Below are 57,671 nucleotides of genomic sequence, written 5' to 3'. Positions count from 1 at the left end.
AATTTTTGGAAAATTTTAAAATTTTTGAAAATAATTAAAATGGGTAAAAAATATTTAAGAATAAAAAATGGAGGAAGTATGAAAAAAATATTAATTTTAACCTTAAGTCTATCTATGATTTTTTCAGGATGTGCAAAAGCTAAAAAAAATATCCAAGAAAACTCTTCAAGTAATGAAAAAATTACAGAAAACTCAAACCAAGAAAATAATCTTACAGTAGGAGAAGAAAAAAATTCAGAAAATACTTCAAATTCATCAAATGAAAAAGGAAAAAAGTCTAAAAATTTATCAAATGATGAAATAAAAAAAGCCATGATTGATATTGGTGGATTTAACAAAAAATTTGTGGACAATTTTAAAGAAGAAGATATAAAAAAATACGAGAAAAAAGCTGAAGAATTGAGAGAAAAAACAGGATTTTGGAATAAATTAACCCTATTTTTTAACCAAGTGGCAAAAGATAATGAAAATTCATCAAAAATTTACCCAGATATTTCAGTAGATGAAGTCGAAACTTGGGTTTACAGTGGAGATGAAAATACAGATAATTACAAAAATGCAAGAAAATATCTAAAACAAAGAGGATTCGATGCATCAAAAGTTCCAAATGGAATTTTAAGAGAAGTATTTTTCAAAGTTTACGATGAAAATAAGCTTGCAAGCTATGAAAAACAAATTGACAAGGCCTATGAAAAATTAAAAGAAAAATATCCAAATGGCTACGTTGAAAATTCTTCAAAAAAAGAAACAAACAACAATAAAAATTCACAAAATAATAATCAAAGTAAAGAAAGTGGAAATATGAAAAAATTTGCAGAAAAAAATGAAGACTACGATGAGTTTAGAAAAGAATTAGTAGACCATTATGGATTTTCTAAAGAATCTGTAGAAAAAATAAGTAATGAAGATATAGACCTTGCAAATTATAGGGCAAAACAAAAATTAGAAGAAACAGGCTATGGCGATATAGGATTAGTCATAAATGAAATAGGAAAAATGTATCCAGGCGCATCTACAATGTATCCAGGTGATGAAAAATAGGAAAAATAAATAAATATAACCCATTTTGAAAATAGAGAAATCTCATGAATTTATTTAATTAAAAGCAAAAATAATCAAGGAGATCTCTCGACATAGCTCGAGATGGGTTATTTTTGGCTTTTTTATTGGTTAAAGATTTATTTTTTAAATCTTTTAATTTATTTTTACTCTTAAATTTGAAAATATTTCATTATTATAAATTTTATAAAATTTAAATTCTTTTATTTCCAATAAAAAACTAGCAGGAAAACCTGCTAGTTTTTATTGCATTTTTTGCATTTCTATTGTGAATTTTTGTAGAATTTTTTTCTCTATTCTTGATACTGTCATTTGGGAGATGGATAGTTTATTTGCTATATCTACTTGGGTTCTTCCCTCGTAGTATCTTAGTTCTAGAATTTGTTTTTCTAGATCGTTTAGCCTTTCGGTTGACTTATCTATCAAATCTTTTAATTCTACTGAATCAAAATTTTTGTCGTCTTCTCCTATCATGTCGGATAAATCTACGGAATTTTCTCCTTTTTGGACTTGGTATTTCATATCTAAGCTTTGAGGTGTATAGACCTTGCTTGCTTCTATTGTTTCAAGAATTGTTTCTTCATCTTCTCCAAGATAGGCTGCAATGTCCTTTATAGTTGGGGTTCTTTGAAGTTCTTGGGGAAGAATTTTTTTGGCTACATTTATTTTTTTGTAGAGATTTTGAATTCTTCTTGGAACTCTTATTACCCAACCCTTGTCCCTGAAATATCTTTTTAGCTCGCCCATTATTGTTGGGGTTGCAAAGGATGAAAATTCGTATCCTTTTGATGGATCATACCTATCAATGGCATAAATTAGACCAAGAGATGCCACTTGATAAAGGTCATCTTTTTCGATTCCCTTTCCTACGTATTTATTGGAAAGTATATCGACTATATACATATGATCTTCTATTAGTTCATTTCTTAGGTCCTTGTCCCTTGTTTTATAAAATTGTTCAAATTTTTCTTTGATCTCTTTTTTTCTTTCAAGAGAAGCTTTTGTGTCTGCCATAATTATTTCTCTTTTGTTAGTATAATCTTATCTTCAACAACTTCTACCTTGTCTGCTAATTGTTCAAGGATGATTTGTTTGATTTTTAGATTTTCCTCTTCAATTTCCCTATCTTTTCCTATTACTTCTACTTTCATTAAATTTTCTTTTATATAGAAATTTATTTTTATATTCCTATCGCTCATTTTATAATTTATTGCTTCTGATACAACAACTCTTATATCTTCGACCTGTTCAATATCAAAGCCCATATCGCTTGCAAGACTTGCTGCCAAAAGTCTCATTGATTTTAGATAGATAGTTTTTGGTGGAATTGTTAAACTTATGGTATCCATTATCCCTCCATCTCAAATAAATCACTTATATCGGTAATTTTAAATAATTTTTTGATATTTTCTTTTGGATTAATTATTTTTACACTCTTATCTTTTTCTTTTTGGTCCTTGTAAATATTTATAAACATACCAAGGCCTGTTGAATCTATATAATCTAATTTTTCAAGATCAATTATAAAATCTGTATTAGTATTTTTTAAAGATTCTTCACAAAATTTAGAAAAATCTTCTTTTGAATAAACATCCAAATCTCCAACAAGCCCTACCAATAAGTGATCTTTTTTTTCTTCAATATTTGCCTTAAACATTTTAGTCCTCGCTGTTTTCTTCATAATACTTGGTTACAGAAACAATAAAGTCTTCAGTATTTTCTAAATTCTTTAATTTTACACCAAGGGTATTTCTTCCTGTGGTTGAAATATCTCTTGCTGATATTCTAATCATATCACCTTTTAAGGAAACCATCATTATGTCATCATCCAAATTAGCAGGAAGGGTTGCTACCAAATCTCCAGTTTTTTCTGTGATTTTGTGGCATCTTACTCCCTTTCCTCCCCTATTTTGGTTGTTAAAATTATTGAAGGATGTTTTTTTACCAAAACCATTTGCAGTTACAACTACCAAATATACTTCATCCTCAACTATATTCATTGACACAACCTTGTCATCATCTCCAAGTCTAATTGCCCTTACTCCTTGAGCATTTCTTCCCATAGACCTAATATCTGATGAGGCAAATTTTATTGCCATTCCCTTTTTGGTTGTAACAATTATATCACATGGATGATCTATTTGCCTAATTGAAACAAGCATGTCTCCATCTTCAAGTGAAATAGCTATAATTCCATTTCTTTGGATATTTGTAAATAATTCTGCATCAGTTTTTTTGATTTTTCCTTTTTCTGTTTGGAAAACTAGTTGGCTATTTTCATTTAGTTCTGACAATTCCATAATATCAGTAATTTTCTCATCGCTTGCAAGAGAAATTAAATTTATTATAGCTTGTCCTCTTGATTGCCTGCTTGCTTCTGGAATTTCGTAGCATTTTAAGGAGTAAACTCTTCCAAGGTTAGTAAAGCAAAGAAGGGATTCGTGGGTGTTGGTTGTAAGAATTTTTTGGATAAAGTCATTTTCTTTTGTATTTCCAGCAGAAATCCCCTTTCCTCCCCTGTTTTGAACCTTGTAGGTATTTATAGGAAGTCTTTTTATATAACCATCATGGGTTAAAGAAATTAATACGTCTTCTTTTTCAATTAATTCCTCAATATCAAATTCTCCCTCATCTGGAACAATTTTTGTTCTCCTATCATCGGCAAATTTTTCTTTTATTTCTAAAATTTCTTCTTCGATTACGTCAATCAATTTTTCTTCATCATTTAAAATTGATGTGAAATATTCGATTTTTTCAGCCAATTCCCTATCTTCAGCTTGTAATTTTTCAATTTCAAGACCTGATAGTCTTTTTAATTGCATATCAAGGATAGCTTGAGATTGGGGATCTGTTAAGCCAAATCTTTCATTAAATATTTTTTTAATTTGGTCATTATCATAGGATGATCTTATTATTTTTATAATTTCATCGATATTATCAATGGCAATAATCAAACCTTCAACTATGTGTTTTCTCTTTTGAGCCTTGTCAAGATCGAATATTGTCCTTCTTCTTACTACATCTTTTTGGTGTTTTACATAATATTTAATAAGTTCTTTTAGATCAAGAATTTTTGGAACCCCGTCAACAAGGGCAAGATTTATTATTCCGAAAGTTGTTTCAAGTTGGGTTTGTTTGTAGAGATTATTTAGGACTATATTTGCATTTGCATCCCTTTTTACCTCAATTACAATTCTCATTCCTTTTCTGTCGGATTCATCCCTAATATCTGAAATTCCTTCAAGTTTTTTATCTTTAACATATTCTGCAATTTTTTTAATTAAATTTGCCTTGTTTACTTGGTAGGGAATTTCTGTAACAATTATTCTTTCCCTATTTTTTTTGAAAGGTTCAATTCTTGCAACTGCACGAAGTTTTAATTTTCCACGTCCAGTTTTGTAGGCTTTTTTGATTCCAGCTTTTCCTAAAATTTGTGCTCCTGTAGGAAAATCCGGTCCCTTTATAATATCTGCCAATTCTTTTACAGTAATTTCTGGATTATTCATGTAAGCAATACAAGCGTCAATTGAATCTCCCAAATTATGGGGAGCCATATTTGTTGCCATTCCTACTGCTATACCATTTGATCCGTTTACCAAAAGATTTGGAAATCTTGATGGAAGAACTGTTGGTTCTTTTTCTTCTTCATCAAAGTTTGGCATGAAATCAACTGTATCTTTGTTGATATCTCTGAGCATTTCCTTGGCAATCTTACTCATTTTAACTTCTGTATAACGCATAGCAGCTGCGTCATCTCCATCAACAGAACCAAAGTTTCCTTGGCCGTTTGCCAAAGGATATCTAGTTGAAAAATCTTGGGCAAGTCTTACAAGGGCATCGTAGATTGCAGAGTCTCCATGAGGGTGGAATTTACCCATAACCTCACCTACAACTCTGGCTGATTTTCTGGTAGGTTTATTTGGATCAAGTCCAAGCCCTTCCATTCCGTATAAAATTCTTCTATGAACTGGTTTTAATCCATCACGTACATCAGGTAGGGCTCTTGAAACAATTACAGACATGGAATATTCCAAGTAAGCACTTTTCATTTGATTTTCAAGATCTACCTCTATGATGTTTTTATAGTTTTCTTCTGTCATTTATCCTCCTAGACATCTAAGTTTTCAACATATTGGGCGTTTTCTTCGATAAATTCTCTTCTAGGTTCTACCTTCTCACCCATTAGCATTGAAAATGTTGCGTCTGTTGACATTTGTGAATCTTCTTTTTCATATACTTGAAGTAAGACCCTATTTTCTGGATCCATGGTTGTCTCCCACAATTGCTCTGCGTTCATCTCACCAAGACCCTTATATCTAGAAATTTTGTAATTGTCAGTTTCCCACGCTTTTATAATTTCATCTAATTCTTTTTCTGTATAGCAATATCTTTCTTTTTTGCCGCTTGATAATTTATAAAGTGGTGGTTGGGCTATATAAATATGACCTCCATCTACAAGTGGTTTCATGTACCTATAGAAAAATGTTAAAAGCAAGGTTCTAATATGAGCTCCGTCGACATCGGCATCGGTCATGATTATTATTTTTCCATAACGAAGTTTACTTATATCAAATTCCGATCCAATTCCTGTCCCAAAAGCTGTAATCATTGATTTTATTTCTTCATAATTTAAAATCCTATCAAGATTTGCCTTTTCTACATTCATTATTTTTCCTCTTAAAGGAAGAATTGCTTGGATCCTATTATCACGTCCACCTTTTGCAGATCCACCAGCTGAATTACCCTCGACTATAAAAATTTCATTTTCTCCTATATCTTGGGATTGGCAATCGGCAAGTTTTCCTGGAAGAGTTGTTGAATCAAGAATTGATCTTTTTCTTGTTAAATCTCTAGCCTTTCTTGCAGCCTCTCTTGCCCTTCTTGATGCTAGGGCTTTTTGGATTATAGTCTTTGCAATTTTTGGATTTTCCTCCAAGAAATTTCCCATATGTTCTGAGAAAAATGCATCTACTGCTCCTCTTACCTCACTATTCCCAAGTTTTCCCTTGGTTTGTCCTTCAAATTGAGGATTTGAAATTTTAACTGAAATAATTGCAGTAATTCCCTCTCTGGCATCATCACCTTGGAGGTTATCTTCATTTTCTTTTAATAAATTATATTTTCTAGCATAATCATTTACACTTCTGGTTAAGGCTGACCTAAATCCTGAAAGGTGGGTTCCACCTTCTACTGTGTAAATATTATTTGCAAATGTTAGGATATTTTCGCTATAAGAATCTGTGTATTGGAAAGAAACTTCAACTTCTGTAGATTCTTGACGACCTTCAAAATATGGGATCTCTTTAAATAGTGGACTTTTGTTTCTGTTTAAGTACTCAACAAATTCTTTAATTCCACCATCATATTTGAATTCAACTTCTGATCCATCTCTTTTATCTTCAAAAATAAGTCTTACGCCCTTGTTTAAAAAGGCCATTTCTCTAAACCTATTTTCTAAAGTGTGTTTGTCATACACTGTTACATCAAAAATCTCTGGATCTGCCTTGAAGGTTATTTTTGTTCCAGTTTCTTTTGTATCTCCAATAATTTCAAGATCTGTTGTAGGTTTTCCTCTTTCAAAAACCATCCTATGAATATGACCTTCTCTTTTTACTTCTGCAATCAAATATTCACTAAGGGCATTTACAACTGAAACTCCAACTCCGTGAAGACCTCCTGAAACCTTGTAAGCCTTATCGTCAAATTTTCCTCCAGCGTGTAAAACTGTAAGAACTGTTTCTAGAGTTGATTTTCCAGTTTGAGGATGTTTTTCAATAGGAATTCCTGACCCATCATCTTCTACTGTTACTATATTATTTTCATCTATACTTATTTTTATGTAGTCACAACGACCTGCAAGAGCCTCATCTACTGAGTTGTCTACAACTTCGTAAACTAGGTGGTGAAGTCCCCTTTCACTTGTTGATCCTATATACATACCAGGTCTAAGTCTTACTGGTTCAAGCCCTTTTAGGACCCTAATGTTCGATGCATTATATTGTGTATTTGCCATAAGCTTCCTTTCTATTATTTAATGTGACCATCTTTTATTTTTCTAATTTTACTCCTATCAACCCCATCCAAACTTTTGGTGTTGGTTGCAGTTATAATTGTTTGAAATTCTCCTAAATTTTCCAACAAAAAATTAGATCTTTTTTCATCAAGTTCTGAAAAAACATCGTCAAATAAGATTATGGCCTTATCTTGGCTGGTATTTTCTATTAAATTTACATTGGCAAGCTTGATATTTAAAATAGCAGATCTTTGTTGACCTTGAGATCCAAATTTTTTTGTATCCTTGCCATTTATTATTATATCAATTTCATCTCTTTGGCTGCCTGATGTAGTCCTAAAATATTTTAAATCATCTAAAATATTTTTCGAAAATTTTTCCCCATATTCTTCCATTGAATTTGCTTTGATATTTGGTTTATAGATTATAGTTAAATTTTCCTTATTTTCTGTAAGATTTAAATGATTTTTATTTGCATAGGTATTTATTAGGGAAATATATTTTTCCCTAAACCTATAAATTTTGTAATTTAGCCTAATTATTTGCTGGTCAAAGGCCATTAGTTCAGTTTTAAAATATTTTGACCTTTGATTTTTCAATAATTTGTTTCTTTGGCTAAGAATTTTTTCAAAATCTTTTTTCAAAGACTTGTAGCTAAAATTAACACTAATTATTATATCATCAATTAAGTCTCTTCTAAAATTTGGCCCATCTTTTATTATATTTAAATCTTCCGGTGTAAACAAAACCAACTTAAAAAGTGATTTTAAGTCCTTATTTTTGTCGTATTTTATTTCATTTACAAAAATATCTTTTTTATTTTCCTTTACACTTATTTGGACATTTTTGAAAGATTCTCCCTTTCTAATAGTACCTTCAAGGGCAATTTCTTTTTCATTAAACATGATAAGGTCCTTGTCCCTAAAAGATTTAAAACTTTTTGCATTTGCCAAATAATATATGCTTTCAAGTAAATTTGTCTTTCCTTGGGCATTATCTCCCAAAAATATATTTATATTTTCATTAAATTCTATATTTTGAAAAAGATAATTCCTAAACTTATTAAGTTTTAAATTTTGAATCCACATTATACAAGACTAATTAAAATTTGATGGTCAAATTCTACCTTATCGCCCTTGTAAAGTTTTTTTCCTGCTTGGAAAAATTCTTCTCCATTTACCAAAATTCCATATTCTTTTATAAGATGTTTGGCTTCTCCTCCACTTTGGGCTATGTCCGTTGCCTTTAGTAGGTCTTTGGCTAAAATCATTTCACATTCAAATTCTATTTTTTCCATAAAAACTCCTATTCTGCAAGTCTAACTGGGAGGGCAAGGTAAGTAAATTCCTCATCTTCATATTTAGACTCATTTGGATAAATTAGGCATGGATTTAGGGAAGATTTTAAATTCATCCTTATAGTTTGTGTATCACAAGCCTTAACCCCTTCAATTAAATATCTTGCATTAAAGGCAATTTTTACATCATAGCCTTCTTTTTGAATTTGTAAAACTTCTTTCAAATCACCAATTTCAGAATTTGATTCGATTATACACTTATCATCTTCTATATTTATTTTTATAAGATTTGCCCTTTGGGTGTTATTTAATAATTGGGCCCTTTCCAAAGAATTTATAAGCTCTTGCCTATCAACAAAAAGACTTGTTGTAGAAATATCTGAAATTATATTTGTATAATCTATATAATTTTTATCAATTACCTTGCAATACATGGTAGTATCTCCGGATTCAAAAATTATATCCTTGTCGTCCTTATAAATTTTTGTAATTTTTTCATCATCAATTATTCTTGTCCATTCAGAAATAGATTTTCTAGGAATAATAAGTCTAGCCTTATCCATTGATGTTGGATAGGATAATTTTAATTTTTTAAGGGCAACCCTATAACCATCAAGGGCTACAAAATTTAAATATCCATCCTTTAATTCAAACAAAATTCCTGTAAGGGCAAGTTTTGTTTCATCCAAACTTGTTGCAAATTCTGTTTGAGAAATTGATCTTTTTAATTTATCATTTTGAATTTCCAAATAATCAACACTTGGTATTTTCAAATTTTTCTTTTCATAATAATCAAAAGCTAGGATATTAAAGTTTGATCCATTACATTTTATTTTTATTTTTGAATCAGAAAGCTCAATTTTTATCATCTCATCTGGAAGTTTTCTTACAATATTTGAAATTATATTTGCATTTATTGCCATTTCACCTTCTTCTATAACCTTACAAGATGATTTTGTAAGAATAGATATTTCTCCATCAGATGATGTAAGAGTTAGGGTGTCATTTTTTGCTTCAAAGTATATTAATTCATGAATTTGTATATTGGTTTTTCTCGAAACAGCTTTCATAGCTATGGAAATTTTATTTGATAAATCTCTTTGTTGAATTTCTATTTTCATGTTTGCTCCTAAAATATTATATAAACTTAGTAGTATTAGTATTAGGTAGTGTATATATGTGGATAAGTCTTATAAAACTGTATTTATAAAGAAAAAAACTAGATAATAAGTTTTGGATAAGTTTTTATAAGTAATCCACTTTTCCACACAATCCACAAGCCAAAATTTTATTTTTTAAAAGTTAAGCTTATAAACAAGCTTATCCTCAAACTTATACACAATTTGTGGATAACTAAGATTTTATTTCTTTAATTATATCTTCAATTTCTTGTCTAAAATCTTGGTCTTCTTCCATCATATCTTTTATTTTATCATGACCGTGCATAATTGTTGTATGGTCTCTGTTAAATTCATTGGCAAGGCTTACCAAAGAAATTGATAAGAGATCTCTACAAAGATACATGGCAATTTGTCTTGGCATTACAATTTCTTTTTTTCTAGATTTTCCTCTAAGATCAGACAATTTTACATGGTATCTTTCAGCAACCTTCTTTTGTATATCTTCTGCATCTATTTTTTTGCTGTCTTTGTGAACTCTAGAACTTACTCCAAGTCTTGCATCATCAAGGCTTACAAAAGATCTATTATTTGATTTTGCACAGGCAATTGAAGTTGCCAAGGCTCCCTCAAGATCTCTAATATTTGTTTCTATATTTTCTGCTATATATTCCAAAATTTTATAATCTACAACAGCACCAAGCTCATCTTGTTTTTTTTGTAAAATTGCAACCCTAGTTTCAAAATCAGGCTTTGAAATATCAACTATAATTCCCCAACCAAATCTTGAAACAAGCCTATCTTCTAGGTGCTTAATTTCTTTTGGAGGCCTATCTGAAGAAATTACAATTTGTTTTCCTTGATTATAAAGGTCCTCGAAAGTGTGGAAAAATTCCTCTTGAGTTCCGGTTTTATTGGCAATAAATTGAATATCATCAATCAAAAGCATATCAACCGAACGGTATTTTTTTCTAAATTCCTCATTTGTATTATTTCTAACAGCAGAAATCATTTCATTAGTAAATTTCTCGCTAGAAAGATACATCACATAGCAATCGTCTCTTTTTTCGAGAATTTCATGGGCTATAGCCTGCATAAGGTGGGTTTTTCCAAGTCCACTTGCTCCATATATAAAAAGAGGATTATAAACTCTTGAAACCTTATAATTAGCCAAATTTTCTGCAACAGATTGGCTTGCTGCAAGTGCTAGTTGGTTTGATTTTCCTTGAACAAAATTTTCAAAAACATTATTTTTTTCAAGAAGTGGTTTAGGATATTTGTTTACATTATTAAGCCTAAGCTGGCCATTTTCATCAACATTTTTGCCAAGAGTTAAAATTTCATCATAATTTGGTCCATCTTTTGCAACAATTTCAAGCTTATAAGCCTTGTTTTCTCTTTTATTAATATCATTTAATATTGCCTGGAGTTGAGGAACCCAAATTTGGTCAAAAATAAACTTAGTATCATTTTTAGGAATTTCCAAATAAATAGTATCTTCATACTTATTTAAGGGTTTTAAAATTCCAATCCAAGTTTCATATTGTTGAAGATCTGGAACATTCATTTTCATTTTTTCTTTTAATTCATTAGTTATGTATTCTAGATTCATCTTACAAGCTCTCTTTCATAAAATTTTATCCACACAAAACAAAGTCTTAAATTTTAACAAGTTAAGTATATTTTTTGACTTATCCCCAAATTTTGGATAAGTTGTGGATAAGTTTGATGTGGATAAGATAAATCTTTATTTTTACAAATAATAATAGAGTAAAAATTTTTAAATAATAGACTTATAGAAATTTATCCACAAAAAATATCCATAAATCAATAAAAAATTGACTTATCATCATCTTTTACACAAGAGATTATACACTAATATAGCCATTTTGTAAAGTTATCCACAAATTGTTGATAAGTTTGGGATAAGATAAAAAAATTTAAATTTAGGAATATTAAAAGTATGTGGATATTGTGGATATCTTGATAAATTATGTAAATTTGTAAATATTTTTGTGCACAAATCATTATTTTAATCGATTTGTAAAAAAAACTTTTCAAAAAAGTAAAAATTTATACATATAAAAACTTATACAAAGCTCTTGTGGATAAAATATAATTAAAATTACTTATCCACAAGAAAATAAAAATTTAAATTTGCTGGATATTTGTATAAGTTTATTTTTTATTTTGAATTTTATTTTTATAATTAATCAATTGATGGTTTTAGAAATTTTTTAAAAAACCTACTTATATATTTTTTAAAATTTTCCTTATTTTTGATAGTAAAATCATATTTAAAATTTTTTGTATTTTTTTCTTTAAAACCTTGACTTTATACCGTTATTTAAATATAATAAAAGACAGCGTAAAATAATAGGAGGTGATAATATGAAGAGAACTTATCAACCAAATAGAAGAAAAAGAAAAAAAGACCATGGCTTTAGAAAAAGAATGTCAACTCCCGCTGGAAGAAGAGTTTTAAAATCCAGAAGACAAAAGGGAAGAAAGAAATTATCTGCATAATAAAAAAGCTGCGGCTTTTTTATATTGTAGGTAGATAAAAGTTAGGTTTTATTCTAATGGAAAAACAATATAGTTTAAGAAAGAATGTAGACTTTGAAAGAGTTTATAAAAAATCTAAGCACTACTACAATAGAGATTTTACCGTTTTTATTAAAAATAACGGTGTAAATAGGCCAAGGTTTGGCTTTTCTATTTCTAAAAAAATAGGTAAGGCCAACCAAAGAAACAAACTTAAAAGAAGACTTAGGTCAATAGTTTATGAAAATTATAAAAATATTAATAATGTTGATATAATTATAGTTCCAAAAAAACACACTACAGATTTTACTTATCAAAAACTTAAATCTTCTTTGGGACACGTACTTAATAAAGCCTTTAAGGATAAGAAAATTAGATATGTTAAATAAACTTTTTCTAATATTAATTAGATTTTATCAATTGTTTATTTCTCCACTATTAGGCTCTGGAAAATGTAAATATTATCCTACTTGTAGCCAATATGCCATTGACTGTTTTAAAAAGTATAATTTTTTAAAAGCCTTTTTTAAGGCTTGTTGGAGAATTCTAAGGTGCAATCCTTTTTCTAAAGGAGGATATGATCCGGCCTAGCAATTGATTTTTTATATTTACACTAGAGATTAGGAGAGATAATGTTAAGTTTTATAGCACAAATTTTGGGTAGCCTAATGAAACTTATTTATGATTCTTTGGTAAACAATTTTACTGAACCATCTAATATGAGTTTTTATGCTATCTCAATTATTTTAATGACAGTTTTGGTATCATTAATCACAATACCAATGACTATGAACCAACAAAAACAAGCGGCAAAAAGTGGAGAAATTCAACCAAAAGTTGAAGAAATAAAGAAAAAATATGCCTATGATCCTCAAATAATGCAACAAAAAATGCAACAATTATATAAGGAAGAAGGAGTAGGACCTGGACTTTCTTCTTGCTTGGTAATGATTTTCCAACTTTTAATACTTTTATCTTTATATAGGGTAATTCAAAATCCGGATAAATTTGTTTTTGCTGGTAAAATGCATGCAATTAGAGATGATTTTTTGTGGGTACCAACCCTTTCTAAGGCAGATCCTTTATTTTATGGTTTGCCACTTTTAACAAGTATAAGCCAATTAGGTGTTCAAATATTTACAATGAAAACTTCACCTCAAGGTCAAGTTCAAAATACTCCAGGTATGGGTTCTATGAATAATATGCTCTTGGCTATGCCAGTTGTTTATTATTTTGTTTTTAGAAATCTTCCTGCAGGTTTGCCATTATATTGGACAACAAGTTCACTTGCAAGACTTATAATTCTTGGAGGACAATATTTGATTGGCCTAAGAAAAAGAGATAAAGAGGAAGAAGATGAAAAGATCAATAGTAAAAACAGCCAAAACTAAAGATGAAGCTATTAATTTAGCTTTAAAAGAAATTAATAAAAATATTGATGAAGTTGATGTTGAAGTAATAGAAGAAGAATCAAGTGGGTTTTTAGGCTTAATTGGTCAAAAAAATGCAGTTGTAAGAATTTCTTATGAAGAAGATATAAAAGAAGGCATTGATTCTTTGATGAAAGAAATTGAAGAAGACAGCAAAAAAGAGCTTGAAGAAGAATTTGATCTTGAAGAATTATCAGAAAAAATTGAAGAAGAAAATTCTTTTGAAACTAACGATCAAGAATATAAAAATTCAACAGAAGATTTAGATATAGAAGAAATAAATGAATCTTTTGACCAAAATATTAATGAAGAAGTATTAGATGAAACAGAAGATGATGGTCAAAAAGAAGATGAAGTTAGCCTATACTATAAGGCCAAAGATTTGTTGGAAGAAATTCTAAACGAAATGCACTTTGAAGATATAAAAGTTATTGGAAATCTTGAAGATAATATTATTAAGCTTGATGCAAAAATCGATCCAAAAGATACCGGTATTGTTATAGGTAAAAATGGTAGGACTCTTGATGCGATTGAAACCGTAATAAGAAAAATTATCAAAGCTAGATCTAATAAGGTTAAGCTTAATATTGACATAAATAACTACAAAAAAAGACGCGATGAAAAAATCATAATGCTAGCTGATAAGGCTTGTAAAAAAGTTTTAAAAACTAGAAAAAGTTGGAATTTAAAATATATGAATTCATATGAAAGAAGACTTGCTCACGAGCAAATTTCAAAATATGATAAGCTTGATTCTCACTCAGAAGGAGTTGAGCCAAAAAGATTCGTTGTAGTTGATTATAAATTAGATTAATCGAAAGGATGTTTCACGTGAAACATCTTTTTTTATTGGTAAAATTAATGTATAATATGGAAAGAATGTTTATGTCAAAGGTAAGCAGTCATTTTAGAAAGGATGAATTATGAGTGAATCTACAATAGCAGCAATTTCTACACCACAAGGAAGCGGTGGTATATCTATAGTTCGTATGAGTGGCGATAAATCTTTTGACATTATTAAAAAGATTTTTAAGCCAATAAATAACAGGCCTTTAGATAAAGAAAAAGACAATAGAATGATGAGATACGGCCATATAGAAAAAGATGGGCGTATTTTTGATGAGGTTATGGTTAATTTTATGAAAGGACCAAATACCTATACTAGAGAAGATATTTGTGAGATAAATTGCCACGGATCTATGATTTCAGTAAGGGATATTTTAAATTTGCTTTTGGATTTAGGATGCGAGCTTGCAGATAGGGGAGAATTTACCAAAAGAGCTTTTCTTAATGGAAGAATAGACTTATCCCAAGCTGAGGCAGTTCTTGATATTATTAATTCAACAAATGAGCTTTCTCAAGAACAAGGATTAAAACAATTATCAGGATTATTGAGAGAAAAAATTGAAGAAATAAGAAAAATTGAGCTTGAAGCCCTATCAAGAATAGAATATTCTATAAATTTCACAGAAGATGGTGAAGACTTGCCTTTAGATGATATTGTTGAATATATGGATAGGGCCTATGATGAAATTAAAAAACTCTTATCAACAGCAAACAAGGGAAAACTTGTAAAAGATGGGATTGAAACAACAATAATAGGAAAGCCAAATGTTGGAAAATCTTCTCTGTTAAATGTTTTATTAAATGAAAATAGGGCAATTGTTACAGATATTCCTGGAACAACTAGAGATTCTATAACTGAATATATAAATCTTGGAAATTTAACCTTAAAAATTAATGATACGGCAGGAATTAGGGAAACTCACGATGAGGTTGAAAAAATTGGAGTTCAAAGGTCAAAAGACTTGGCAAAAGATTCTGATCTTATAATTGCAATTTTTGACAAATCAAGAAAGCTTGACGATGAAGATAAGATAATCTTGGATTTATTAAAGGGGAAAAATGCCATAATAATTTTAAATAAGACAGATTTAGATGGAAAAATTTCAAAAGATGATTTTGATAAGTCTTTCAAAATTATAGAAACATCAATGATTTCAAGAGATGGAATCGACAAATTGGAAGGGGCAATTTTTGAAATTTTTGATTCAAAAGAATTAAACAAGGAATCTTTGATGATTACAAATCTTAGGCATGAAAGATTATTAAACTCTTCAATGAAAAATTTGAAATCATCATTAGATGATATAAAAGCATATGTTCCAATTGATTGTGTAGAAGTTGACTTGAGATTTTCCTATGATGATTTGGGATTAATAATAGGAGAAACTGTTTCTGATGAGATAATGGATAAAGTATTTAGGGAGTTTTGTGTTGGAAAATAATAAGTTAGAAAATAAGAAATATATTGATGAATCCTACGATGTAGTTGTTGTCGGTGCAGGTCATGCAGGTTGTGAAGCAGGACTTGCAACAGCTAGGCTTGGTTTTAAAACTTTAGTTCTTACAACAAGTATGGAATCAGTGGCAGATATGCCATGTAATCCAAATATTGGAGGAACTGGAAAGGGCCATATAGTAAGAGAAATTGACGCTTTGGGTGGAGAAATGGCAATAAATATTGACAAAACCTTTATCCAATCAAGAATGTTAAATACTTCAAAGGGGCCTGCAGTTCATTCACTTAGGGTCCAAGCTGATAAGATAAAATATCACCAAGAGATGAAAAAAACTCTTGAAAACCAAGAAAATCTTGATTTGTTTGAACAAGAAGTAGATAAAATTAATATTGAAGATGGAAAAATAAAAAGTGTCGAAACAATTCAAGGGGCAATTTTTCCAACAAAAGCTTGTATAATTTGTACAGGAACCTATTTAAATGGAAAAATTTTGATGGGAGATTTTCAAAAAACTTCAGGTCCTCATGGACTTTCAGCAGCAACCCATCTTTCAGATAGCCTAGAGGAATTAGGTTTTTCCTTAAGACGTTTTAAAACTGGAACTCCAGCAAGAGTTGACAAGAAAAGCCTAGATTTATCAAAAACTGAAATCCAAAAAGGTGATGACAATATAGTAGCTTTTTCATTTTTAAATGAAGAAAAAGATTTTTCAGATAAAAAACAAGAAGCTTGCTACTTAACATATACAACAGAAAAAACTAAAGAAATAATCATGGAAAATTTGGAAAGATCTCCTATGTATGGTGGACTCGTAAAAGGAATTGGACCAAGATATTGCCCATCAATAGAAGATAAAATGGTAAGATTTCCAGATAGGGACATCCACCAAGTTTTTATAGAACCAGAAAGCTTGTCAACAGATGAGATGTATGTTCAAGGAGTTTCATCAACCCTGCCACAAGAAGTTCAAAAAGAATTTTATAAAACCATAGAAGGTTTAGAAAATTGTAAAATCATTAGACCTGCATATGGAATTGAATATGATTGTTTGGATTCTACAAATTTAAAAAGAAGCTTAGAGTCAAAAGAAATTGAAAATCTATTTTTTGCAGGTCAAATAAATGGATCAAGTGGCTATGAAGAGGCAGCAGGACAAGGACTTATTGCAGGAATTAATGCAGCTTTGAAGTTAAGAGGAGAAAAACCTCTTATCTTAGATAGGTCAGATGCATACATTGGAGTTTTGATTGATGATTTGGTTACCAAGGGAACAAATGAACCTTACAGAATGATGACTTCAAGATGTGAATATAGACTTACCATGAGACAAGATAATGCTGATTTTAGACTAACTGAAAAGGGTCATGAAATTGGTCTTGTAACAGATGAACGTTATGAAAAAATGCTAAGAAAAAGAGAAAATATTGACAAAGAGATAGATAGGCTAAAAAATATAATGATTAGTCCAAACAAGGAAAACAATGAAATTTTGGAAAAAATTGGATCTAGTCCACTAAAAACTGGATACACCTTATTTGATTTAATAAAAAGACCAGAACTTACTTATAAAAAACTTGAAATTTTGGATCCAGATAGGCCATCTCTTCCAAAATTCCAACAAATTCAAGTCCAAACTGAAATAAAATACCAAGGCTATATTAAAAAACAAATGGCAGATATAGGAAAATTCAAAAAACTTGAAAATAAAAAATTAGACCATGATTTAGATTACAGCAAAATAAAGGGACTTAAAAAAGAATCAGCAGAAAAATTAAACAAAATAAAACCAGATTCAATAGGTCAAGCCTCAAGAATTTCTGGTGTATCTCCTGCTGATATAAATGTTTTGCTAATTAGGCTAAAAGCAGGTGAATTGAATGGATAAATTTATCAAATATCAAGAAATGTTGATTGAAACAAACAAAAAATTTAATCTAACAAGCATTGATGATCCAGATCAAATAAAAATAAAACATTTCGAGGATTCTCTTACCATAAAAAATTATATTAATAAGGGAATGAAAGTTTTAGATATTGGCTCCGGTGCTGGTTTTCCTGGAATTCCTTTAAGAATAGAAAAAGAATTTGACTTAACTTTGATTGATTCAGTAAATAAAAAAGTAAACTTTATGAATGAAGTTATAGAAGAGCTGGGTCTAGATAATACAAGGGCAATTCACGTAAGAGCAGAAGATTATGCAAAAGAACACAGGGAAGAATTCGATTTAGTAATTTCAAGAGCTGTTGCCAATCTATCAACACTATTGGAGTACTCCCTACCATTTTTAAAAGTTGGTGGGATTTTTATAGCTATGAAGGGTCCAAAAGCAGAAGAAGAATATAAAGATGCTCAAAACGCTTTAAAAATTTTGGGTGGAGAGCTTATTAATATAGATACCATCGACTTACATGGAAATACTAGAAAAAATATTTTGATAAAAAAGGTAAGGTCAACAAAAAAGAAATATCCTAGAGGAAAAAATCAAGCGAAAAAAAATCCATTATAATAAAAAGAAAAAATGTTTCACGTGAAACATTTTTTTATTGATTTATGTTATACTATTATAAGAAAAGAGGTTTTATGAAAGCACAAATTTTTTCAGTTGGTACGGAAATATTATTAGGGAATATTACCGACACCAATTCGCAATTTATAGCAAGAAAACTTACAGAATTTGGTATAGACGTATATAAAATGGCAACTGTTGGAGATAATTTCGAAAGACTATATAAGGCTTTGAAAGATGCTTTGGGAAAAGTTGATTATATTTTTGTAACAGGAGGTCTTGGACCTACTGAAGATGATATTAGCAAGGAAGTTGCTATAAAAGTATTAGGAAAAGAAAAACAAGTAGTAGTTGATGAAAGATCTAAAAAAAGGCTTGAAGATTATTTTTATAAAAAGAAAAAAGCCATGAATGTAAATTTAAAGCAAGCAAAATTTCCAAAAGATGCAATAATTTTAGATAATGATCGAGGTACTGCTCCAGGATGTATAATGGGAGAGGAAACAAAAATCATTTTACTTCCAGGTCCTCCAAGAGAAATGGAATATATGTTTGTAAATAAGCTTGAAGGTCATTTGAAAAAAGATGCTATTATAAAATCTAAAAATTTAAGGATTGGACTTTTGGGTGAGTGGGATATGGCAAATAGGATTGATTTGTCATCGGCTAATCCAACTATTTCTCCTTATTTTGATAATGAAGGTGGATTTTTAAGAATTACTGCCAAGGCCAAAAGCGATAAAGAAGCTCAAAAACTATTAGATGAAAAAGAAGAAGAAGTCAAAAAAGTCTTTAAAAATCTCTTGATATCTGATGATGGACTTAAAAAAGAAGAAACTTTGATAAATTTACTTAGAAAAAGAGACGAAAAAGTTTCAACAACAGAATCTGTTACGGGAGGGCTAATTGCTTCATCAATAATTGATATTAACGGAGCAAGTGATGTAATAGAAGAATCCTATATAACTTATTCCGATAGGATTAAGGAGAAAATTTTAAATGTTTCACGTGAAACACTTAACAAATATAGTGCTGTTAGTTTTGAGTGTGCAGATGAGATGGTTGAAGGCTTGTATGAAAAAACAAATTCAGATTTATGCATAGCTACAACAGGATATGCACATAAGGGACTTGTTTTTTTGGCTATAAAATATAAAGATCAAAAAATAATTAAGAAATTCCATTTTGCAAAAGACAGAAATAAGGCAAGGCTATTTACAAAAAACAGGGCCTTGGACCTTGCTATTTTAATGATGAGAGGTGACTATGAAGACAATATCGATTTTTAATCAAAAAGGTGGAGTGGGAAAGACTACAAGTGTTGTAAATCTTTCTGTAGCCCTAGAAAAATTAGGAAAAAAAGTTTTGGTTATAGATTTTGATCCTCAAGCAAACACAACTACTGGTCTTGGTTTTGATAAAAGTAATCAAGAAAAATCAGTATATAAGATGTTTTATGATGAGGATGGTAATTATAAGGATTACATAGTAAAAAGTGAAGATGGACCATATTTAATTCCTAGTGAAAATTCCCTATCAGGACTTGAAGTTGAACTTGTTAGCCTTGATCAAGAAGAAAGACTTAAAATGCTTGATCAAATTATTAAAGAAATAAAAGAAGATTTCGATTTAATTTTAATTGATTGCCCACCATCATTGGGTCTTTTATCATTAAATGCCCTTGTAGCGAGCGATTCTATAATAATTCCTATTCAAACTGAATACTATGCCCTCGAAGGGGTAAGTGAATTGTTAAAAACCTACGATACTATCAAAAATTCTATAAAAGAAGATTTGGAAATTGAAGGAGTTTTGCTTTGTATGTTTGATAAAAATACAAATCTATCATACGAAGTTGTGGAAGAAGTTAAAAGATTTTTCAAAGAAAAAGTCTTTAGGACTATGATTCCAAGAAATATAAAACTTGCTGAAGCTCCTTCATTTGGAAAATCTGTAATCCTTTATGATGAAAAATCAAAAGGAGCAAGGGCTTATATGGCTTTGGCTAAAGAAATTATAGAAAATATTTTTGGGAAAAATAATTTAGAAAAAGACTCAAATGATTGTAAAACAGAAGATAAAAAAGAGCATAAAAAAGCAATTAAAAATTTAGATAAAAATAAAGAAAATAACAAAGAAAATTCTGACCAATCTAATGATGAAAATTTAAGTGATGAGAATAAATTAGATGAAGGTAAAGAGATAATTGATAAAAAAAATGAAAATTTTGAAGATGGGATAGTAAAGAAAAATAAATTTTCTTTTGACCAAAATAAGCTGATAAACAATGAAAAGAGGGATTAACTATGACAAACAAATCTTTGGGCAGGGGACTTGGATCTCTTATTCCAGAAAATAATAAAAAAAATAAGGCCATAGTTAGAATTCCTATGGAAAAAATTTATCCTAGAGATGACCAACCAAGAAAGAAATTTGATGACAAATCCCTTGAGGGTTTAAGCCAATCTATTGAAAAATATGGTTTGTTAAATCCTATAGTTCTTAGAAAAAATGGAATAAGATATGAAATAATTGCTGGTGAACGTAGGTTTAGGGCAAGCAAATTATTGGGACTTAAAGAAATTGAAGCTATAATAAAAAATGTTGATAATAAGGATATTGATATTTTATCGATAGTAGAAAATGTTCAAAGAGAAGATTTATCAGGTCTTGAAGAAGCTAATGCCTACAATGAACTTTCAAAAAATTATGGAATGACTCAAGATGAGATAGCAAAAACTGTAGGAAAGTCTAGGTCTTATATAGGAAATACTCTAAGGCTTTTAAAACTTGATGAAAATTCAAAAAAAGAACTTGAAGAAGGGAATATCTCACCTTCCCAAGCAAGAACTCTTCTTTCTATAAAAGATGAAGATGAAAGAAAAAAAAGTCTTAATGATTTCAAAAATAGGAAAACCAACATAAGAAAAGTTGAAAAAATTTCTAAAAATAAAAAAACAAAAACTGACAATGAAGATAAGTTAGATAGGATTTTATTTGAAGATTTTGAGGAAAAATTTATTGAACTTTTAAATTCAAAAGTTGAAATCAAAAAGAATAAGGGTAATTATAAGGTTACTATAGATTGCGTTTCTATTGATGATATAGAAAATTTGTATTGGAGAATAAAAAATGGAAAAGAATAAAATGGTAGATTTTTCTGTAGATGAGCTTATTGATAACACCAGAAAAAAAACAGCAAATCCTGGAGGAGGAGCGGTAACAAGTCTTGTAGGAAATCTAGGTTTAAATTTGATTTTAATGATGGCAAAAAAAGATTATGGTGATGAAAGATTAAATAAAAAATCACAAAAACTTGAGAAAAAATTTAAAAAATATGCTGAAGAATTAAAAGATTTGATGCAAGAAGATATTGATAAGGTAAATGTTTTGATTAAGGCCTATAAAGATAATCAGATTAATGATTATGACAAGTATATAGTTGATGCCAATAAGGCTCCAAAAAGAACGATTGAGCTTATGATTATTGTTTTGCAAGATTGTGATTTTATTTTAAAACATGGTAATATTGCTGCAATCAGCGATGGAGAAATAGGTCTTAGGCTTGTAAAAGAAGCTATCCATTCTTCCTTTATTAATCTTATTATGAATGAAGAAAATATTAGTGATCCAAATCATAAAAAAACAAATTACAAATCTATTATAAATTTCTGTGATAAATTGTATAAGGATAATATGAAAATCATCAAGGAGAGGGAAAAGAAATGGGACAAATAATAGCTATAGTAGTCTTGTTTATTTTGGTTATATTAGAATATTCTATGATTAAGGCCAATAATAACAAATTAAAAAGACAAAAAAGAAGATATGACCACCTACTTAGGGGTAAAGATCCCGATATAAATCTAGAAGAATTAATTTTACAATTAAATGATCAAATTGAACAATCAAACAGAGAAATTAAATCTCTTGACCAAAGGTCTTCCGATACAAAAAACTCTACAATGGGAGCTGTTAGCAAGATGGCAGTTGTTCATTATGATGCCTTTGACAGCCAAAGAGGAAGGAATTCATTTTCTCTTACTCTTTTAGATTCTTACCATAATGGAATAATTTTGACAAATCTTTATTCTCAAGATGGTTCAAACACTTACCTTAAAGAAATAACAAATGGTGAAAGTGAAATTGAACTTTCTGATAGAGAAAAAGAATGTTTAAAAAAAGCAAAATTATAGAAGATAAATTAATTAATTAGGGTATAATATATATGCTAATATCGATTTATGATTAGGAGGTAATTATGGCACACGATGGAGTTATGGAGCTTGCTACTGAAAATATTAGGGGTAAAAACCGCAGAATAGTATTTCCAGAAGGCAATGACTCAAGAGTCCTAAGAGCAGCTATTAGACATCAAAATGATGGACTTATAGTTCCAATACTTTTGGGAGATAGGGAAGAAATTCAAAAAGTAGCAGACGATGAAGGGGTTAAATTAGGTGATATTGAAATCATAAACCCAAGAGAAAGTGAATTACTTGATGAATTAGTTGATAAATACGTTGAAATCAGGAAAGGTAAAAACACCAGAGAAGATGGTGAATATATACTAAAGAAAGACAATAACTACTTTGGTACAATGTTAGTTCAAACTGGCAAAGCAGACGGAATGGTTTCAGGAGCATCAAATCCTACTGGAGATACAGTAAGACCAGCCCTACAACTTATTAAAACAAGAAAAGGTGTAAATAGGGTTTCTGGAGTTATGATTATGCTAGGACCTAACGGAGAAAAATTATTATTTGCAGATACAGCAATAAATATTACTCTTCAATCAAATGAACTTGCAGAAGTGGCAGTAGAAGCAGCAAAAACAGCTGAAGAATTTGGAATTGATCCAATAGTTGCTATGCTATCATTCTCAACAAAAGGATCAGCAAAACATGAACTTGCAAGAAAAGTAGAAGAAGCTACAAAGCTTGCAAAAGAAATGGATCCAGATCTTAAAGTTGACGGAGAAATGCAATTTGATGCAGCAATTTCACCACAAGTTGCAAGAAAGAAAATTCCTAATTCAGATGTAGCAGGAAGAGCAAAAGTATTTATATTCCCAGACCTACAAGCTGCAAATATCGGATATAAAATTGGACAAAGACTTGGAAACTATGAAGCTTTAGGTCCAATACTTCAAGGATTAAACAAACCAGTTAATGACCTATCAAGAGGATGTAACGAAGAAGACGTATATAAACTTACAATTTTAACTGCTAACCAAGTTAGAGATTAATAAAAAATAAGCAAAAGAGACAGTCATAAGATTGGCTCTTTTGTTATACCAAAAATTTAGTTATCAAATATACAAATATTAAAAAACAAGAAAAGAGGTGGTAAATATATTTAAAGAAGAAATAAAGCAAAATTCAAAGGCAGTTCTACCTATAGCTGTTTTGGTTTTAATTTTAAATTTATTTAGACCAGTTGACAATAAATTAATTATAAAATTTTTATTTGGTTGTGCCGGGGTTATACTTGGTCTATCCATATTTTTAATGGGAGTAGACCTTTCAATATCAAAAATTGGATCTTATATGGGTGATTTTATAGCAAAATCTGAAAATATAATTAAGGTTGTACTTTTTGGAATTTTTATAGGATTTATAATTTCTATAGCAGAACCAGATCTTTTGATATTGGCAAATCAAGTAACCAGTGTTCTTGGAATAAAATCTTTTCTGATTGTAGCTATTATTTCAATTGGGGTAGGTATTATGATTGCCATTGGACTTTATAGGATTTTTAAGGAAATAAAATTGTCGACTCTAATGATAATAGTTTATGGAATTATCTTTATTCTTATGTTCATTTCAAACGATTTGGGCCATGCTATAGCTTTTGATGCGTCGGGAGCAACAACAGGAGCTATGACAACTCCATTTATTATTGCCCTAGGTCTTGGAGTAAGTAAATTAAAGGGAGAGAGCAAGGGAGAAGAAAACTCCTTTGGTCTTGTTGGAATAGCATCTGCAGGACCAATCCTTGCAGGCCTTATAATGTCTATGTCAATTGACTCTACAAATGTTTTTCTAGAAGAAGCAGCCCACCAATCTGCTTTGATTTCTGGATTAAAATCTTCAACTTTTGCAATTTTACCCATAAGTTTGGTATTTTTTGTTATGGATAAGTTAGTTTTTAAAATCAAAAACAAAAAGACTTTAAATTTAGGTCTACTTTACACTTATTTAGGTTTAATTTTGTTTTTAACAAGTGTTGAAGGTGGATTTATGGAACTTGCAAGAGTTATGGGAGAAAACTATTCTGACTTTAAATTTGTTCCATTAATTGGATTTATTTTGGGACTTTTGGTTGTTTTGGCAGAACCTGCAGTTTTTGTTTTGTCTGAACAAGTCGAAGAGGTTACAGGGGGATCAATCCATAAGTCATCAATAATGAAGGCCCTATCAATTGGTGTTGCCTTTGCTGTAATGCTTGCTATGTTTAGGATAAAGATAGATGGGTTTAAATTGTGGATGATAATAGGACCTGGATTTTTACTTGCCCTAATTTTATCAAGAAATGTACCTCAACTTTTTGTAGGAATTGCCTTTGACTCTGGAGGAGTTGCATCAGGACCAATGACAGCTACCTTTATTTTAGGATTTTGCCAGGGAGTTGCTGGAAATGTTTCAGATGGATTTGGAGTTATAGCCTTTGTTGCTCTAATGCCAGTAATTACTATAATGATAATGGGTTCTTTTTATAAGGAGGCTATTGAAGGATAATGAAATATTTAAGAATAATAACACCAAGATCTAAGGGATCAAAAATCATGAAGCAATTGAGTGAAAATGGTGCTAAGTCTATAAATTGTCTTTTGGCAGAAGGTTCAGCCAATGATCACATACTAGAAGTTTTGGGTATTGATAAGGAAAAAAAGGAAATAGTTTCAGCCCTTGTTAATGATAGTTTGGTAGATGATTTGTTGGATAATTTGAAAGATAAATTTGACAAGGAAAACACGTCAATAATGTTTACAACACCAGTAGATTATAAAGGAGAAGTTAATATGGAATATGAGGCTTTGTATGTCATAGTTGATAAGGCTAATGCGGACAAGGTAATAGAAATTTCCCAAAAACAAGGGGCAAAAGGAGCAACTGTTGTTCATGGAAGAGGATCTGGAATTCAAAAAAAATCAGTGTTTTTGAATATGACTATTGAGCCTGAAAAAGATATTGTCCTCATGCTTATAAAAAAAGAAATATCTGAAAAGATAAAATCAGCAATTTATGAGGCAATGAATTTGGATGAAAATTCAAAGGGAATCATGTTTTCTCTCCCAGTTTCAGACGTTCGTGGACTTGTTGACCAAATTTAAGACGGTATAATTATTAACATATAAATGGAGGATATTATGAAAGAAATAAATACAAGTGAGTTTGATACACACGTTTTAGAAAATGACGGCATAGTTTTAGTAGATTTTTCAGCAACTTGGTGTGGACCTTGCAAAATGCAAAAACCAGTTCTTGAAGAGATGGAAAGCGAAGTTGATTTTGATATATATTCAGTTGATGTAGACGAAAGTCCAGAGCTTGCAGGAAGATATAATGTAAATGCAGTTCCATCAATGATGCTTTTTAAAGGTGGAGTTTTAAAAAATACCCTAGTAGGCTTTCAAGCAAAAGAAGTTATACTATCTGAAGTAGAAAAACTTAAATAATGTACTACGATATAATTATAGTTGGATTTGGACCTGCAGGAATTTCTGCAGGTCTTAATGCCAGTATAAGAGGAAAAAAAGTTTTAATAATAGGAAAAAAATCCAAATCTTTGGAAAAAAGTCCATCAATAAAAAATTATTTGGGTTTTAATGATATAAAAGGATCTGATTTATACAATAATTTTATAGATCATATCAAAAATTATCCTGTAGAAATATTAGATAAGAAAATAAAGGCAGTTTATGCTATGGGAGAGTATTTTTCTGTTGATTTGGGAGAGAAAATGCTTACTTCAAAAGCTTGCATAATAGCAGCAGGAGTGGATATGGGAAAATCCGTCGAGGGAGAAGATAAATTTTTTGCCAAGGGAATTTCTTATTGTGCAACTTGTGATGCGAGCCTTTATAAAGGAAAGAAAGTTGTTTTACTTGGAATGAATGATGAGGCAATCGAAGAAGCTAATTTCATTAATAAAATGGCAAGTCAAACTATTTTTGTAAATCCAAGTAAAAAAGATGTAAAACTTGATGATGGTATAGAAATTATAAACAAAAAAGCAGAAAAGTTTACAGGAAATTTAAAGGCAGAAAGTTTAATTTTGGAAGACGGGCAAGAGCTAAAGGCTGATGGTTTTTTTATAATAAAAAACTCATCAAAACCAGAAAGCCTTGTTCCATCAATAGAAATTGAAGATGGTCATATAAAAGTAAATTATGATATGACTACAAATATAAAAGGACTTTTTGCTTGTGGAGATATAACGGGAAGACCGTATCAAATTAACAAGGCAGTTGGTCAAGGACAAATTGCAGGATTAAATGCAGCAAGTTTTATAAGTAAAAACAAATAAGTGTTTCACGTGAAACAAAAAATGTCATACCTTTTGGTGTGGCATTAATTTTTTGAAATTTAAACATTAAGAAATAATTTGAAAAGATAATTTGCAAAGAACATAATTAATACATAATTAAAATTAATTATCAAAAACATTCTTTCTTTTTACTTGAAAATTATCATATTATATGTAGAATAATATCTAAGTAGATTTTTCTATTTAGATTTCAGTCTATAAATTGTAAGGAGGTTTATATGACAAAAAGACACATAGATTTTTTTGAATTTAATAACTCTATTTTTTCTATGATTAGAGAAATATCACATAAGATAGATTTGCTTTTACAAGAGACAGCTCAAGAGTTGGGTGTTACAACCCTTCAACTTAAGATGATTATGACCTTATCAGCAGCCGATGAGTCAGTTTCTATAGGAAATCTTGGGAAGTCAATTGGAGTAAATGGCGGAAATATTTCTAATATTTGTAAAAAATTGGAAAAACAAGGATTTGTTGATAGAAATAGATCAGATGAAGATGAGAGGGTTGTTAATGTAAAATTAACAGAAAAAGGCTTTGATGCGGCTGAAAAAGTAAGCAAATATTTCGACAAGATTAAGCCAGAAGTTGAAGAAAAATCCATTAATTCTAATTTAAAAACTATAATTAATGAACTAGATTCACTTGATAATTTATTAGATGATTATATTGTTAGGAGTGGTTTATAGATGCCATCAATAAAAAAAGGCAAAAGACCTCTGGTCTATTACTGGATTATTGCCATAGTAGCCTTTTTGGTTATACAACAAGTATTACAACCAATTAGGGCAGAAGGAAAACCAAAGGAAATAACTTATTCACAGTTTGTTTCAATGATAGACAATGGACAAGTTAGAGAGGTAACAAAAGACGATTACAATTACACTTTCACAGCTGTAGTTGATGGTGACAAACAAAATTTCATTACAGGTTTGTGGCCAGATACAGATCTTACTGAAAGACTTCTTGAGGCTAGTAAAAAGCATAAAAATCTAACCTTTACCAAAGAAGTAGAAACAAAGATGAGCCCATGGCTTACTTTATTTGTAACAAGTATTTTGCCTTTGTTATTTTTGCTTTTGATTTTTTACATGGCAAATAGGTCCCTATCAAAGACTATGGGAGGCCGTGGAGGCGGAGACTTTATGAATTTTGGCAAGTCAAATGCCAAAATTTATATGGAAAATAAAACTGGAAAAACTTTTGCGGATGTTGCAGGTCAAGAAGAGGCAAAAGATAGTTTAAATGAGGTTGTAGATTTTTTACATGGACCTCAAAAATATAAGGAAATTGGTGCAGTTTTACCAAAGGGAGTTTTACTTGTAGGACCTCCAGGAACTGGTAAAACTTTACTTGCAAAAGCAGTAGCTGGTGAAGCTAATGTTCCATTTTTCTCAATTTCAGGTTCTGAATTTGTAGAAATGTTTGTAGGAATGGGAGCAAGCAAGGTTCGTGATCTTTTCAAACAAGCAAAGGAAAAAGCTCCTTGTATAGTATTTATCGATGAGATAGATGCAATTGGTAAAAAACGTGATGTTTCTGGATATTCTGGAAACGATGAACGTGAACAAACCTTAAACCAATTGTTAAATGAAATGGACGGATTTGATGCGACTGAGGGAGTAGTTTTATTATCTGCAACCAACAGACCAGAAATCCTAGATCCAGCCCTTACAAGACCTGGACGTTTTGATAGAAGAGTTCAAGTAGAACTACCAGACCTAAAGGGTCGTGAGGATATATTAAAAGTTCACGCTAAAAAAATTAAACGTGAAGATGAAATTGATTATGAAGAAATTGCAAAAAGAACGGCAGGAACTTCTGGTGCTGACCTTGCAAATATTGTAAACGAGGGAGCCTTAAGAGCTGTTAGGGAAGGACGTAAAAAATTAACCCAAACAGACCTTGAAGAATCAATTGAAACAGTTATAGCTGGTGCCCAAAAGAAAAATGCAGTTATATCGGATGATCAAAAGAAAATCATTGCTTATCACGAAGTAGGACATGCCCTAGTTGCAGCAATTCAAACACAAAAAACCCCAGTAACAAAAATTACAATTGTACCAAGAACTGGTGGAGCCTTGGGTTATACAATGACTGTCGATAAGGATGAGAAATTTATTATGACTAAACAAGAGCTATTTGATGAAATAGTGACCTTGGCAGGAGGAAGAAGTTCGGAAGAATTAATTTTTAATGCCAAAACTACTGGAGCAAGCAACGATATAGAAAAAGCCACAGCCATAGCAAGAAATATGGTAACAATTTATGGTATGGATGATGACTTTGACTTTATGCAACTTGAACAAATTCAAGGAAGGTATCTTGGAGGTCAAAGATCAATGATAGTTTCAAGCGGAACTGGAGATAAGATTGACCAAAAGGTTGGAAAAATTATCGCTCAAGCTCACATGAGAGCTATAGAAATTCTTAAAGATAATCTTGAAAAACTTCATGAAATTTCAGATTTTCTTTTAAAAGAAGAAACAATAACAGGCGAACAATTTATGGAAATATTAAATAGAAAACCTGTAGAAAATAAAGAAATTTCTAAAGAAGAGCTTTCAAATGAAAATAAATTAGAAGATAAAGCAATCGAAGATGAAACAAAAACATCAGACGAGATAAAAGAAAATTTTAGTGAAAATTCAAATGAAGATTTGAAAGAGGAAGATGCTTTAGAGGAAAATGAAAATAATAATGTCATAGCCCTAGGCTCTGACGAAGATAAAAAAGAAGATTAAAAAAAGCCCTTCGGGGCTATTTTTTTTGAAAATTTTTAAAAAAAAATGGACTTTTACCTCTTTATTTTTGGTAAAAATCCTTATGTAAATAGCCTCAATTAAGAGACTATACAAAAACAATTTCTCTAGTGTTAACGATAATTGTCTTGCTTTTTCATTGTACTCAATTGTTAAAAAAAAGCAAAACTTATTTTTCCCTTGAATCTTTAAATTTAAAATAATATAGTATGAATATAAATATATTTATCAAAGGAGTTAATATGAAAAAAAATAATGGCAAAAGATGGATAGCGGTTGCTATAGCCTTACTTTTGTTTGTAGCATCAACTCTTGTATCAAATAAGAGTGAAAAAATAGAAAATAAACAAGCTGATAAATTGAAAAATGAATATTTGAATCAATTTAATCCATTTTCTGCGACTGCAAATAAAAATGTTTTGGAAGAAGGGGACAAGAAAAATAAAATTGCCGTTCTTTCTTATGAGGGAGCGATTGGAGATGGTGATGTTTATGATTCTTTTATGGAACAACTCGATGATATATATGAGGATGATTCTATAAAAGGAGTTATTATGCAAGTAAATTCTCCAGGTGGAGCTGTTTATAATTCTGAGCAAATTGCAAATAAGATAAAAGAAATTCAAAGCGAGAAAAAAATCCCTGTATTTACAGTTATGAAGACTATGGCAGCAAGCGGTGGATATTATATTTCTGCGCCAACTGATAAAATTTATGCGTCAAACGAAACCTTAACAGGTTCTATTGGTGTAATTATGTCATCAAAATCTTTCCAAGGTTTGTTTGAAAAATATGGGATTAAGGAACAAAATATCACAACAGGAAAGATGAAAGACGCAGGTTCTATTGGAAAAGATATGACAGATGAACAAAAAAAATATTTCCAAGAGCTTATAAATTCTTCTTTTGATAGGTTTATCAAAGTTGTTTCTCAAGGTAGATCTATGAAAGAAGATGAAGTTAAAAAACTTGCTGATGGTAGGGTTTATGATGGAGCTCAAGCAAAAAACAACGGACTTGTAGATAAAATTGGAAATCTTGATAATGCAATTGAAGATATGAAAAAAGATTATAAATTAGATAATCCTGAAGTTTTTGAGTATGAGGGAAGTGATTATCAATTTACAAAATTCTTTTCAAAGGCTCAAAATATTTTGGATAAGAATTCATCATCTGATCTTGCAATTTTAAAAGAATTAATGGAAAAAGATTCTCCACTACCAATGTATTATTATGGGAAATAGGTGAGATTATGGAAAATATGGAAGTAATTGAAAATAACTCTTTGAACAATCAAAAAACAATATCCATACCAAAATTTGCCTATGCTGGATTTTTCCTAAGACTTGTAGCCTTTGCTATAGATTCTATAGTTGCTTATTCCTTTTCAAATATTATTATAAATATTTTTCAAATAAAAACTGATTTAACCTTTATGAATATAGAAATAAATCCTTTGATTGAAACTGGGATTTGTTTATTATATTTTTTCATCCTAACTTATTTGAACAACGGCCAAACTCTTGGAAAGATGGCTATGGGGATTAGGGTTATTTCTTTAAAAGATGAAAAATTGTCATTTTTTGATTGTTTGGTAAGGGAAATTTTTGCAAGATATATTCAAAATTTTATAAAAATTTTGTATTTGATTGTAGGTTTTAGTCCAAACAAGCAATCTTTGGCAGATATGTTGGTTGATACTGTAGTTATAAAAGATGATGTTGTAGATTATCTTTTTGAAAATTAAGAAATATTATATTTATACAAATTCTCAAGCACGAATATCGGACTCCAAAAATTGGTGATTTTTAAATTTGAAATCAATACAATTTTTTCCGTATGATATTCTTAGCATGAGGATTTGTAATTTTGCCGACAATATGAAATATAAAGATATATTTTGATTTTTCAAGATATATCTTTTTTTGTGGAAAATTTTGGATTTATTTTCTTTAAAATATTATTATATTTTCAAAAATTATAAGTGTTTTATACTTTTTAAAATTTCTATATTATGGTATGATTGTTAGGTAGAAATTTTGGAGTAACCACTATATATAGTGGATTAGATATAAAAATAACAATATTTAGGGGTGAATATGGAAGTTAAAAAAAGAGACGGGAAAATTGTTGACTTTGAAAGGGAGAAGATTAATCGTGCAATCTTTAAATCTTTTAGGTCTGTGGATTCACTTATTAGTGATGAAGATTTGGATAAAATTTCTCTTAATATAGAAAACACAATCAAAGAAAGATATCCCAAAGATCATGTAGTTACTGTTGAAGAAATTCAAGACTTGGTTGAGCTTGAGCTTATTGAAAATAATTATTATAAGGAAGTTAAATCCTACATTCTTTATAGGGCCAAGCACAATATGGACAGGAAGGTCCTAACCGATTTTGAATCTTTTATTGATGATGAATATACTCTTTCTATAATCAAAGATATTAATGATGAGTATGACAACCAAAGATATCCAATCGAGTCTTTGTATTTAAAATTTGAATCTTTTACCAAGAAAAACATGACCAAGGAAGCCTTGCTAAATGCCCTTATCAAGGCTGCAAGTGAGCTTACCAGCAAGGAAGCTCCTGATTGGGAATTTATTGCTGCAAGGTTTATGATCCATTTGATTAATTTAAAAATTAGCCTTAGCGAAGAAAAATATGGAATTGTTGATTTTAGGTCAAAAGTTCAATATCTTACTTCAGCAGGTCTTTACGGAAAATATATTTTAGAATCCTATACCAATAAGGACTTGGAAGAGTTGGGAGCATATTTAAAAGAAGAGAGGAATAAACTCTTTACCTATTCAGGTCTTGACTTAGTTGCAAAAAGATATTTGATTAAAACTTTTGAAGGTGAATATATTGAAAGCGTTCAAGAAATGTTTATGGGAATTTCCATGCACCTTGCAATTGGAGAAAAAGACCAAGTTTCTTTTGCCAAAAAATTATATGATATTTTATCCCAATTAAAGGCAACCATGGCAACTCCAACAATGACCAATGCCAGAAAGCCATTTAACCAACTTTCTTCATGTTTTATAGATACAGTTCCTGATACCTTGAAAGGAATCTACCGTTCAATTACAAATTTCGCCCAAGTTTCAAAACACGGTGGAGGAATGGGTCTTTATTTTGGAAAAGTTAGGGCCCAAGGTTCTGATATTAGGGGAATAAAAAACGTTGCTGGTGGAGTTATAAGATGGATAAAACTTGCAAATGATACTGCAGTTGCCGTTGACCAATTAGGAGTTAGACAAGGGGCAGTTGCTTGTTATTTGGATATTTGGCATAAGGATATACCAGAATTTTTATCTCTAAGAACAAATAATGGTGATGACAGGATGAAGGCTCACGATATTTTCCCAGCAGTATGTGTGCCAGATCTTTTCTGGAAAGAATGTAGGGATAATATTGGTGGAGATTGGTATATGTTTGATCCTCACGAAGTTTTGGTAAAATATGGCAAATCAATCGAAGACACCTATGGGGAAGAATTTGAAGAATTTTACCATAAGCTTGTAAATGACAAGGAAATTTCAAAAAGAGTTATTGCAATTAAAGATTTGATTAGACTTTTGATAAAATCATGGACAGAAACAGGAACACCTTTTGTATTTAATAGAGATGCAGTAAACAGGGCAAATCCAAACAAGCACAAGGGAATAATCTATTCATCAAATCTTTGTACAGAAATCGCCCAAAATATGAGCCCATCTGAAACAGTTAGCGAAGAGATTAAAACTGTTGATGGAGAAACTGTAATTGTAAACACAACCAAACCTGGAGATTTTGTAGAATGTAATCTCGCAAGTCTTACACTTGGAAACATTGATGTCAACGACAAAGAAGAATTAGAAGAAGTAGTTTCTACAATAGTAAGGGCTCTTGATAATGTAATAGATTTAAATTATTACCCAACTCCTTATGCAAAAGTAACCAACAAAAAATACAGGGCAATCGGTCTTGGAACAAGTGGTTACCATCATATGTTGGTAAAAAATGATATAAAATGGTCAGAAGAAGAGGCTCATCTTGATTTTGTTGACAAGGTTTATGAAGATATAAATTATTTTGCAATCAAGGCATCAAATGAGATTGCCAAGGAAAAGGGATCATATTCTTGTTTTGAGGGAAGTGATTGGGATAATGGAGATTATTTCAAACAAAGAGGATATGAAAGCGAAAGATGGGAAAAATTAAAAGAAGATGTTCACCAAAATGGACTTAGAAATGGATATTTATTGGCAGTAGCTCCAACAGGATCAACCTCAATAATTTCAGGAACATCTGCAGGAGTTGACCCAATAATGAACAAGTATTTCCTAGAAGAGAAAAAGGGAGCAATAGTACCAAGAGTTGCCCCAGGACTAAATACAAAAACTTTCTGGCTTTACGAAAATGCCTACAATATTGATCAAAATATTTCAATGAGAGCATGCGGAGTAAGGCAAAGACACATCGACCAAGCCCAATCAGTAAATGTTTATATAACAACAGAATACACAATGAGACAAATTTTAAATATATACCTAACAGCATGGGAAGCAGGAGTAAAATCCCTATATTATGTAAGAGGAAAATCTCTTGAAGTAGAAGATTGTGATTCATGTGCGTCATAAATTTATTTTTAAGTAAATATAATTCAAACTTAATTATTAGAACTTAGATAAACCCTCAAGCACGAATATAGGACTTCAAAAATTGTTGATTTCTAAATTTCAAAATCCTAAAATCGCAAACTCGCTTACGCTCAAACAGTGCGATTTTATACGGATTTTTAAATTTGAAATCAAGTCAATTTTTTCCGTATTATATTCTTAGCATGAGGATTTATCACTTTTATAAAAATTTTGAAAGAAGCGAAGCTTCTTACAAATTTAGCCCGCGCAGCGGTCGTTTGCTGGGGGGGTGAAAAAGTGGGGGTTGTTAGGGGGAGGAAAAAGGGGGAGAATTCGAAACTCCCCCATTTCCTCCGCCCTAACTTAACGAAGTATTGTATTAATTTAAATAAAATACTTGGATAAGAAAAATTATGTTTTAATTATTTAAAGTTAAAAATATTAGTTCGATATTGAAAATAGAGTATAAAAATATTGGTTTATAAAAATTATTTTCCATAAGATAATAATTTATAAAATATAAAAAATTAAAAAATCAGTAATTTAGAAAATCCTAAATTACTGATTTTTAAAGCCTGAAATTTCGAATATTTTATTTATACTTATACTTTTAAATTCATCTTCGTATTTATTTTTGATTTTTGATATTGAATTTATTAGGTTTTGATATTCATTTTTTGGCAATACTAACTTTAAAGATAAAATTAAATCGTGTAAATTTTTACCACTAAATTCTTCGTCAAAAAACTTTTCAAAAATAGCAGTTTGACATGATTTATTTAAAGTAAAAGAATACATAACCTCATCATGAGCACAGACGTTTCTAAAAAAATTACATATTTTAATAACTTCTATAAGCTCACTTTTACTTATTTTCTCTTTGGAATTATAATTTTTTTTATATCTTTGCCCAAAATCTTTAGCAATGGTATTTTGAAGAGATTCATCTAGAGAATTATAAAAATGAGAAATATTTCCAAAAGTAAGAAAATTTACCAAAACCCATAGGGGAATATCTTCGTGTTTGTCGAGGTAGTGTCTTATAGGTTTTTTAGCATTTGAATTTCTTGTTTGTTTTCTAATAGCGTTAGACAAAGTAGCAAGGTTATTTAGAACGTAAGATAATTGATATTTAGAATTTGAATAATTTTCAACTTGCAAGTAAGGATATAATCTATATTTATGTAGATTAGAAAAATTATAGGCACAAGATGTTTTTAAAAGTTTTTCAAATCGTAAAAGTGAAGAAAATACAACTTGTTTTAATTCTCTATCCAATTCGTGGAGGGAGTAGATTTCTTCAAGGCTAGCATTATCTTTGAATTTATCATTTTTTATTAAAAAAGGACCCTTGTATCCATTAATCAAATTATAATAATTTATTTGCGAAAGTATGTCCTTAGCTTTACTTTTATCTTTAATTTCTAAATTTCTGGATTTTAAAATATTGATTTGTTCATCGTAGGTTTTAAATGGTTTCATAGTAAATTACCTCATAAAAAAACGCCCCGCCACGTATGGCAAGGGCTTGTTCCTTATCTATATTGTATCAGAAAATTCGCGTATGTCAATAATTAGGCATATAGGATATAATATAAGTAACAAAATATATTATTTTGTAGATTAATATAAATGGGTAAATAAGAACTAGGATTTATTTTAATAAAAGGAGAAAATATGGAAAAAAAATATAAGGAAGAAGTTTCTAAAAGAGGAATTTTTAATGAAGATGGGGATATTGATCTTTCTAAGAGAAGAATTATCAATGGAAATACAACCAATCTTAATGATTTTAACAATGTAAAATATACATGGACAAGCGATTGGTATCGCCAAGCTATGAATAACTTTTGGATTCCTGAAGAAATTAATTTAAACCAAGATATAAAAGATTATAGAAATTTATCCAAGGCTGAAAAAAAGGCTTATGACAGGATTTTGTCATTTTTGACTTATCTTGATTCAATTCAAACTGCAAATTTGCCAAATCTTCAAACCTATATAACAGCAAATGAGATAAATCTTTGCCTTGCTATTCAAACCTACCAAGAGGCAATCCACTCCCAATCTTATTCCTACATACTTGATACAATTTGCTCTCCTGATGAGAGAACTAGAATTTTGTATTTGTGGAAGGAAGATGACCATCTTTTAAAAAGAAATAAATTTATCGGCGACCAATACAATGAATTTATCAAAGATGATAGTGAATTTAATTTGATGAGAGTTTTGATTGCAAATTATATACTTGAAGGAATTTATTTCTATTCAGGCTTTTCATTTTTCTACAATCTTGGAAGAAATGGAAAAATGCCAGGAACTGTACAAGAAATCAGATATATCAACAGGGATGAAAATACCCACTTGTGGCTATTTAGGTCAATGATAAATGATTTGAAAGAAGAAAGACCAGATTTATTTACTGACGAATTAAAAGAATTCTACTTATCACTATTAAAAGAAGGAGTAGAACAAGAAATTGCCTGGGGAAAATATGCTATTGGAGATGAAATCCAAGGATTAAATTCACAAATGATTGAAGATTATATAAAATATTTGGGAAATTTAAGGGCAAAGGGACTTGGTCTTGGAAAAATCTATGAAGGATATGAAGACGAACCTCAATCAATGAAATGGGTAAGCGAATATTCAGATCCAAACCAAGTAAAAACAGACTTCTTTGAAGGAAAAGTTTCGGCTTATTCTAAATCTTCAGTTATTGAGGATGATTTATAAAATATAAATATTAAAGAAAAAAACTGTTGCAAGATTATGAGTAATCATAATTTTGCAACAGTCTTTTTTATTTGGCGCTTAATGAAAATTCTGCAAATTTTTCAAAGTATCCATCACTTTCTTTGCCGGATGTTTCATTTATTTTTGAACGGCTTAGGGTAAAATTAAAATTTCTTCCGTCTTTTATTTCATCTAGGCTTAGGTCTGAGAAATAATTGTTGAAAATAAAAGTTGTTGAATTTTCATCTGCAAATATTTCATCTAGAGAAATTTCATTTCCTCTTTCGTCAACTCCTTTTAATTCATAAACATAGGCTTGATCAAGATTTTTTATTGTTGCTGTAAGGGTCATTGGATTTATTTTCATTAATGAGATTGTGGCGTTTGTTCCTTTTATTTTTAAATTTTCAGCGAAAATTTTGTTGTCTTCGTTTATTGTATTCATTGGTGATTCTATTGAAATTATTTGGCTTTTATTTGCGTCTGCAAAATATAAATCTACGCTCGCTTTATCTTTTTTTGGAAAAGATTTGTCAAAATTTATCATAAGATTTTCTGATGATGTTTTTTTATCTTCTAACAAACCTTCGCTTCCTGATGAGCCAATAGCTTTATAAGTTTTTCCATCAACTACCACCTTATACAAATGTGAATTGTTTTTTGTATTTTCTTTAAAATTTTCTTCATTTCTTAGGGTATTTATAAAGATTTTATTATCTTCAAAGGCTATATTTCCGATTACAAATGAATCTTCTCCAACTGTTACTGCCTTATTAATTTCTGCCATATATTTGTAGGAATCAGGACTTGCACCAAAGGCTTCCATCATTGTTACTTTTATGTCTGTTGTAAATTTTGAAACTTCTGCTTTTACAATTGGAATATTAAGTCCAGCTACTAGGATTAATGCAGCTGCTATCGGCAAAAATTTTTTTGATTTTTTATTTTTTTTGTAGGATTTTGCAGTTTTTATTAATTTTTCTTTTTCAAAGTCGTCTAATTCGATTTTTTCAATTTCAAAATCCATATCATTTATTTTGTCATAGATATTTTTCATAATTTGCTCCTTAAAGTTTTTTTGGCACGGCTTACTTTGTTGTAGAGTCTGTCCTTTGGAATTTTTGTAATTTTTTCTAAATCATCGTAGGAATAGCCTTCTATAAATAATTTTTTGAAAATCTCCCTGTCTTTTTTTGACAACATTTCAAGAATTTTATCGCTTTCATCATAATTTTCTAAATTTTTATCATAAATAAAACCGGAAACATCATCAAGGTCAAGGCAGTCGTGTTTTGCTTCTTTTCTAATTGCGTCAATTGCCTTGTATTTGGCAACTCCTGCACACCAATTTTTAAAAGATGACCTAGTAGGATCATAAGAATTTATATTATCCCAAATTCCAAGGAGAGCATCATTTAAAATTTCGTCTAAAATACTTCTCCTATTTCCTATAGTTTTTACAATAACTCCTTTTAATATAGGTCCATAAAGGTTAATGAATTCAATTAAATATTTTTCATCTTTGTTTTTAATTCCTTTTATTAAATTTTTATCATCCATTATTTCCTCCTTTGCCTATATATTCGTATAAAGTTGAGCAAATCTATCCTTATTTTAAATTATATCTTTAATTTTTTATAAAAAAACCACCTCGATTTTTTCGAGATGGTTTATAGGTTTTAAAATTTTACTCAAACAAAAGATTGATATCAAAATCTTTTTCTATCATTTTATTATCTAACATAAATTTCTTAGTTCTTTCGAATCCTTCTTTGTCTTTATCTGTGATTTTTGTTGAAAAATCATACATTGGGAACATATAATCATAAGCCTTATCGTCTAGGTCTAGTTCTTTTTTTACTATTTCTTTTGTTTGGTCCTTATTTTCTTCCATAAATTTAGAAATTTCAGCTTGAGCATCGTCAAGAGCTTTTATTACATCTGGGTGGTCTTTGGCAAATTTTTCTGAACTTGCTACGCAAATTATTGCATCTATCAAGCCTTCTCCGTTTGTAATTTCATATAGTCCTGCTTCTTTTGCCTTGTAAGCTGCAGGTCCTCCCAAAAGCGCCACGTCCAAATTTCCTGAATCTAGGGCAGCTGCTGCGTCTGGGATTTGCATATTTGAAAATTCTACGTCTTTTTCTGTCATTTCTTCCTTATCTAAATATGCCAAAAGTTCTTGGTGAAGGTTGGTTCCAGCAGGTCCTCCGATTTTTTTGCCTTTTAAATCTTTAGGATTTTTGATTGAATCATCTTTAGAAAAAAGTGAGAAGGCCTTTGGGGCTCTTGAATACATATTTAAAACTTTGATATCTTGTCCGTTTGCCTTGGCAAGAATTGCAGAAGATCCTCCCAAAGCATAAAGAACATCAACATCCCCGCTTGCAAGAGCAGCTGTTTGGTCAGCACCGCTTGTGATTTCCTTATAATTAATTTTTACACCTGGTAGGTGTTTTTTGAAAATTTCCTTATTTTTTTCAATAATTGATGGGACATTTAAGGGTGATGTTACATAAGTTATGTTTAGTTCATCGACAGATAATTTTTCTTCACTTTGGGAAGGTTTGTTTGACATGCCATTTGACATTTCGTTTGAATTTTCTTTATTTTCCTTGTTTGAGCAGGCTGTGATTGCAAAAACAAGGGAAAAAATTGATAAAATTTTTAAAAATTTATTTTTCATTTTATTCTCCTATTATTTTTTTAAATTTATCTCTTAAAATTTCCTTGGAGATTTTTTCATCTTCAAGGTTGAAATCGGAGACTATTTTTCCTTTTTTCATTATTATAAGCCTTTGGCCTAAATTGAGGGCTTCTTCTAGGTCGTGGCTTACAAATAAAAATCCGGAATTTTTAATTTTCATATATGAAAGTAACTCCATTTCTAGTCTTTCCTTGCTAATCTCATCTAAAGATGCAAAGGGTTCATCCAAAAGCATGAAATTATTTGGGAAAATAAGAGCACGCGCAAGGGAAACTCTTGCCTTCATCCCACCAGAAAGTTGGGAAGGATAGGCTTTTTCAAAACCCTCAAGGCCCATTATTTTTATCCGTTTTTGACAAAGTTCTTGATTTGGATTTGAAAACATTATATTTTCCTCGAGATTTAACCAGGGCAAAAGTCTTGGATTTTGAAATACTAGGGAAGTTTTTATGCCATGATTTAAAATTTTCCCAGAATCTATTTCCAAAAGTCCACCAAGAGCTTTGAGAAGGGTTGATTTTCCACAGCCCGATGGGCCTATAAGGACATTTCTTTTTTGAGGATCTAATTTCAAGTTTATCTTATCCAGTGCCTTAATTTTTTTATCTTCAATTTTATAAGTTTTACAAAGATCAATTAGACTTATACCATTCATTTTTAAGATCTCCCTTCAAAAACAAGCTTGCAAATTTTACGAAAATTTTATCGGAGACCATGCCGACAAAACCAATCATAATAATCCCCACAAGAACCTTGTCAGTTCTTGACATTAGCCTTGAAAAATTAATCAAATAACCAAGCCCCTTTGATGCAGCAAGCATTTCCGCAGCAATAATTGACCTATAAGCATAGCCAAGTCCAATTCTTGCACCGACAAAAATATCCAAAAGACTTGAAGGAAGGATGATTTTTCTAAAAATTTCCCCATCCTTGTAAGAAAAAGAACGTGCCATTTCAATCAAATCATAATCTACAAGCATAAATCCCTTTTGAATATTTAAAAATATGGGGAAAAAAGATGCCATAAAAACTATGGTGATTTTACTAACTTCCCCAATCCCAAGCCATAAAATCAAAAGAGGAATAAGGCCAAGGGGTGGAATATTTTTCAAAAAATCCAAAAGATTGGAAAAATATGGGTAGGTTTTGGGTTTCAAATAAAAGAAAAGTGCCAAGAAAAATCCCACAAAAAGGGCCAAAAAATATCCAATAAAAACCCTATATAAACTTGCCAAAAGATTGGTAAAAATTGTCCCGTCAAAAACCATAGTACAAAAAGTTTGGAAAACTTTAAGAGGTCCAGGCAAATAAATGGGCGAAAAAATCTCGATTTTATAGATGATTTCCCAAATAAGTAAAATTATAAAAAATACCAATAGATTTTTCTTTGTCTTAGAAATAAAGTTATTTTTTTTCATAAAAACCCCCTAATATTTTACCAGAAAATGAGAAGGTTTATCAAAAATATTTGAAAAATTGGTGAGATTTAAAAATTAATAGGATAGGTTTGTGCTAAATTAGGAAAAAATATGGAAAATCTCAAGGAGTAAGTTTGTATTTTAATTAGGGTTAAATCCAAGAGATCTCTCGACTATGCTCGAGATGGGTGGTGGATTGCTTTTTATAATGGCTAAAGAAAGAAAAAAATTGTTATAAAAAATTATAAGCATTTAGCAATAAAACCAATCTTATAAACACCCATCTCGACCTTGTGGAGAGATCTCATGAATTATATTTGTATTTTAATTAAGTTATAACCTGGAGATTTCTGGACTAGGCTCGAGATATGTAATGATTTTATTTTTATAATGGCTAAAGAAAGAAAAAATTGTTATAAAAAATTATAAGCCTTTAGCAATAAAACCAATTTTATAAACACCCATCTCGACCTTGCGGAGAGATCTCATGAATTATGTTTGTATTTTAATTAAGTTATAACCTGGAGATTTCTGGACTAGGCTTTAGATGGGTAATGATTTTCTTTTTATAATGGCTAAAGAAAGAAATTAATAAATTACACGAGCTTAATATATTGATTTCAATTAAAAAAGACAGATACTAAATTTACTGTCTTTTTGATTTTATTAAAATTTATCTTAACTTTTTTAAAAACTATCACTCAAATTTCAAAGAATTAAAAATATTTTCATTTAAAAGTTCCGTCTTATTGGTATTTTTTAAGGGACCTGTAAGAATCATATTTACAAAATAATCATCGGTTTCAAAGGCGATTTTTTCGCCTTCTAGAGAGAATTGTTCTGTGTAAATTCTCACTTTTGATTTTAAAAACAGTTTATCATCAACCATTTCTTCCTTTACACTTCCCATCGGACTTATAAAAGCTGGTGGGATTTGTGTGCCTTGGCTTTGGTTGAAAGATTTTTTGAGGTCCATATCGTCATCTTTTTTTATTTTTGAAATCAAAATTTGATTTATGGTTTTTCCGGAAAATTGGTTTTCAAAAACAGTCAAAGACTCGCTGTCTTGGATTTTTTTCATATTTTCTGGAATATTGAAGGAAAAATCATCCATATCAATTTTTTTTGTTGCATAAAGGTCAATTTTTTTATCAAAAGACTTGAAAGATTTTGCCACCATATCGAAATCTTCACTTTCAGGATAGGTCGTTGACAATAAATCTGCCATTATATAAGGAGAAAATTGGGATTTTTCTTTTTCTTCTACAATTTGAAATTCCAAAACATTTGTTGGTGTTGCCATAAAAATGTTGGTATAGGAAAATTTATTGTCTTCTATTATTGAATAAGCGGATTTTTTAGACTCACTTTCAAGAACAATTGGTTTTTGGACCACATTGGCATTTTCAATTCCAGAATTATAAGTTTCCTTGTCAGAAAATTTATAGAGGTCGGTCTTTATTTCATCTTCAGATTTTTCTCCATCTTTGAATAATTTTTTTATATTTATAGATAAGTCATAAAAATCAGATTTTGGAAAATCAACAACATATTGCCCGTCTTTTGAATAAAGCTTGCACTTATCTGGAATTCTTATATTAAAAGCAGACAAATAAATATTTTTATTATAATCTAAATTTCTAAGTTCATCATTTTTGTAAGGCTCATCAGAGCTACTCGTAATATCAGCGGGATAATCTCCAAGCATCCTATCAATAAATAAAGAATTATCTCTTTTAAATCCCTCAATATTGTCGTGCTTATATTCTAGTCTTTTCTTTTTTTCCTTTTCATTTGATGATGAAGAAGAAGAAATACTTTGTTTTTTTAAATTGCTTTGATTTGATTTATTTATACTTTCATTTTTTCCACAAGAAGAAAAAATTAATATAAATAAAAAAATTAAAATTTTTTTCATAAATACTCCAAATTTCTTTTACCCATTGATTATATCATAAATTCTTAAAAATTAAATGAATTAATTTTAAGCTTTAAAAACACAAAAAAGTCTTTAAAAAATTTTCACTTCTTGGTATCATTAAATATAGGAAATTGTTTATTTCCGACAAACTTTAAGAAGGAAATTTAAAGGAGAAAAAATGAATAGAGACTTAGGTATCAACTTATGTAGAGTAACCGAAGCGGCAGCCCTTGCAAGTGCAAAATATTTGGGCAAGGGAAAGAAAAACGATTCTGACAATATTGCAGTAGACCAAATGAGGGCTATGTTTAGTTATTTGGGCATAAACGGAAGAGTTGTAATAGGAGAAGGCGAAATCGACGAAGCTCCTATGTTATACATAGGTGAAGAAATTGGAGATATGAGCCAAGATGATGTTGTAGATATAGCTGTAGATCCAATCGACGGAACAGCATCTCTTGCAAATGGAACAAGCAATTCGATTTCAGTTATTGCAGTAGCACCAGAAGGTTGCCTATTAAATGCTCCAGATGTGTATATGAATAAAATTGCCACAGGAAGTAAGGCAAAGGGTGTTATAGACATAAATAAATCTACCAAAGAAAATATAGAAAATGTAGCAAAGGCTTTAAACAAAAAAGTTTCAGATATTACAGTTTCAGTTTTGCATAGGCCAAGACACGAAAAGTTAGTTGAGGAAATAAGAGAAGCTGGAGCAAGAATTTCTATGGTAGAAGACGGCGATGTATTAACAGCCATAGCAACAGAATTATCAGGTGGGAAAATTGACCTTATAATGGGAATAGGCGGAGCTCCAGAAGGAGTAATAGCAGCTGCAGCCTTAAAGTGTTTGGGAGGAGATTTCCAAGGAGTATTTGCCCCATCAGACTCAAAACAAGTAAAAAGATGCCTAAAAATGGGAGTGGATTTTGATAAAGTTTATACTATAGACGATTTGGTAAAAGGCGATGATGTTTTGTTTGCTGCTACAGGAATAACTGATGGCACATTTTTAAAAGGCGTATCCTACACAAAAAATAACATGGCAGAAACCCAATCACTTTTATTAAGACTTCCATCAGGAACAATAAGATATATCGACTCAGTTCACAAACTTGATCAAAAATTAGACCAAAAATAGAGATAAAAAAGAAAGTCCTATAAATATAAAAAGAATAGATTTTAAAATAAATTGAGATTTTTTGGGGATTATATGAGTTTTATTTAAAAAATATAAAGAAATAATCCCCAAAAAAATAGAAAAAATTTTAGATAAGAAAAAACTTCTTACAAAAATATGATTAAAAGCTGTTAGAAAATATGTAAGAATAAATAAGGATAAGTAGAAAACTTGTCTTTTATTTTTTATTTTATTAAAAATTTTATTTGATAAATTAAACATAAAAATTTCCTTTCAGATAACGATAACTATTATCAATTTCATTATATAAAATGAGAAATTTTTGTCAACATAATACATAATTAGAATAAAATTTTAAAATAAAATAAAAAAAATAGCAGGGAAATTTTAAAAAATAACTTATTAAAAATGGAAAATTTTTGAAAAAGAAATTCTAATATTTTAAAATTCCTATAAATATTATTCAAATTGGGTAATATATATTTATATGGTCAATATGCTATAATAATACTGTATATAGTAGGAGGTGAATGATGGCAAGCGATGTAATTAACCAAGTTAAAGATGCAGAAATTGCTGCTGACAAACTTGTAGACGATGCCAAAATGAAAGCCAAGGAAATAATTGAATCGTCAAAAATCGAGGCTAGTAATTCTTACAAAGAAAAAATCGAAAAGGCAAAAAAAGATGCTAACGATTTAATCGAAAATGCAAAGAAAGAAGCAAGCGAGGAAAAGATTCCACTTATTGACAAGGCAAAAGAAGAAAGCAAGGATATTTTAAACCAAGATGGTGGAAAAATTGATGGGCTTTTAGATCTTTTAACAGAAAGGATTGTAAATAATGGCAATAGTTAAAATGGATAAGTTTAATCTTTTCTCTTTTGAAAATAATAGAAATAACCTTCTAGATATTTTACAAAAGTTTAACTATGTTCATTTTAACGATCTTGCGGTCGACGAAAAGGAAGACTACCTAAAAAAGGTATCAAATCAAGAAAATCTTACAAGAATTGACGAAAAAAGGTCAAAACTTGAATACGCAATTAATTCTATAGAGAAATATTTGGATAAGGATGAATTATCTTCAATAGAAAGAAAGGACATGAGTCTTGATTTTCTCTACAAAGAAGGCGAAAATTTCAAGTTTGACGAAATATATCCAAGATTAAAAGAACAAATAGATATAAGGGATAAAAGTCAAGAAAAAATCAAAAATTTAAAGGCTTCAAACGAAGAATTTAAAGTTTTCAAAGATGTGGATTTAGACATAAAATCTATTGAAGATGCTCACAGATTTTACGTAGAAATAGGCTCAATCGCAGATCAGTTTTACAAAGATTTTGACCAAGATTTGGTGAAAAAAGATTTTAAAACTGCTATGGTTTTGGATATATCCAAAAAAGAAAGCCTAAATTATGTAATAGCCTTATCAAATCTTGATGAAGCAAAAGATTTTAAAGAATTTTTGAGAGATCACGGCTTTTCAAAAGCCAATATCAAGACCAAAAAGAAAGTTAGTGAAAAAATAGCTTTAAACCTAGAAGAGATAGAAAATTTAGAAGAAAAGTTAGAAAAAAGTGAAGAAGAAATAAAGGAGATGAAAAAGTACCTCCCAGATTTCTACCTTTACCAAACTTATCTAGAAAATTTAAGAAAAAAAGAAGCAAGTAGTGAATATTTCCTAAAAACAAAAAGAGTAGACCTTATAGAAGGCTACATTCCACACAAGCTAAACGATAAGTTTAGAAAAGACTTGAAGGAAGTTTTGGGAGAAAATTTTGTACTTGATATAAAAACTGCAGATAAAGATGATCCGAATGTTCCAATAATTCTTGATAATAACAAGCTTATAGAACCTTACGAATCAGTCGTAGAAACCTACTCTCTACCAAAATATAATGAAGTTGATCCAACCCTTTTGGTTTCAATTTTCTATACAATATTTACAGGATTTATGCTTGGAGATTTGGGTTATGGATTAATACTTTTTATCGGAACAATTTTACTTAGAAAATACAAAGATTTACCAGAGTCAACTGACAAAATGGTAAGACTTTTTACAAGAGTTGGACTTTCAGGATGTGTATTTGGATTAATATTTGGTTCGTTTTTTGGAGGAATAATTCCCCTACCAGGACTAATTGATACACAAAAAGATTTCAACACCCTAATGGTTATCTCACTTATAATCGGTGGTATTTCATTATTTACAGCTCTTGGCGTAAAAGGATATATGCTAATTCGTGATGGAGATCCACTCGGAGCCTTGTTCGATGTTATGTTATGGTACATGGCAGTAGGAGGAGCAATAGCCCTTTACTTACTTGATGGTTCAGGTAAAAATATAGCCAAAATAATAATGATAATAGGTATGATAGGCATAGTCCTTACAGGAGGACGTGAAAACAAATCAATAGGAGGAAAGGCCGCAGGAGGTTTATATTCTCTATATGGAATGAGTTCTTGGATTGGAGATTTCGTATCATTTCTAAGACTTATGGCTCTTGTTCTTTCAGGAGGATTTGTAGCTTATTCAGTAAACTTGATTGTAGGAATGTTATGGCCTGCAGGAATTTTAGGCAAGATAGGAGCTATCATAGTTTTTGTAGTATTCCAATTATTTAACCTATTCCTATCAACCCTATCAGCATACGTTCACTCATTAAGACTTGTTTATGTAGAAATGTTTAACAAGTTCTATGAAGGTGGCGGAAAGAAATTTAGACAAATGATAGAAAACAGTAAATTTATAAATATAATCACAGGAGGATACAATGGTTGATTTTTTAGTTGAAAACGGTGGAAACATAATGGGAGCAGTAGCTGTTGCTATAGCAGTATTCCTATCAGGAATGGGATCTGCAAAAGGAACAGGAATGACAGGAGAAGCAGCTGCAGGATTAACTGTAGAAGAGCCACAAAAATTTGGTAAAGCACTTGTACTACAACTTTTACCAGGTACACAAGGACTTTACGGCTTTGTAATTGGATTTATGATTTTAGGAAAATTAGGCGGAGGCCTTAACTTCCAACAAGGACTTTATTATATATTTGCAGCACTTCCAATTGGAGTAGTTGGATATTTCTCAGCAGTAGCCCAAGCAAAAGTAGCCGTATCAGGTATGAATATACTTGCAAAAAACGAAGATAATTTCGTTCAAGGTATAGTTTACGCAGTAATGGTTGAGTTATATGCAATCTTAGGATTTGTAATTTCCCTACTTCTAGTAAACAATATATAAGGCTTTATTATGAACAATCTTGATTTATTATTAGATGGAATAAAAGAAGACGGCAAAAAAGAAGCCGATCACATCCTATCTAATGGTCAAAAAAGAAAAGAAGAAATAATAAAAGAATCAGAAGAAAAAGCCCAAAGACAAGTCTCACAAATTATAGAAAACGCCCAAAAAGAAGCGAAAAGAATAAAAGAAAATTCAAAAGTAACTGCAAATAGAGAGGCGAGAGATATAAAAATTAGAGCAAAAAACCAAGTTGTAGAAGAAGTTTTAGAAAAACTAATTGAAAAATTAGAAAAATTAGGACCAAATTCCTATAAAACTTTTGTCCTAAATAGATTAAAAGATTCAGGAATAGAAAAAGGCGAAATTCTTTTACAAAAAGACATGAAATTTCATTTCAAAGAAGAAGATTTTCATGGATTAAAAATATCAAATGAAAGCGTAGATGGAGGATTTGTAGTAAAGGATGGAAAAATTCTTTACGACAATACCTTTAAATCTTTGGTAAATTTTGAAAAAGATTCTTTAGAAAAAATAATAGTTGATGAAATATTTAAGTGAGGTGATTTAGATGGATAGAGAAAAATTTATCCGCCCATCAATTACTACAAGAGTATATGAAAAAAATCTCCTTACTTCAGAAAATTTAAAAAGGCTAATAGATACAGACAATCTTGAAGAGGCTATATCAAGCTTAAATGACACAAAATATGGAGAATATTTACAAAAATTAGATAGGCCGGAAGACTACGAAAAAGTCCTATCCCAAGTTCTTTTACAGTCATACAAGGACATGATAAAAATAAGTCCAGATGAAAATTTGGTAAAATACTTGGAAGAAAAATATAATTTCCATAATTTGAAAGTTTTGTTAAAAGAGCTAATTCAAGACGAAGATTACAAATCAATCTACATTGACATAGGAAAAATTGACCTTGTAAAATTAAAAAGAAATCTAAAAGAAGATTTACTTGATGATAACAAGTACTTATCCTATGCCAAAAAAGCCATAGACCTTTACGAGGAAAATAAGGATCCCCAAGATATAGACCTATCTTTGGACAAAGATTTTTATGAAAAACTTCTAGAAGATGCAAAAAATCTAGACTATGAAAGTTTAATAAATTTCACCAAAGAAAGAATTGACCTTACAAACTTAAAAGCACTTTTAAGAATAAAAGGCCAAGATCAAAGTATCGATTTATTGGAAAAAGCCCTAATAGATGGTGGAAACATTGAAAAAAATCTCTTTAGAGATTCATTAAATGCAGAAAAATCATCATACACAAACCTATTTTTCAAAGAAAAAATTTACCCACAAGTAAAAGATGCTTTGGAAGAAAATGATTTGTATAAGGCTATGCAAAAAATCGAAAAAATAATTGATAACCACTTGATGGACTTTGCAAAAGAAAGCAAAAAAGTAAGCTATGGTCCAGAGGTTATTATGGGATATCTTATAAGTCGTGAAATGGAAATTAAAAATTTAAGAATTATCCTAACAGCCAAACTAAATTCACTTTCTCGTGAATTTATGGAAGAAAGGTTGCGTGATCTATATGTATAGGGTAGCCGTAATAGGAGATAAAGATTCAGTCCTAATGTTTAAAGCGTTGGGAGTTGATGTATATACAGCAGTAGATGGAGAAGATGCAAAAAAACTTGTAAAAAAACTTGCCCAAGAAAATTTTGGCATAATATTTATTACAGAAGATTTTGCAGCAAAAATCCAAGATACTATAGACAAATACAGAGAAGAAATGACTCCAGCAATTATACTTATACCATCCAACAAGGAAGATCTTGGACTTGGAATGGCAGATATAAATAAGAGTGTAGAAAAAGCTGTTGGAGCTAACATTTTGAACTAAAAGGAGACCAAATTTGAATAAAGGTAAAATCACAAGAGTATCAGGTCCACTTGTAGAAGCAAAGGGATTGTCTGATGCTAATATCTATGATGTGGTCGAAGTTTCAAAAGATAAGCTCATCGGAGAAATAATAGAGATGAGAGGGGATGTTGCAAATATTCAAGTTTACGAAGAAACAACTGGAATTGGACCTGGAGATGAAGTAGTTTCAACAGGAGCTCCACTATCAGTTGAACTTGGACCAGGACTACTTGAAAGAATGTATGACGGAATCCAAAGACCACTTGAAAAACTTGAATTATTGGCAGGAGAATTTCTAAAAAGAGGAGTTACAGCCCCACCACTAAATAGAGAAAAAAAATGGGAATTTAAAGCGGAAAAAGAAGTTGGAGACCAAGTAATCCCTGGAGATATTCTAGGAAGTGTTGATGAAACTTCAGTAATTAACCACAAAATTATGGTTCCAAATGGAATTAAAGGAAAAGTTAAAGAAATAAAGGATGGAGAATTTACAGTAGAAGATACAGTTGCTGTAATTGAAACAGAAAATGGCGATAAGAAATTAAATATGATTCAAAAATGGCCAGTAAGATCTCCAAGACCATTTAATAGAAAACTTGACCCAGACACACCACTTATAACAGGACAAAGAGTTATTGATACATTTTTCCCAGTTGCAAAGGGTGGAGCTGCATCAATTCCAGGACCATTTGGATCAGGAAAAACAGTTATCCAACACCAAATTGCAAAATATGCCGATGCAGACGTTGTAATTTATGTAGGTTGTGGAGAACGTGGAAACGAGATGACCGATGTACTTGACGAATTTCCAGAACTAATCGATCCAAAAACTGGCGAATCAATCATGAAAAGAACTGTACTTATAGCAAACACTTCAAATATGCCAGTAGCAGCCAGAGAAGCAAGTGTTTATACAGGAATTACCATGGCAGAATATTACAGAGATATGGGATATTCAGTTGCCCTAATGGCAGATTCTACATCTAGATGGGCAGAGGCCCTTCGTGAGATGAGTGGACGTTTGGAAGAGATGCCAGGAGACGAAGGATTCCCAGCTTATCTTGCAAGCCGTATAGCAGATTTCTACGAAAGAAGTGGAAAAGTTATTGTAAATGGACAAGTAGAAAAAGAAGGATCACTTTCAGTAATAGGAGCAGTTTCTCCTCCAGGTGGAGACTTATCAGAACCAGTTACCCAAGCAACTCTTCGTATAGTAAAAGTATTCTGGGGACTTGATTATGACTTATCTTACCAAAGACACTTCCCAGCTATAAACTGGCTAAATTCTTACTCACTCTACCAAGACAAGATGGATTCTTATATAGACAAAACTGTTGACGAAAAATTCTCAAAAAATAGGATGAGAGCAATGAGTCTTCTTCAACAAGAATCATCCCTACAAGAAATTGTAAGACTAATCGGTCGTGATGGTTTAAGTGATGATGATAAATTAAAACTTGATGTAACAAAATCACTAAGAGAAGATTTCTTGCAACAAAATGCCTTCCACGAAACAGATGCTTTCTGTCCAATGGAAAAACAAGATTTAATGCTAGATACAATTCTTTATTTCTATGATAAAAGTCTAGAAGCTTTAGCTGATGGAGCAAATCTTGATAGACTTGAAGATCTTGAAGTAAAAGAAAAAATCACAAGATTAAAATTAATAAAAGATGAAAACTTGGAAGAATTCGACCAAGTCAAAGAACAAATCGACAAAGAATGCAAAGAAGCTGTAGCAAAGGGGGATGAATAATGCTAAAAGAATATAAAAGCGTATCAGAAGTAGTTGGACCCCTAATGCTTGTCGAAGATGTTAGTGGAGTTGATTATGAAGAACTAGTTGATATAGAACTTCAAACAGGAGAAAGAAGAAGAGGAAGGGTAATAGAAATTGACGAAAACAATGCTGTTGTCCAACTTTTTGAAGGATCTTCTGGAATTAACTTAAAATCAACATCAGTAAGATTTTTAGGTAGACCACTAGAACTTGGCGTAAGCGAAGATATGATAGGAAGAACTTTTGATGGACTAGGAAGACCAATAGATGATGGCCCATCAATTATTCCTGAAGAAAAAAGAGATGTAAACGGAGTTGCAATAAATCCTGTAAGCCGTGATTATCCATCAGAATTTATCCAAACAGGAGTATCAACAATCGACGGATTAAACACCCTTGTTCGTGGACAAAAACTTCCAATATTTTCAGGATCAGGACTTCCACATAACAAATTTGCAGCCCAAATTGCAAGACAAGCAAAAGTTTTAAATGACAGTGAAGACTTTGCCGTTGTTTTTGCAGCTATAGGAATTACATTTGAAGAAGCTCAATTTTTTAGACAAGATTTTGAGAAAACAGGAGCTTTGGATAGGTCAGTAATGTTTATAAACCTTGCAGACGACCCTGCAATCGAGCGTTTATCAACACCAAAAATGGCCCTAACAGCAGCAGAATATTTGGCGTTTGAAAAAGGCATGCAAGTTTTGGTTATAATGACAGATATGACAAACTATGCAGAAGCCCTTCGTGAGGTTTCAGCAGCAAGGAAAGAAGTTCCAGGCCGTCGTGGATATCCTGGATATCTTTATACAGACCTTGCAACCCTTTATGAAAGAGCTGGAAAATTAAAAGGAAAACCAGGTACAATTACCCAAATTCCAATTTTAACCATGCCAGAAAATGATATAACTCACCCAATCCCAGATTTGACAGGCTATATCACAGAAGGACAAATTATTTTATCAAACGAGCTTTATAATCAAGGAGTAAACCCACCAGTTTCAATTCTTCCATCCTTATCAAGGCTTAAAGATAAGGGAATTGGAGAAGGAAAAACTAGAGAAGACCACGCAGATACCATGAACCAAATTTATGCAGCTTATGCATCCGGAGTTGACGCAAGAGAGCTTCAAAAAATCCTTGGAGATTCTGCCCTTTCAAAAGCTGACCTTGCTTTTGCAGAATTTGCTAAACAATTTGAAGAAAAATATATAAATCAAGGATTCTACACAAATAGATCCATAGAAGATACCCTAAATCTTGGTTGGGAATTATTAAAAATAATACCAAAATCTGAACTAAAGAGAATCGATGATGAATTAATCGATAAATATTTGGATAAAGACGAAAATAAAAAGGAGTCTTAGGCTATGACAAGGCTTAATGTAACTCCAACCAGGATGAATTTAAATACCCTAAAGAAAAGACTTGCCACATCCAAAAGAGGCTACAAGCTTTTAAAAGACAAACAAGATGAGCTAATGAGACAATTTCTTGAAAAAATCAGAGAAAACAAAAGACTTCGTGAAGAAGTTGAAGCTGATTTGAAAGAATCATCAAAAGGATTTTTGATGGCATCATCATTTATGAGCCCAGAATTTTTGGAAGAAGCAGTTAGTTTTCCAACACAAAAAATTGGGGTAGATATAAAAGTAAAAAATGTCATGAGTGTAAGAATTCCACAAATGGAATTTAAAATTGACAAGGGAGGAAACGAAAATGCCTCCATGTATCCTTATGGCCTTGCCCAAACATCAGCTGATTTGGACCTTGCCATAAAAGGATTAAACAAGGTTATGGATAAGCTTCTAACCTTGGCAGAACTTGAAAAATCAACTCAACTTATGGCAGATGAAATAGAAGGAACAAGAAGAAGGGTAAACGCCCTAGAATATAGGACGATTCCAGATTTGGAAGAAACAATCAAATATATTAGAGCTAAGCTAGAAGAAAACGAAAGAGCAACTATATCAAGACTAATGAAAGTTAAGGATATTATTTCAGAAGAAGCTTAAGTCTTGAAAAGAGAAAATTTCATAGTTTAGTAATAAGGATAAAAGGGACGTGTTAAGCGTCCTTTTAATACATAAATTTTAAAGGAGAAACGAATGGATACGGAAGGACCCTACGCGAATTTGACAATTTTTTTAATAGTTTTGGCACTAATTTTATTAAATGCCCTAATAAATATGATATTTTCATCTCTTACATCACTTAATCATCAAAAATTAAAAGATATGGTGGAAAATGGGGATAGAAAGGCAAAGGAAGTTTTGCTTTTATCACAAGACCAACAAAGGCTTATGCAAAGTCAATATTTCCAAGATGCCGTTTTATCAATAATTACAATAGCCTTTCTTTTATTAAATATAAATGATTCTTTGGAAAGATTTCTAAATAGAGAATCTAATTTTATGCAAATGCTTATAATGATTTGTATGGTTGTAGTTTTTGTTGTGATTAAGAGGATTTTTGCAAATATGATTCCCCAAAGAATAGGAATTAAAAATCCCTACACAATTTCAAAAAAAACTACAGGATTTGCAAAAATCATTTTATTTTTTACCAAACCATTTGTAAGTTTTGTAAATAAAGTTACCAATCTAATTATGAATATTTTTGGCATAGAATCTAAGGCTATTGAAAAAGAAGTTACGGCAGAGCAAATTAAATCTATTGTCCAAGTTGGAGAAGACCAAGGAGTTTTAAGGCCCTTGGAATCGAAAATGATTCGCTCAATCATGGAATTTGACGATGTGTGGGCGGAAGAGATAATGACCGCAAGGCCTGAAGTATTTATGATCGATATAAAAGACAGGGAAAGAAAATATTTGGATGAATTTATTAAATTAAAACATTCAAGAATCCCAGTCTATGACGAGGAAGTCGACAATATTTTGGGAATAGTCTATACCAAAGACTATCTTTTGGAGGCAATTGATGTGGGGATTGCAAGTGTTGATATTAGAAAATTAATAAAACCCGCATTTTTTGTCCCAGAAAAAATAGAAACTGACAAATTATTTTCCCAAATGCAAAAAGACCACATTCATATGGCGATTTTAATTGATGAATACGGTGGATTTTCGGGAATTGTAACCATGGAAGATTTGGTAGAAGAAATTGTTGGAGATATGGACGATACATTTGATAAGGATCTTCCAGACATTAGAACCTCAACAAAAGGATCATATATAGTAAAGGGTTCAACCTCAATAAAAGATTTAAATGATATTTTAGGTCTTGATATTGACGAAGAAAACGACCAATACGATACAGTTGCAGGCTTTATGATAGATAGGCTAGGATTTGTCCCAGACGAAGGCTTTGAAAAAGCTGTAGTTTACAAAGATTACGAATTTAAAATCCTATATATAGAAGAAACCCGAATTAAAATTGTAAGAATAAAAAAGTTAAATAAAGCTCAAGAAGATTTGGGTGAAGAGATGGAAAAAGAAGAAAACACTACTAATTAATACATAGTAGTGTTTTTTTATTTGAAAAAATTATTTCTTTATGATAATATATTTTAAACGTTTTCTTGATTAATATTTAATAATGGAGATAGTTATGGAAAGATATGATGAAGGTATGCCATTTTTATTAAAGTATGAAAATGTTGCATGGTATCAAGATGGTATTGTAAAGATTCTAGATAGAAGAGTCTATCCAAGAGAAATAGTTTTTGTTGAATGTAAATCTTACAAAGATGTTGTCAAAGCTATTAAAGATATGGTTACCCAAAGTGCTGGCCCATATACAGCTTTAGGCATGGGAATGGCACTTGCTTGCTATGAATCTAGAACTTTAGATAAAAAGGATAGAATAACTTTTATTGAAAAAGCATCAACAGAGCTTGGTAATGCAAGAATAACTACTAAAGAAAGATATAGCAAAATAACAAGCAGGTGTTTTAAAATAGCTGTTGATGCCATTAACAATAATGAAGATCCAGTAAAATTAATAATGGAAGATAATATAAAGTCTATCAATAGACGCTATAAAACAATGCTGGAAGTTGGGAAAAATTTAATAGACTTAATTCCGGAAAACTCAAGCATATTGACACAATGTTATGGTGAAACAATAATAGGTGCTTTAATATCACTATTAAAAAAATCTGATAAGAAAATAAAAATTTATTGTGCAGAAACAAGACCTTTTTTACAAGGAGCTCGCTTAACAGCATCTTGTTTTTCAGAAGAAGGATTTGATACAACAATTCTTACAGATAATATGATAGCTTATGCTATGGAAAATAAATTAATAGATATATTTACATCTGCTGCGGATTGTATTACAGAAGACGGTGGAGTTGTGAACAAAATAGGAACCTTACAAATTGCGCAGTTAGCCAAACTATATGACGTTAAATATTTTGTGACAGGAATACCTGATAAGGGAATGAAAAGATTGGATGATGTAAAAATTGAGATGAAAGATCCAGAAGAGGTATTAATTTGTAATGGCATAAAACATGCAGGAAATAAAGTTAAAGCAATTTATCCATCTTTTGACAAGACACCATCAAATTTAGTAGATAAAATAGTAACAGATGTAGGAGCCTATAATCCAAAAGATTTATATGAGTATTTTCAAAATAAAGGTGAAATAAACTTTTATTAAGTGAAAAATCGTGTTTGTAGAATTAACTCTATAAACACGATTTTTTATTTTGAAATAAAATTTATATTTGATATAAAAATTTTTTTGGTAAAGATAAAAATAGATTCATATTTTTAATAAATATTTCAGTCAAGACTCTTATAATGAACTTATCTAAGCTTTAACATACTCTACATTTTTATGATTAAGGATTATTTTATTACTTTCATCAAGTTTTTTGTTAGTTATTAATAAATTAATAGAATTAATATCACAAATTTTATAATTTGTAAAATCAGTTAGTTTAGTATGGTCTACCATTAAAATATTATAAGAAGAATTATCTATCATTGCTTTTCTAATGCTAGCCTCATAGTTATTATTGTCAAAAAGCCCTTTTTCAATATTTAACTTTGGAGGAGAAATGATACATTTGTCTGCGTAGTAATTTCTGATTTGTTGAAGGCCTTCAATTCCAATTGTTGACATATTGTTATTTCTTAAATGACCACCTAGCAATACTAATTCAATGTTATTTTTTGTTTCAGTACAAAGATTTGCTATTAGTATTGAATTTGTAGCTATTGTAACATTTAACTTATTAGAGATCATTAATTTTGTTAGTTGATAACAAGTTGTACTAGAATCCAGAAAAATAAAATCATTTTCATCTATAAAGTCAATAGCTTTTTCTGAAAGTTTAGTTTTTTCATTTAGTAATAAAATATTTCTTATCTTAGTAGGATAAGTTTTATCATTTTTTCTAGCCATAAAGGCACCACCATGAGTTCTAGTCAATAATTTTGCCTTATCAAGTTCTTTTAAATCTCTTCTTATAGTTTCATCAGAACAATTGAAAATTTTACTCATTTCTGTGACGAGAAGACTATCATTCTCATTCAATAGTTCTAAAATTTTATTTTGTCTTTCAAATTTTAACATATTATTTCCGTTCCATTTAAGCTCTAAAAATAAAAATTATTATAAGATAATATTAGTAATATTATTTTAACATAATTGAAGAAGAATTTAAAATCAACAAAAACACAAAAATAATGTGGAATAATGTTTACAACGGTCAAAAAATGTGGTATTATAAAAATGATCAAAGAAAACGTTTTGAAAGAGGAGGTTATTATGAATCAAAAAGTTGAGAAAAAAGGTAGTTTCTTAGGGCTTGTACCATTGTTGATATTTATAGCCCTGTATGTATTGATAACAGTTGTAACTGGTAGCGCTAGTTCACTACCACTAAATGTTGGAATTTTGATTGCTTGTATCTTTGCTTTTATTTTCGCCTTGAAAAAATCTAAAAAAGAATTAAGTTTTGATGACTTAGTTACTATGTTTTGTAAAGGCGGAGGAGATGATACATTAATTTTAATGTTCATAATATTTTTGGAAGCAGGAATGTTCTATTTAGTTGCTGATAAAATGGGGGCAGTAAAATCAGTAACAAACTTGGGATTAAGTATGCTTCCTCAAAGCATGATATTGCCAGGTGTATTTATAATAGGATGCGTTTTAAGTTTCTCAATGGGAACATCAATGGGAACTGTAACAGCTTTGATGCCTATAGGAGTTGCTCTTGCTCAATCTACCGGAATAGAATTACCATTGATGTGCGGAACAGTTGTTGGTTCAGCAATGTTTGGTGATAACTTATCATTTATTTCAGATACAACTATAGCGGCAACTAGAACACAAGGAGTTCAAATGAAGGATAAGTTCAAAGCTAACTTCTTGATGGTATTACCAGCAATAATTGTGACATTAATACTTTTAACTTTTAAATCAAGCTCTGCGAATATTCCTACAGAAAATTTGGAGTGGGATTTAATTAGACTATTACCATACGTTATAGTTATAGGATTATCACTTGCTGGTGTTCATGTTATGCTAGCCATGGGTGCTGCTATTTTATCAGGTCTGATTATAGGAGTTGCTCAGGGATCATTTACTGTAGTTGAATCATTTTCTGTTTTGGGTGAAGGAATAATGGCTATGGAAGAT

55 protein-coding genes (1 of these 55 running past the window's edge) are annotated in these 57,671 nt (G+C 30.4%); 38 read left to right on the top strand and 17 right to left on the bottom strand.

All coding sequences use genetic code 11. From position 1 onward, the window contains the following. The first annotated feature begins 78 nt into the window (after nucleotides 1-78). On the top strand, nucleotides 79-1,041 hold the full coding sequence (locus tag BN3265_RS09125) for a hypothetical protein (protein WP_058991256.1): 963 nt from the start codon (nucleotides 79-81) through the stop codon (nucleotides 1,039-1,041). Nucleotides 1,042-1,302: 261 nt separating this feature from the next. Here the strand turns inward: BN3265_RS09125 and BN3265_RS09120 are convergent, their stop codons facing one another. The 9 genes from BN3265_RS09120 to dnaA form a co-directional block, all read right to left on the bottom strand. Beyond that, entirely contained in the window at nucleotides 1,303-2,073 is a 771-nt protein-coding gene (locus BN3265_RS09120) for a SigB/SigF/SigG family RNA polymerase sigma factor (protein ID WP_058991255.1), read from the bottom strand. Nucleotides 2,074-2,075: 2 nt separating this feature from the next. Beyond that, a complete protein-coding gene (locus BN3265_RS09115) occupies nucleotides 2,076-2,408 on the bottom strand; it encodes an ATP-binding protein (RefSeq protein WP_058991254.1) in 333 nt (110 codons plus the stop codon). Beyond that, nucleotides 2,408-2,716 (bottom strand): STAS domain-containing protein, encoded by a 309-nt coding sequence (locus tag BN3265_RS09110; protein WP_058991253.1) that lies wholly within the window; start codon nucleotides 2,714-2,716, stop codon nucleotides 2,408-2,410. Before BN3265_RS09110 ends, BN3265_RS09115 begins: the two co-directional genes overlap by 1 nt. A gap of 1 nt (nucleotide 2,717) precedes the next feature. Continuing rightward, a complete protein-coding gene (gyrA, locus tag BN3265_RS09105) occupies nucleotides 2,718-5,159 on the bottom strand; it encodes a DNA gyrase subunit A (RefSeq protein ID WP_058991252.1) in 2,442 nt (813 codons plus the stop codon). A gap of 8 nt (nucleotides 5,160-5,167) precedes the next feature. After that, nucleotides 5,168-7,072, bottom strand: a complete 1,905-nt coding sequence (gene gyrB / locus BN3265_RS09100) for a DNA topoisomerase (ATP-hydrolyzing) subunit B (protein WP_058991251.1) — start codon at nucleotides 7,070-7,072, stop codon at nucleotides 5,168-5,170. A 14-nt stretch (nucleotides 7,073-7,086) separates the two neighbouring features. Then, the gene (gene recF, locus BN3265_RS09095; RefSeq protein WP_058991250.1) at nucleotides 7,087-8,160 is read right to left on the bottom strand and encodes a DNA replication/repair protein RecF; all 1,074 of its coding nucleotides are present in this window, start codon (nucleotides 8,158-8,160) and stop codon (nucleotides 7,087-7,089) included. Beyond that, nucleotides 8,160-8,369 (bottom strand): RNA-binding S4 domain-containing protein, encoded by a 210-nt coding sequence (locus BN3265_RS09090; protein ID WP_058991249.1) that lies wholly within the window; start codon nucleotides 8,367-8,369, stop codon nucleotides 8,160-8,162. Before BN3265_RS09090 ends, recF begins: the two co-directional genes overlap by 1 nt. Nucleotides 8,370-8,377: 8 nt before the next feature. Beyond that, entirely contained in the window at nucleotides 8,378-9,490 is a 1,113-nt protein-coding gene (dnaN, locus tag BN3265_RS09085) for a DNA polymerase III subunit beta (RefSeq protein ID WP_058991248.1), read from the bottom strand. Between the two features lie 232 nt (nucleotides 9,491-9,722). After that, complete coding sequence (dnaA, locus tag BN3265_RS09080) at nucleotides 9,723-11,099, bottom strand: chromosomal replication initiator protein DnaA (RefSeq protein ID WP_058991247.1); 1,377 nt, start codon at nucleotides 11,097-11,099, stop codon at nucleotides 9,723-9,725. 779 nt (nucleotides 11,100-11,878) lie between these two features. On the opposite strand from dnaA, the gene rpmH reads away from it, so the two are divergent. The 23 genes from rpmH to BN3265_RS08965 all read left to right on the top strand — a co-directional run bounded on the left by rpmH (nucleotide 11,879) and on the right by BN3265_RS08965 (nucleotide 34,214). Beyond that, entirely contained in the window at nucleotides 11,879-12,013 is a 135-nt protein-coding gene (rpmH, locus tag BN3265_RS09075) for a 50S ribosomal protein L34 (protein ID WP_004815746.1), read from the top strand. A gap of 56 nt (nucleotides 12,014-12,069) precedes the next feature. Continuing rightward, nucleotides 12,070-12,420 (top strand): ribonuclease P protein component, encoded by a 351-nt coding sequence (rnpA, locus tag BN3265_RS09070; RefSeq protein WP_058991246.1) that lies wholly within the window; start codon nucleotides 12,070-12,072, stop codon nucleotides 12,418-12,420. Then, nucleotides 12,410-12,622 carry a membrane protein insertion efficiency factor YidD gene (yidD, locus tag BN3265_RS09065; protein ID WP_049690378.1) on the top strand — a complete coding sequence of 71 codons (213 nt, stop codon included), beginning with the start codon at nucleotides 12,410-12,412 and terminating at the stop codon, nucleotides 12,620-12,622. The genes rnpA and yidD overlap by 11 nt, the downstream gene beginning before the upstream one ends. 41 nt (nucleotides 12,623-12,663) lie before the next feature. Continuing rightward, on the top strand, nucleotides 12,664-13,422 hold the full coding sequence (locus BN3265_RS09060) for a YidC/Oxa1 family membrane protein insertase (RefSeq protein ID WP_058991245.1): 759 nt from the start codon (nucleotides 12,664-12,666) through the stop codon (nucleotides 13,420-13,422). Continuing rightward, nucleotides 13,388-14,275 carry an RNA-binding cell elongation regulator Jag/EloR gene (gene jag / locus BN3265_RS09055; protein ID WP_058991244.1) on the top strand — a complete coding sequence of 296 codons (888 nt, stop codon included), beginning with the start codon at nucleotides 13,388-13,390 and terminating at the stop codon, nucleotides 14,273-14,275. The genes BN3265_RS09060 and jag overlap by 35 nt, the downstream gene beginning before the upstream one ends. Nucleotides 14,276-14,384: 109 nt before the next feature. Beyond that, entirely contained in the window at nucleotides 14,385-15,749 is a 1,365-nt protein-coding gene (mnmE, locus tag BN3265_RS09050; RefSeq protein WP_058991243.1) for a tRNA uridine-5-carboxymethylaminomethyl(34) synthesis GTPase MnmE, read from the top strand. Next, nucleotides 15,739-17,649 (top strand): tRNA uridine-5-carboxymethylaminomethyl(34) synthesis enzyme MnmG, encoded by a 1,911-nt coding sequence (gene mnmG / locus BN3265_RS09045; RefSeq protein ID WP_058991319.1) that lies wholly within the window; start codon nucleotides 15,739-15,741, stop codon nucleotides 17,647-17,649. Before mnmE ends, mnmG begins: the two co-directional genes overlap by 11 nt. Next, nucleotides 17,642-18,271: a 16S rRNA (guanine(527)-N(7))-methyltransferase RsmG gene (rsmG, locus tag BN3265_RS09040; protein ID WP_058991242.1), complete on the top strand. Its 630-nt coding sequence runs from the start codon at nucleotides 17,642-17,644 to the stop codon at nucleotides 18,269-18,271. The genes mnmG and rsmG overlap by 8 nt, the downstream gene beginning before the upstream one ends. A gap of 74 nt (nucleotides 18,272-18,345) precedes the next feature. Continuing rightward, entirely contained in the window at nucleotides 18,346-19,560 is a 1,215-nt protein-coding gene (locus BN3265_RS09035; RefSeq protein WP_058991241.1) for a CinA family nicotinamide mononucleotide deamidase-related protein, read from the top strand. Next, nucleotides 19,538-20,575 (top strand): ParA family protein, encoded by a 1,038-nt coding sequence (locus BN3265_RS09030; RefSeq protein WP_058991240.1) that lies wholly within the window; start codon nucleotides 19,538-19,540, stop codon nucleotides 20,573-20,575. Before BN3265_RS09035 ends, BN3265_RS09030 begins: the two co-directional genes overlap by 23 nt. Before the next feature lie 2 nt (nucleotides 20,576-20,577). Then, a complete protein-coding gene (locus tag BN3265_RS09025) occupies nucleotides 20,578-21,417 on the top strand; it encodes a ParB/RepB/Spo0J family partition protein (RefSeq protein ID WP_058991239.1) in 840 nt (279 codons plus the stop codon). Beyond that, complete coding sequence (locus BN3265_RS09020; protein WP_058991238.1) at nucleotides 21,404-22,009, top strand: cyclodeaminase/cyclohydrolase family protein; 606 nt, start codon at nucleotides 21,404-21,406, stop codon at nucleotides 22,007-22,009. Before BN3265_RS09025 ends, BN3265_RS09020 begins: the two co-directional genes overlap by 14 nt. Next, complete coding sequence (locus BN3265_RS09015) at nucleotides 21,997-22,467, top strand: DUF4446 family protein (protein ID WP_058991237.1); 471 nt, start codon at nucleotides 21,997-21,999, stop codon at nucleotides 22,465-22,467. The genes BN3265_RS09020 and BN3265_RS09015 overlap by 13 nt, the downstream gene beginning before the upstream one ends. 65 nt (nucleotides 22,468-22,532) lie before the next feature. Then, complete coding sequence (gene pta / locus BN3265_RS09010) at nucleotides 22,533-23,519, top strand: phosphate acetyltransferase (protein ID WP_058991236.1); 987 nt, start codon at nucleotides 22,533-22,535, stop codon at nucleotides 23,517-23,519. A gap of 97 nt (nucleotides 23,520-23,616) precedes the next feature. Then, nucleotides 23,617-25,011, top strand: coding sequence for a DUF1538 domain-containing protein (locus tag BN3265_RS09005; protein ID WP_058991235.1), 1,395 nt, complete (start codon nucleotides 23,617-23,619; stop codon nucleotides 25,009-25,011). After that, nucleotides 25,011-25,607, top strand: a complete 597-nt coding sequence (locus BN3265_RS09000) for a P-II family nitrogen regulator (RefSeq protein WP_058991234.1) — start codon at nucleotides 25,011-25,013, stop codon at nucleotides 25,605-25,607. The genes BN3265_RS09005 and BN3265_RS09000 overlap by 1 nt, the downstream gene beginning before the upstream one ends. A 36-nt stretch (nucleotides 25,608-25,643) precedes the next feature. After that, nucleotides 25,644-25,952: a thioredoxin family protein gene (locus tag BN3265_RS08995; protein WP_049690365.1), complete on the top strand. Its 309-nt coding sequence runs from the start codon at nucleotides 25,644-25,646 to the stop codon at nucleotides 25,950-25,952. Beyond that, a complete protein-coding gene (locus BN3265_RS08990) occupies nucleotides 25,952-26,803 on the top strand; it encodes an NAD(P)/FAD-dependent oxidoreductase (protein ID WP_058991233.1) in 852 nt (283 codons plus the stop codon). Before BN3265_RS08995 ends, BN3265_RS08990 begins: the two co-directional genes overlap by 1 nt. 239 nt (nucleotides 26,804-27,042) lie before the next feature. Then, on the top strand, nucleotides 27,043-27,513 hold the full coding sequence (locus tag BN3265_RS08985; RefSeq protein ID WP_058991232.1) for a MarR family winged helix-turn-helix transcriptional regulator: 471 nt from the start codon (nucleotides 27,043-27,045) through the stop codon (nucleotides 27,511-27,513). Beyond that, nucleotides 27,514-29,568 (top strand): ATP-dependent zinc metalloprotease FtsH, encoded by a 2,055-nt coding sequence (gene ftsH, locus BN3265_RS08980; RefSeq protein ID WP_058991231.1) that lies wholly within the window; start codon nucleotides 27,514-27,516, stop codon nucleotides 29,566-29,568. It begins immediately after the preceding gene. Nucleotides 29,569-29,828: 260 nt separating this feature from the next. Next, nucleotides 29,829-30,830 (top strand): signal peptide peptidase SppA, encoded by a 1,002-nt coding sequence (sppA, locus tag BN3265_RS08975; protein WP_058991230.1) that lies wholly within the window; start codon nucleotides 29,829-29,831, stop codon nucleotides 30,828-30,830. Nucleotides 30,831-30,838: 8 nt separating this feature from the next. After that, on the top strand, nucleotides 30,839-31,333 hold the full coding sequence (locus BN3265_RS08970; RefSeq protein WP_058991229.1) for an RDD family protein: 495 nt from the start codon (nucleotides 30,839-30,841) through the stop codon (nucleotides 31,331-31,333). 352 nt (nucleotides 31,334-31,685) lie between these two features. Continuing rightward, on the top strand, nucleotides 31,686-34,214 hold the full coding sequence (locus BN3265_RS08965) for a ribonucleoside-diphosphate reductase subunit alpha (protein WP_058991228.1): 2,529 nt from the start codon (nucleotides 31,686-31,688) through the stop codon (nucleotides 34,212-34,214). Between the two features lie 558 nt (nucleotides 34,215-34,772). Here the strand turns inward: BN3265_RS08965 and BN3265_RS08960 are convergent. Further along, the gene (locus BN3265_RS08960) at nucleotides 34,773-35,696 is read right to left on the bottom strand and encodes an Abi family protein (protein ID WP_058991227.1); all 924 of its coding nucleotides are present in this window, start codon (nucleotides 35,694-35,696) and stop codon (nucleotides 34,773-34,775) included. A gap of 195 nt (nucleotides 35,697-35,891) precedes the next feature. Here BN3265_RS08960 and BN3265_RS08955 point away from each other — a divergent pair, with 195 nt between their 5' ends. Further along, on the top strand, nucleotides 35,892-36,950 hold the full coding sequence (locus BN3265_RS08955; protein WP_058991226.1) for a ribonucleotide-diphosphate reductase subunit beta: 1,059 nt from the start codon (nucleotides 35,892-35,894) through the stop codon (nucleotides 36,948-36,950). A 67-nt stretch (nucleotides 36,951-37,017) separates the two neighbouring features. Here BN3265_RS08955 and BN3265_RS08950 read toward each other — a convergent pair whose 3' ends face one another. From BN3265_RS08950 to BN3265_RS08925, 6 genes are all read right to left on the bottom strand, one after another. Further along, nucleotides 37,018-38,007: a hypothetical protein gene (locus tag BN3265_RS08950; RefSeq protein WP_058991225.1), complete on the bottom strand. Its 990-nt coding sequence runs from the start codon at nucleotides 38,005-38,007 to the stop codon at nucleotides 37,018-37,020. Then, nucleotides 38,004-38,510, bottom strand: a complete 507-nt coding sequence (locus BN3265_RS08945; protein WP_058991224.1) for a sigma-70 family RNA polymerase sigma factor — start codon at nucleotides 38,508-38,510, stop codon at nucleotides 38,004-38,006. The genes BN3265_RS08950 and BN3265_RS08945 overlap by 4 nt, the downstream gene beginning before the upstream one ends. A gap of 127 nt (nucleotides 38,511-38,637) precedes the next feature. After that, nucleotides 38,638-39,636, bottom strand: a complete 999-nt coding sequence (locus BN3265_RS08940) for an ABC transporter substrate-binding protein (protein ID WP_058991223.1) — start codon at nucleotides 39,634-39,636, stop codon at nucleotides 38,638-38,640. Nucleotide 39,637: 1 nt separating this feature from the next. Continuing rightward, nucleotides 39,638-40,312 (bottom strand): ABC transporter ATP-binding protein, encoded by a 675-nt coding sequence (locus tag BN3265_RS08935; protein WP_058991222.1) that lies wholly within the window; start codon nucleotides 40,310-40,312, stop codon nucleotides 39,638-39,640. Further along, on the bottom strand, nucleotides 40,290-41,075 hold the full coding sequence (locus BN3265_RS08930; protein ID WP_058991221.1) for an ABC transporter permease: 786 nt from the start codon (nucleotides 41,073-41,075) through the stop codon (nucleotides 40,290-40,292). The genes BN3265_RS08935 and BN3265_RS08930 overlap by 23 nt, the downstream gene beginning before the upstream one ends. A gap of 697 nt (nucleotides 41,076-41,772) precedes the next feature. Next, entirely contained in the window at nucleotides 41,773-42,993 is a 1,221-nt protein-coding gene (locus tag BN3265_RS08925) for a hypothetical protein (RefSeq protein ID WP_058991220.1), read from the bottom strand. A gap of 181 nt (nucleotides 42,994-43,174) precedes the next feature. On the opposite strand from BN3265_RS08925, the gene glpX reads away from it, so the two are divergent. The 12 genes from glpX to BN3265_RS08860 all read left to right on the top strand — a co-directional run bounded on the left by glpX (nucleotide 43,175) and on the right by BN3265_RS08860 (nucleotide 55,679). Beyond that, nucleotides 43,175-44,137: a class II fructose-bisphosphatase gene (glpX, locus tag BN3265_RS08920; RefSeq protein ID WP_058991219.1), complete on the top strand. Its 963-nt coding sequence runs from the start codon at nucleotides 43,175-43,177 to the stop codon at nucleotides 44,135-44,137. Between the two features lie 533 nt (nucleotides 44,138-44,670). Further along, nucleotides 44,671-44,994: a hypothetical protein gene (locus BN3265_RS08910; protein WP_058991318.1), complete on the top strand. Its 324-nt coding sequence runs from the start codon at nucleotides 44,671-44,673 to the stop codon at nucleotides 44,992-44,994. Continuing rightward, nucleotides 44,981-46,921: a V-type ATP synthase subunit I gene (locus BN3265_RS08905; protein ID WP_058991217.1), complete on the top strand. Its 1,941-nt coding sequence runs from the start codon at nucleotides 44,981-44,983 to the stop codon at nucleotides 46,919-46,921. The genes BN3265_RS08910 and BN3265_RS08905 overlap by 14 nt, the downstream gene beginning before the upstream one ends. Further along, nucleotides 46,914-47,381 carry a V-type ATP synthase subunit K gene (locus BN3265_RS08900; protein ID WP_058991216.1) on the top strand — a complete coding sequence of 156 codons (468 nt, stop codon included), beginning with the start codon at nucleotides 46,914-46,916 and terminating at the stop codon, nucleotides 47,379-47,381. The genes BN3265_RS08905 and BN3265_RS08900 overlap by 8 nt, the downstream gene beginning before the upstream one ends. Before the next feature lie 9 nt (nucleotides 47,382-47,390). After that, nucleotides 47,391-47,942: a V-type ATP synthase subunit E gene (locus BN3265_RS08895; RefSeq protein WP_058991215.1), complete on the top strand. Its 552-nt coding sequence runs from the start codon at nucleotides 47,391-47,393 to the stop codon at nucleotides 47,940-47,942. Nucleotides 47,943-47,952: 10 nt separating this feature from the next. Beyond that, the gene (locus BN3265_RS08890; protein WP_058991214.1) at nucleotides 47,953-48,948 is read left to right on the top strand and encodes a V-type ATP synthase subunit C; all 996 of its coding nucleotides are present in this window, start codon (nucleotides 47,953-47,955) and stop codon (nucleotides 48,946-48,948) included. Then, entirely contained in the window at nucleotides 48,941-49,252 is a 312-nt protein-coding gene (locus BN3265_RS08885) for a V-type ATP synthase subunit F (protein ID WP_049690341.1), read from the top strand. Before BN3265_RS08890 ends, BN3265_RS08885 begins: the two co-directional genes overlap by 8 nt. A gap of 13 nt (nucleotides 49,253-49,265) precedes the next feature. After that, a complete protein-coding gene (locus BN3265_RS08880; RefSeq protein WP_058991213.1) occupies nucleotides 49,266-51,029 on the top strand; it encodes a V-type ATP synthase subunit A in 1,764 nt (587 codons plus the stop codon). Continuing rightward, complete coding sequence (locus BN3265_RS08875) at nucleotides 51,029-52,420, top strand: V-type ATP synthase subunit B (RefSeq protein ID WP_004839561.1); 1,392 nt, start codon at nucleotides 51,029-51,031, stop codon at nucleotides 52,418-52,420. The genes BN3265_RS08880 and BN3265_RS08875 overlap by 1 nt, the downstream gene beginning before the upstream one ends. Nucleotides 52,421-52,423: 3 nt before the next feature. Beyond that, nucleotides 52,424-53,068 carry a V-type ATP synthase subunit D gene (locus tag BN3265_RS08870; protein WP_049690338.1) on the top strand — a complete coding sequence of 215 codons (645 nt, stop codon included), beginning with the start codon at nucleotides 52,424-52,426 and terminating at the stop codon, nucleotides 53,066-53,068. A gap of 93 nt (nucleotides 53,069-53,161) precedes the next feature. Continuing rightward, a complete protein-coding gene (locus tag BN3265_RS08865) occupies nucleotides 53,162-54,529 on the top strand; it encodes a hemolysin family protein (protein WP_058991212.1) in 1,368 nt (455 codons plus the stop codon). Nucleotides 54,530-54,623: 94 nt separating this feature from the next. Further along, nucleotides 54,624-55,679, top strand: coding sequence for a s-methyl-5-thioribose-1-phosphate isomerase (locus BN3265_RS08860; protein ID WP_058991211.1), 1,056 nt, complete (start codon nucleotides 54,624-54,626; stop codon nucleotides 55,677-55,679). Nucleotides 55,680-55,832: 153 nt separating this feature from the next. Here the strand turns inward: BN3265_RS08860 and BN3265_RS08855 are convergent, their stop codons facing one another. Further along, nucleotides 55,833-56,600, bottom strand: a complete 768-nt coding sequence (locus BN3265_RS08855; RefSeq protein ID WP_058991210.1) for a DeoR/GlpR family DNA-binding transcription regulator — start codon at nucleotides 56,598-56,600, stop codon at nucleotides 55,833-55,835. Between the two features lie 195 nt (nucleotides 56,601-56,795). On the opposite strand from BN3265_RS08855, the gene BN3265_RS08850 reads away from it, so the two are divergent. Then, a protein-coding gene (locus tag BN3265_RS08850; RefSeq protein ID WP_058991209.1) for a Na+/H+ antiporter NhaC family protein crosses the window boundary here: on the top strand, nucleotides 56,796-57,671 show its 5' portion. 444 nt of this gene lie beyond the right edge of the window; 876 of the gene's 1,320 nt are visible here — the first part of the coding sequence; its start codon is at nucleotides 56,796-56,798; its stop codon lies off the right edge, out of view.

The sequence above is a fragment of the Anaerococcus rubeinfantis genome, from assembly GCF_001487145.1.
GTDB lineage: Bacteria > Bacillota > Clostridia > Tissierellales > Peptoniphilaceae > Anaerococcus > Anaerococcus rubeinfantis.
The sequence above is the reverse complement of the archived record's forward strand: the minus strand, read 5'-3'. Positions and strand labels throughout refer to the sequence as shown.

Bases quoted from the DNA above. Each gene is read 5' to 3' on its own strand.
- BN3265_RS09125 (WP_058991256.1), top strand. From the start codon at position 79: ATGAAAAAAATATTAATTTTAACCTTAAGTCTATCTATGATTTTTTCA.
- BN3265_RS09120 (WP_058991255.1), bottom strand. From the start codon at position 2,073: ATGGCAGACACAAAAGCTTCTCTTGAAAGAAAAAAAGAGATCAAAGAA.
- BN3265_RS09115 (WP_058991254.1), bottom strand. From the start codon at position 2,408: ATGGATACCATAAGTTTAACAATTCCACCAAAAACTATCTATCTAAAA.
- BN3265_RS09110 (WP_058991253.1), bottom strand. From the start codon at position 2,716: ATGTTTAAGGCAAATATTGAAGAAAAAAAAGATCACTTATTGGTAGGG.
- gyrA (WP_058991252.1), bottom strand. From the start codon at position 5,159: ATGACAGAAGAAAACTATAAAAACATCATAGAGGTAGATCTTGAAAAT.
- gyrB (WP_058991251.1), bottom strand. From the start codon at position 7,072: ATGGCAAATACACAATATAATGCATCGAACATTAGGGTCCTAAAAGGG.
- recF (WP_058991250.1), bottom strand. From the start codon at position 8,160: ATGTGGATTCAAAATTTAAAACTTAATAAGTTTAGGAATTATCTTTTT.
- BN3265_RS09090 (WP_058991249.1), bottom strand. From the start codon at position 8,369: ATGGAAAAAATAGAATTTGAATGTGAAATGATTTTAGCCAAAGACCTA.
- dnaN (WP_058991248.1), bottom strand. From the start codon at position 9,490: ATGAAAATAGAAATTCAACAAAGAGATTTATCAAATAAAATTTCCATA.
- dnaA (WP_058991247.1), bottom strand. From the start codon at position 11,099: ATGAATCTAGAATACATAACTAATGAATTAAAAGAAAAAATGAAAATG.
- rpmH (WP_004815746.1), top strand. From the start codon at position 11,879: ATGAAGAGAACTTATCAACCAAATAGAAGAAAAAGAAAAAAAGACCAT.
- rnpA (WP_058991246.1), top strand. From the start codon at position 12,070: ATGGAAAAACAATATAGTTTAAGAAAGAATGTAGACTTTGAAAGAGTT.
- yidD (WP_049690378.1), top strand. From the start codon at position 12,410: ATGTTAAATAAACTTTTTCTAATATTAATTAGATTTTATCAATTGTTT.
- BN3265_RS09060 (WP_058991245.1), top strand. From the start codon at position 12,664: ATGTTAAGTTTTATAGCACAAATTTTGGGTAGCCTAATGAAACTTATT.
- jag (WP_058991244.1), top strand. From the start codon at position 13,388: ATGAAAAGATCAATAGTAAAAACAGCCAAAACTAAAGATGAAGCTATT.
- mnmE (WP_058991243.1), top strand. From the start codon at position 14,385: ATGAGTGAATCTACAATAGCAGCAATTTCTACACCACAAGGAAGCGGT.
- rsmG (WP_058991242.1), top strand. From the start codon at position 17,642: ATGGATAAATTTATCAAATATCAAGAAATGTTGATTGAAACAAACAAA.
- BN3265_RS09035 (WP_058991241.1), top strand. From the start codon at position 18,346: ATGAAAGCACAAATTTTTTCAGTTGGTACGGAAATATTATTAGGGAAT.
- BN3265_RS09030 (WP_058991240.1), top strand. From the start codon at position 19,538: ATGAAGACAATATCGATTTTTAATCAAAAAGGTGGAGTGGGAAAGACT.
- BN3265_RS09025 (WP_058991239.1), top strand. From the start codon at position 20,578: ATGACAAACAAATCTTTGGGCAGGGGACTTGGATCTCTTATTCCAGAA.
- BN3265_RS09020 (WP_058991238.1), top strand. From the start codon at position 21,404: ATGGAAAAGAATAAAATGGTAGATTTTTCTGTAGATGAGCTTATTGAT.
- BN3265_RS09015 (WP_058991237.1), top strand. From the start codon at position 21,997: ATGGGACAAATAATAGCTATAGTAGTCTTGTTTATTTTGGTTATATTA.
- pta (WP_058991236.1), top strand. From the start codon at position 22,533: ATGGCACACGATGGAGTTATGGAGCTTGCTACTGAAAATATTAGGGGT.
- BN3265_RS09000 (WP_058991234.1), top strand. From the start codon at position 25,011: ATGAAATATTTAAGAATAATAACACCAAGATCTAAGGGATCAAAAATC.
- BN3265_RS08995 (WP_049690365.1), top strand. From the start codon at position 25,644: ATGAAAGAAATAAATACAAGTGAGTTTGATACACACGTTTTAGAAAAT.
- BN3265_RS08990 (WP_058991233.1), top strand. From the start codon at position 25,952: ATGTACTACGATATAATTATAGTTGGATTTGGACCTGCAGGAATTTCT.
- BN3265_RS08985 (WP_058991232.1), top strand. From the start codon at position 27,043: ATGACAAAAAGACACATAGATTTTTTTGAATTTAATAACTCTATTTTT.
- ftsH (WP_058991231.1), top strand. From the start codon at position 27,514: ATGCCATCAATAAAAAAAGGCAAAAGACCTCTGGTCTATTACTGGATT.
- sppA (WP_058991230.1), top strand. From the start codon at position 29,829: ATGAAAAAAAATAATGGCAAAAGATGGATAGCGGTTGCTATAGCCTTA.
- BN3265_RS08970 (WP_058991229.1), top strand. From the start codon at position 30,839: ATGGAAAATATGGAAGTAATTGAAAATAACTCTTTGAACAATCAAAAA.
- BN3265_RS08965 (WP_058991228.1), top strand. From the start codon at position 31,686: ATGGAAGTTAAAAAAAGAGACGGGAAAATTGTTGACTTTGAAAGGGAG.
- BN3265_RS08960 (WP_058991227.1), bottom strand. From the start codon at position 35,696: ATGAAACCATTTAAAACCTACGATGAACAAATCAATATTTTAAAATCC.
- BN3265_RS08955 (WP_058991226.1), top strand. From the start codon at position 35,892: ATGGAAAAAAAATATAAGGAAGAAGTTTCTAAAAGAGGAATTTTTAAT.
- BN3265_RS08950 (WP_058991225.1), bottom strand. From the start codon at position 38,007: ATGAAAAATATCTATGACAAAATAAATGATATGGATTTTGAAATTGAA.
- BN3265_RS08945 (WP_058991224.1), bottom strand. From the start codon at position 38,510: ATGGATGATAAAAATTTAATAAAAGGAATTAAAAACAAAGATGAAAAA.
- BN3265_RS08940 (WP_058991223.1), bottom strand. From the start codon at position 39,636: ATGAAAAATAAATTTTTAAAAATTTTATCAATTTTTTCCCTTGTTTTT.
- BN3265_RS08935 (WP_058991222.1), bottom strand. From the start codon at position 40,312: ATGAATGGTATAAGTCTAATTGATCTTTGTAAAACTTATAAAATTGAA.
- BN3265_RS08930 (WP_058991221.1), bottom strand. From the start codon at position 41,075: ATGAAAAAAAATAACTTTATTTCTAAGACAAAGAAAAATCTATTGGTA.
- BN3265_RS08925 (WP_058991220.1), bottom strand. From the start codon at position 42,993: ATGAAAAAAATTTTAATTTTTTTATTTATATTAATTTTTTCTTCTTGT.
- glpX (WP_058991219.1), top strand. From the start codon at position 43,175: ATGAATAGAGACTTAGGTATCAACTTATGTAGAGTAACCGAAGCGGCA.
- BN3265_RS08910 (WP_058991318.1), top strand. From the start codon at position 44,671: ATGGCAAGCGATGTAATTAACCAAGTTAAAGATGCAGAAATTGCTGCT.
- BN3265_RS08905 (WP_058991217.1), top strand. From the start codon at position 44,981: ATGGCAATAGTTAAAATGGATAAGTTTAATCTTTTCTCTTTTGAAAAT.
- BN3265_RS08900 (WP_058991216.1), top strand. From the start codon at position 46,914: ATGGTTGATTTTTTAGTTGAAAACGGTGGAAACATAATGGGAGCAGTA.
- BN3265_RS08895 (WP_058991215.1), top strand. From the start codon at position 47,391: ATGAACAATCTTGATTTATTATTAGATGGAATAAAAGAAGACGGCAAA.
- BN3265_RS08890 (WP_058991214.1), top strand. From the start codon at position 47,953: ATGGATAGAGAAAAATTTATCCGCCCATCAATTACTACAAGAGTATAT.
- BN3265_RS08885 (WP_049690341.1), top strand. From the start codon at position 48,941: ATGTATAGGGTAGCCGTAATAGGAGATAAAGATTCAGTCCTAATGTTT.
- BN3265_RS08875 (WP_004839561.1), top strand. From the start codon at position 51,029: ATGCTAAAAGAATATAAAAGCGTATCAGAAGTAGTTGGACCCCTAATG.
- BN3265_RS08870 (WP_049690338.1), top strand. From the start codon at position 52,424: ATGACAAGGCTTAATGTAACTCCAACCAGGATGAATTTAAATACCCTA.
- BN3265_RS08865 (WP_058991212.1), top strand. From the start codon at position 53,162: ATGGATACGGAAGGACCCTACGCGAATTTGACAATTTTTTTAATAGTT.
- BN3265_RS08860 (WP_058991211.1), top strand. From the start codon at position 54,624: ATGGAAAGATATGATGAAGGTATGCCATTTTTATTAAAGTATGAAAAT.
- BN3265_RS08855 (WP_058991210.1), bottom strand. From the start codon at position 56,600: ATGTTAAAATTTGAAAGACAAAATAAAATTTTAGAACTATTGAATGAG.